Annotated in this window: 55 protein-coding genes and 1 tRNA gene (2 of these 56 running past the window's edge); 27 read left to right on the forward strand and 29 right to left on the reverse strand. The window is 30.7% G+C overall.

Features of this window, described 5'->3' with window-relative positions:
- The 3 genes from Q0828_RS08885 to Q0828_RS08895 all read left to right on the forward strand — a co-directional run.
- Positions 1-752, forward strand: the 3' portion of a protein-coding gene (locus Q0828_RS08885; protein ID WP_298419720.1) for a T9SS type A sorting domain-containing protein. It extends 709 nt beyond the left edge of the window; only the last 752 of its 1,461 coding nucleotides appear in the window; the start codon falls outside the window, past its left edge; it ends in the stop codon at positions 750-752.
- Positions 753-888: 136 nt separating this feature from the next.
- On the forward strand, positions 889-3,792 hold the full coding sequence (locus tag Q0828_RS08890; protein WP_298419722.1) for a histidine kinase: 2,904 nt from the start codon (positions 889-891) through the stop codon (positions 3,790-3,792).
- A 6-nt stretch (positions 3,793-3,798) separates the two neighbouring features.
- Complete coding sequence (locus Q0828_RS08895; protein WP_298419724.1) at positions 3,799-4,545, forward strand: LytTR family DNA-binding domain-containing protein; 747 nt, start codon at positions 3,799-3,801, stop codon at positions 4,543-4,545.
- Between the two features lie 67 nt (positions 4,546-4,612).
- Here Q0828_RS08895 and Q0828_RS08900 read toward each other — a convergent pair whose 3' ends face one another.
- Entirely contained in the window at positions 4,613-5,338 is a 726-nt protein-coding gene (locus Q0828_RS08900) for a LytTR family DNA-binding domain-containing protein (RefSeq protein WP_298419726.1), read from the reverse strand.
- The gene (locus tag Q0828_RS08905; protein WP_298419728.1) at positions 5,338-6,369 is read right to left on the reverse strand and encodes a sensor histidine kinase; all 1,032 of its coding nucleotides are present in this window, start codon (positions 6,367-6,369) and stop codon (positions 5,338-5,340) included. Before Q0828_RS08905 ends, Q0828_RS08900 begins: the two co-directional genes overlap by 1 nt.
- 219 nt (positions 6,370-6,588) lie before the next feature.
- Here Q0828_RS08905 and Q0828_RS08910 point away from each other — a divergent pair, with 219 nt between their 5' ends.
- Positions 6,589-7,470 (forward strand): ABC transporter ATP-binding protein, encoded by an 882-nt coding sequence (locus Q0828_RS08910; RefSeq protein WP_298419731.1) that lies wholly within the window; start codon positions 6,589-6,591, stop codon positions 7,468-7,470.
- Positions 7,471-7,487: 17 nt separating this feature from the next.
- Positions 7,488-11,114: a M1 family aminopeptidase gene (locus Q0828_RS08915; protein ID WP_298419732.1), complete on the forward strand. Its 3,627-nt coding sequence runs from the start codon at positions 7,488-7,490 to the stop codon at positions 11,112-11,114.
- 437 nt (positions 11,115-11,551) lie between these two features.
- On the opposite strand, the gene Q0828_RS08920 is transcribed toward Q0828_RS08915, so the two are convergent.
- The gene (locus tag Q0828_RS08920) at positions 11,552-12,370 is read right to left on the reverse strand and encodes a hypothetical protein (protein WP_298419734.1); all 819 of its coding nucleotides are present in this window, start codon (positions 12,368-12,370) and stop codon (positions 11,552-11,554) included.
- A gap of 69 nt (positions 12,371-12,439) precedes the next feature.
- Here Q0828_RS08920 and Q0828_RS08925 point away from each other — a divergent pair, with 69 nt between their 5' ends.
- The gene (locus Q0828_RS08925) at positions 12,440-13,111 is read left to right on the forward strand and encodes a porin family protein (RefSeq protein WP_298419736.1); all 672 of its coding nucleotides are present in this window, start codon (positions 12,440-12,442) and stop codon (positions 13,109-13,111) included.
- 94 nt (positions 13,112-13,205) lie between these two features.
- On the opposite strand, the gene argH is transcribed toward Q0828_RS08925, so the two are convergent.
- From argH to Q0828_RS08965, 8 genes are all read right to left on the reverse strand, one after another.
- Positions 13,206-14,480, reverse strand: a complete 1,275-nt coding sequence (gene argH, locus Q0828_RS08930; RefSeq protein ID WP_298419738.1) for an argininosuccinate lyase — start codon at positions 14,478-14,480, stop codon at positions 13,206-13,208.
- A 90-nt stretch (positions 14,481-14,570) separates the two neighbouring features.
- Positions 14,571-15,635 carry a M20 family metallo-hydrolase gene (locus Q0828_RS08935; RefSeq protein ID WP_298419740.1) on the reverse strand — a complete coding sequence of 355 codons (1,065 nt, stop codon included), beginning with the start codon at positions 15,633-15,635 and terminating at the stop codon, positions 14,571-14,573.
- Positions 15,632-16,408 (reverse strand): acetylglutamate kinase, encoded by a 777-nt coding sequence (argB, locus tag Q0828_RS08940; protein ID WP_298419742.1) that lies wholly within the window; start codon positions 16,406-16,408, stop codon positions 15,632-15,634. The genes Q0828_RS08935 and argB overlap by 4 nt, the downstream gene beginning before the upstream one ends.
- Before the next feature lie 2 nt (positions 16,409-16,410).
- The gene (locus tag Q0828_RS08945; RefSeq protein ID WP_298419744.1) at positions 16,411-17,346 is read right to left on the reverse strand and encodes an acetylornithine carbamoyltransferase; all 936 of its coding nucleotides are present in this window, start codon (positions 17,344-17,346) and stop codon (positions 16,411-16,413) included.
- Entirely contained in the window at positions 17,343-18,470 is a 1,128-nt protein-coding gene (locus tag Q0828_RS08950) for an aminotransferase class III-fold pyridoxal phosphate-dependent enzyme (RefSeq protein WP_298419746.1), read from the reverse strand. The genes Q0828_RS08945 and Q0828_RS08950 overlap by 4 nt, the downstream gene beginning before the upstream one ends.
- Positions 18,471-18,482: 12 nt before the next feature.
- Complete coding sequence (gene argC, locus Q0828_RS08955) at positions 18,483-19,460, reverse strand: N-acetyl-gamma-glutamyl-phosphate reductase (RefSeq protein WP_298419749.1); 978 nt, start codon at positions 19,458-19,460, stop codon at positions 18,483-18,485.
- Positions 19,457-20,653: an argininosuccinate synthase domain-containing protein gene (locus Q0828_RS08960; protein ID WP_298419750.1), complete on the reverse strand. Its 1,197-nt coding sequence runs from the start codon at positions 20,651-20,653 to the stop codon at positions 19,457-19,459. Before Q0828_RS08960 ends, argC begins: the two co-directional genes overlap by 4 nt.
- Positions 20,650-21,267, reverse strand: coding sequence for a GNAT family N-acetyltransferase (locus Q0828_RS08965; RefSeq protein WP_298419753.1), 618 nt, complete (start codon positions 21,265-21,267; stop codon positions 20,650-20,652). The genes Q0828_RS08960 and Q0828_RS08965 overlap by 4 nt, the downstream gene beginning before the upstream one ends.
- Before the next feature lie 527 nt (positions 21,268-21,794).
- On the opposite strand from Q0828_RS08965, the gene Q0828_RS08970 reads away from it, so the two are divergent.
- Complete coding sequence (locus Q0828_RS08970; RefSeq protein ID WP_298419755.1) at positions 21,795-22,058, forward strand: hypothetical protein; 264 nt, start codon at positions 21,795-21,797, stop codon at positions 22,056-22,058.
- A 132-nt stretch (positions 22,059-22,190) separates the two neighbouring features.
- Here the strand turns inward: Q0828_RS08970 and Q0828_RS08975 are convergent, their stop codons facing one another.
- The 5 genes from Q0828_RS08975 to Q0828_RS08995 all read right to left on the reverse strand — a co-directional run bounded on the left by Q0828_RS08975 (position 22,191) and on the right by Q0828_RS08995 (position 26,474).
- Positions 22,191-22,838, reverse strand: coding sequence for a class I SAM-dependent methyltransferase (locus Q0828_RS08975; RefSeq protein ID WP_298419758.1), 648 nt, complete (start codon positions 22,836-22,838; stop codon positions 22,191-22,193).
- 392 nt (positions 22,839-23,230) lie between these two features.
- The gene (locus Q0828_RS08980) at positions 23,231-24,079 is read right to left on the reverse strand and encodes an AraC family transcriptional regulator (RefSeq protein WP_298419760.1); all 849 of its coding nucleotides are present in this window, start codon (positions 24,077-24,079) and stop codon (positions 23,231-23,233) included.
- A 34-nt stretch (positions 24,080-24,113) separates the two neighbouring features.
- A complete protein-coding gene (locus Q0828_RS08985) occupies positions 24,114-24,944 on the reverse strand; it encodes a T9SS type A sorting domain-containing protein (RefSeq protein ID WP_298419762.1) in 831 nt (276 codons plus the stop codon).
- 213 nt (positions 24,945-25,157) lie between these two features.
- A complete protein-coding gene (locus tag Q0828_RS08990; protein WP_298419764.1) occupies positions 25,158-26,180 on the reverse strand; it encodes a hypothetical protein in 1,023 nt (340 codons plus the stop codon).
- Between the two features lie 102 nt (positions 26,181-26,282).
- Positions 26,283-26,474, reverse strand: a complete 192-nt coding sequence (locus Q0828_RS08995) for a tyrosine-type recombinase/integrase (RefSeq protein ID WP_366523573.1) — start codon at positions 26,472-26,474, stop codon at positions 26,283-26,285.
- Positions 26,475-26,841: 367 nt separating this feature from the next.
- Here Q0828_RS08995 and Q0828_RS09000 point away from each other — a divergent pair, with 367 nt between their 5' ends.
- From Q0828_RS09000 to Q0828_RS09030, 7 genes are all read left to right on the forward strand, one after another.
- Positions 26,842-27,006 carry a hypothetical protein gene (locus tag Q0828_RS09000; RefSeq protein ID WP_298419766.1) on the forward strand — a complete coding sequence of 55 codons (165 nt, stop codon included), beginning with the start codon at positions 26,842-26,844 and terminating at the stop codon, positions 27,004-27,006.
- A gap of 127 nt (positions 27,007-27,133) precedes the next feature.
- On the forward strand, positions 27,134-29,266 hold the full coding sequence (locus Q0828_RS09005; protein WP_298419767.1) for a sensor histidine kinase: 2,133 nt from the start codon (positions 27,134-27,136) through the stop codon (positions 29,264-29,266).
- A gap of 12 nt (positions 29,267-29,278) precedes the next feature.
- Positions 29,279-29,923 carry a response regulator transcription factor gene (locus tag Q0828_RS09010; RefSeq protein WP_298419769.1) on the forward strand — a complete coding sequence of 215 codons (645 nt, stop codon included), beginning with the start codon at positions 29,279-29,281 and terminating at the stop codon, positions 29,921-29,923.
- Between the two features lie 141 nt (positions 29,924-30,064).
- Positions 30,065-31,000 (forward strand): caspase family protein, encoded by a 936-nt coding sequence (locus Q0828_RS09015; RefSeq protein WP_298419771.1) that lies wholly within the window; start codon positions 30,065-30,067, stop codon positions 30,998-31,000.
- 1 nt (position 31,001) lies between these two features.
- Positions 31,002-31,358, forward strand: coding sequence for a hypothetical protein (locus Q0828_RS09020; protein ID WP_298419772.1), 357 nt, complete (start codon positions 31,002-31,004; stop codon positions 31,356-31,358).
- Positions 31,359-31,369: 11 nt separating this feature from the next.
- Positions 31,370-32,119 carry a TIR domain-containing protein gene (locus Q0828_RS09025; protein WP_298419774.1) on the forward strand — a complete coding sequence of 250 codons (750 nt, stop codon included), beginning with the start codon at positions 31,370-31,372 and terminating at the stop codon, positions 32,117-32,119.
- Positions 32,120-32,149: 30 nt separating this feature from the next.
- Positions 32,150-32,377, forward strand: coding sequence for a PH domain-containing protein (locus tag Q0828_RS09030; protein ID WP_298419776.1), 228 nt, complete (start codon positions 32,150-32,152; stop codon positions 32,375-32,377).
- Positions 32,378-32,920: 543 nt separating this feature from the next.
- On the opposite strand, the gene Q0828_RS09035 is transcribed toward Q0828_RS09030, so the two are convergent.
- Positions 32,921-33,367: a hypothetical protein gene (locus Q0828_RS09035; RefSeq protein WP_298419778.1), complete on the reverse strand. Its 447-nt coding sequence runs from the start codon at positions 33,365-33,367 to the stop codon at positions 32,921-32,923.
- Positions 33,368-34,196: 829 nt separating this feature from the next.
- On the opposite strand from Q0828_RS09035, the gene Q0828_RS09040 reads away from it, so the two are divergent.
- The 4 genes from Q0828_RS09040 to Q0828_RS09055 are packed head-to-tail and all read left to right on the forward strand — an operon-like array spanning position 34,197 to position 40,385.
- Positions 34,197-36,128, forward strand: coding sequence for an AAA family ATPase (locus Q0828_RS09040; protein WP_298419780.1), 1,932 nt, complete (start codon positions 34,197-34,199; stop codon positions 36,126-36,128).
- A complete protein-coding gene (locus Q0828_RS09045) occupies positions 36,125-37,957 on the forward strand; it encodes a UvrD-helicase domain-containing protein (RefSeq protein WP_298419782.1) in 1,833 nt (610 codons plus the stop codon). The genes Q0828_RS09040 and Q0828_RS09045 overlap by 4 nt, the downstream gene beginning before the upstream one ends.
- A 7-nt stretch (positions 37,958-37,964) precedes the next feature.
- The gene (locus Q0828_RS09050) at positions 37,965-39,059 is read left to right on the forward strand and encodes a hypothetical protein (protein ID WP_298419784.1); all 1,095 of its coding nucleotides are present in this window, start codon (positions 37,965-37,967) and stop codon (positions 39,057-39,059) included.
- A gap of 45 nt (positions 39,060-39,104) precedes the next feature.
- The gene (locus Q0828_RS09055; RefSeq protein ID WP_298419786.1) at positions 39,105-40,385 is read left to right on the forward strand and encodes a hypothetical protein; all 1,281 of its coding nucleotides are present in this window, start codon (positions 39,105-39,107) and stop codon (positions 40,383-40,385) included.
- A 68-nt stretch (positions 40,386-40,453) separates the two neighbouring features.
- Here Q0828_RS09055 and Q0828_RS09060 read toward each other — a convergent pair whose 3' ends face one another.
- Complete coding sequence (locus tag Q0828_RS09060) at positions 40,454-41,791, reverse strand: ATP-binding protein (RefSeq protein WP_298419788.1); 1,338 nt, start codon at positions 41,789-41,791, stop codon at positions 40,454-40,456.
- Positions 41,792-41,935: 144 nt separating this feature from the next.
- Complete coding sequence (locus Q0828_RS09065) at positions 41,936-42,784, reverse strand: hypothetical protein (protein ID WP_298419790.1); 849 nt, start codon at positions 42,782-42,784, stop codon at positions 41,936-41,938.
- A 570-nt stretch (positions 42,785-43,354) separates the two neighbouring features.
- Here Q0828_RS09065 and Q0828_RS09070 point away from each other — a divergent pair.
- A complete protein-coding gene (locus Q0828_RS09070; protein ID WP_298419792.1) occupies positions 43,355-44,614 on the forward strand; it encodes a hypothetical protein in 1,260 nt (419 codons plus the stop codon).
- A gap of 134 nt (positions 44,615-44,748) precedes the next feature.
- Here Q0828_RS09070 and Q0828_RS09075 read toward each other — a convergent pair.
- Positions 44,749-44,822 (reverse strand) — tRNA-Met (locus Q0828_RS09075).
- 132 nt (positions 44,823-44,954) lie between these two features.
- Between Q0828_RS09075 and Q0828_RS09080 the strand changes: the two genes are divergently transcribed.
- Together Q0828_RS09080 and Q0828_RS09085 are read left to right on the forward strand one after the other, a co-directional pair.
- Complete coding sequence (locus Q0828_RS09080; protein WP_298419794.1) at positions 44,955-45,344, forward strand: START-like domain-containing protein; 390 nt, start codon at positions 44,955-44,957, stop codon at positions 45,342-45,344.
- 52 nt (positions 45,345-45,396) lie between these two features.
- On the forward strand, positions 45,397-46,233 hold the full coding sequence (locus tag Q0828_RS09085; RefSeq protein WP_298419796.1) for an aminotransferase class IV: 837 nt from the start codon (positions 45,397-45,399) through the stop codon (positions 46,231-46,233).
- Positions 46,234-46,339: 106 nt separating this feature from the next.
- Here Q0828_RS09085 and Q0828_RS09090 read toward each other — a convergent pair whose 3' ends face one another.
- The 5 genes from Q0828_RS09090 to Q0828_RS09110 form a co-directional block, all read right to left on the reverse strand.
- The gene (locus Q0828_RS09090; protein ID WP_298419798.1) at positions 46,340-46,909 is read right to left on the reverse strand and encodes a YqgE/AlgH family protein; all 570 of its coding nucleotides are present in this window, start codon (positions 46,907-46,909) and stop codon (positions 46,340-46,342) included.
- 134 nt (positions 46,910-47,043) lie between these two features.
- Entirely contained in the window at positions 47,044-47,319 is a 276-nt protein-coding gene (locus tag Q0828_RS09095; RefSeq protein ID WP_298419800.1) for an HU family DNA-binding protein, read from the reverse strand.
- A gap of 184 nt (positions 47,320-47,503) precedes the next feature.
- Positions 47,504-48,451, reverse strand: coding sequence for a methionyl-tRNA formyltransferase (fmt, locus tag Q0828_RS09100; RefSeq protein WP_298419802.1), 948 nt, complete (start codon positions 48,449-48,451; stop codon positions 47,504-47,506).
- 3 nt (positions 48,452-48,454) lie between these two features.
- Positions 48,455-50,353: an ATP-dependent DNA helicase RecQ gene (locus tag Q0828_RS09105; RefSeq protein WP_298419804.1), complete on the reverse strand. Its 1,899-nt coding sequence runs from the start codon at positions 50,351-50,353 to the stop codon at positions 48,455-48,457.
- Positions 50,353-50,895, reverse strand: coding sequence for an ATP-binding protein (locus Q0828_RS09110; protein WP_298419806.1), 543 nt, complete (start codon positions 50,893-50,895; stop codon positions 50,353-50,355). The genes Q0828_RS09105 and Q0828_RS09110 overlap by 1 nt, the downstream gene beginning before the upstream one ends.
- 281 nt (positions 50,896-51,176) lie before the next feature.
- On the opposite strand from Q0828_RS09110, the gene Q0828_RS09115 reads away from it, so the two are divergent.
- Positions 51,177-51,485 (forward strand): hypothetical protein, encoded by a 309-nt coding sequence (locus Q0828_RS09115; protein ID WP_298419808.1) that lies wholly within the window; start codon positions 51,177-51,179, stop codon positions 51,483-51,485.
- A 141-nt stretch (positions 51,486-51,626) separates the two neighbouring features.
- On the opposite strand, the gene Q0828_RS24525 is transcribed toward Q0828_RS09115, so the two are convergent.
- Positions 51,627-51,842, reverse strand: a complete 216-nt coding sequence (locus Q0828_RS24525; protein ID WP_366523583.1) for a T9SS type A sorting domain-containing protein — start codon at positions 51,840-51,842, stop codon at positions 51,627-51,629.
- A 128-nt stretch (positions 51,843-51,970) separates the two neighbouring features.
- Here Q0828_RS24525 and Q0828_RS09120 point away from each other — a divergent pair, with 128 nt between their 5' ends.
- The 5 genes from Q0828_RS09120 (at position 51,971) to murA (ending at position 54,885) form a co-directional block, all read left to right on the forward strand.
- Positions 51,971-52,168: a hypothetical protein gene (locus Q0828_RS09120; protein WP_298419810.1), complete on the forward strand. Its 198-nt coding sequence runs from the start codon at positions 51,971-51,973 to the stop codon at positions 52,166-52,168.
- Between the two features lie 135 nt (positions 52,169-52,303).
- Positions 52,304-52,453, forward strand: a complete 150-nt coding sequence (locus Q0828_RS24530; protein ID WP_366523574.1) for a T9SS type A sorting domain-containing protein — start codon at positions 52,304-52,306, stop codon at positions 52,451-52,453.
- Positions 52,454-52,515: 62 nt separating this feature from the next.
- On the forward strand, positions 52,516-52,806 hold the full coding sequence (locus Q0828_RS09125) for a DUF493 family protein (protein ID WP_298419812.1): 291 nt from the start codon (positions 52,516-52,518) through the stop codon (positions 52,804-52,806).
- Between the two features lie 102 nt (positions 52,807-52,908).
- On the forward strand, positions 52,909-53,556 hold the full coding sequence (locus Q0828_RS09130) for a DUF4290 domain-containing protein (protein WP_298419814.1): 648 nt from the start codon (positions 52,909-52,911) through the stop codon (positions 53,554-53,556).
- 21 nt (positions 53,557-53,577) lie between these two features.
- Positions 53,578-54,885, forward strand: coding sequence for a UDP-N-acetylglucosamine 1-carboxyvinyltransferase (gene murA / locus Q0828_RS09135; RefSeq protein ID WP_298419816.1), 1,308 nt, complete (start codon positions 53,578-53,580; stop codon positions 54,883-54,885).
- A gap of 75 nt (positions 54,886-54,960) precedes the next feature.
- Here murA and Q0828_RS09140 read toward each other — a convergent pair whose 3' ends face one another.
- The 3 genes from Q0828_RS09140 to Q0828_RS09150 all read right to left on the reverse strand — a co-directional run.
- Entirely contained in the window at positions 54,961-55,794 is an 834-nt protein-coding gene (locus tag Q0828_RS09140; protein WP_298419818.1) for an OmpA family protein, read from the reverse strand.
- 102 nt (positions 55,795-55,896) lie between these two features.
- Positions 55,897-56,859 (reverse strand): fasciclin domain-containing protein, encoded by a 963-nt coding sequence (locus tag Q0828_RS09145; RefSeq protein ID WP_298419820.1) that lies wholly within the window; start codon positions 56,857-56,859, stop codon positions 55,897-55,899.
- A gap of 128 nt (positions 56,860-56,987) precedes the next feature.
- Positions 56,988-57,671, reverse strand: the 3' portion of a protein-coding gene (locus Q0828_RS09150; protein ID WP_298419822.1) for a deoxyribodipyrimidine photo-lyase. It continues 618 nt past the right edge of the window; only the last 684 of its 1,302 coding nucleotides appear in the window; its start codon lies beyond the right edge, outside the window — the gene reads right to left on this strand; the stop codon is at positions 56,988-56,990.

Here is a 57,671-nt window from a genome sequence, read left to right on the forward strand (position 1 = left end):
TGCAAAGTCCTTCTTATAACTTTGGGATTAGTTTAATTACCAATGTAACGCACAATGTAGCAGGTACACGAAAGACAGTGATTGATGATTTTAATGAAAATGGGGTATTAGATTTCATTGCCGTTAGCGCTTCTGGAACTACCACAAGTATCAAATCTTACAATCCAAGTCAAGGTGAGACTTCACATTTTATATCAACCGATGGAAGTCGAAATTTAGTGTCAATTGCAGCTGGTGATTTTGATGATGATAATGTGCCAGATATTACTGCCATTGATAATACCACGAATGAAATATTATTCTTTGAAAATACTGCGACAAGCGGTTCAGCAACTACAAATATTAGTTTTAATGCTGCAACTGTATTAAGTTCAAATGTAAATGCCCCAACTTGGATTGATGCAGTAGATTTAGATGGTGATGGCGACTTAGATATCCTTACGGGAAATAATGGCGGTGGCGCAAATCCTGGTGGATTCATTACTATTTTACGAAATGATGCTATTGTGTTGAGTACACCTGAATTCGAAATTAAAAATATAAAAGTAATCACTTCAAATTCAGAAGTAATCATTTCGAACATACCATCATTTATAAAACAAGGAGAGTTACTTGACATCAACGGAAGACTTATTCATTCAGTAGCACTCAACACACAAAACAATCGTATTTCTATTGAACAATTACCTGTAGGAATCTATATTTTAAAATTATCTGCCCTAAACACTAGTTTCAAAATTGTAAAACAATAGCTATTTTTAAAAGCCAAAACAAGGCAGTGATTTGCTGTCTTGTTTTGAATCAATTACATTTTATGTACTTTGTAGCTTTATAAATATGCACCTTTATTATTTTATGAATGTACTCTTTGTAAAACGTCTTTTTTTGATGCTTTTCTTTGTAATAACCACAACTTATGCGCAAGAAGTGATTACGAAAAATGTGGCAGATTTAGCAACGCTTCCTGATGATGAGTTTTACGATGCATTGCAAGATTCTAAAGGAAATTACTGGTTTTGTGCAGATTCTGGCTTATACCGTTTTGATGGAATCTCGTTTATACATTATTCAAATACACAACAACGCAGTCAATCACTATTCAACTTAAAAGAGGACGATTTTGGTCGAATTTGGTGTAATAGTCTTAGTGGACAGTTTTTTTATGTAGATTCTATCAAAAATAATTTAGAGTTATTTATTGATGCCAAAGATCAATTAATTGGCGCTTTACCAAACTATGAATTGTACAAAGATAATTTGATCATACAACTCGATAAAGGTAAGTTTTTACAATACAATATTAATACTAAAAAAAGAACCGTTCTTATCGATAAGGTAGGAACGTATTCAGATATCGTAAGAATAGATTCAAAACTCTTCCATACATCCAATCAATTATATACATCCAATCAATTACATATATCTAACCAATTACATATACCTACCCGTTTACATTATTTAGATATTGAAACTCAAGAAAGCAAGAGCTATCCTATTATATTTAAAAAGGAATTTATCAAATTATTCAATCTTAATAATGAACTTTATATAACATGTTCTGATGTCAATTATAATATTATTCGATTATACACATTAAGAAATGACAAAATGATAGAACTAAAACTTCCTAAAGATTTTGATGCAAGAATATATGAATTGTACAAAAATCAACAAGGTTTATTATTTTTTGCTACCGAACAAGGAGTAAAAGTCATGGAAGAAAAAAATGGGTCTTTACACCACAGGTTTTCTATTTTAGAAAATATCAAAATATCAAAAATTATAGAAGACGCTTTTGGTAATTTCATATTTACCTCGCTCAATCGTGGTATTCATTATTGGAACGGGCAAGAAAATTTTCAATATCACAGTAAAAATTTCGATATCGAAAATGATGATTTACATTATATACATCAACTGAATACCAATGAGTTTTTAGTGACTGATTTTACAAATACTGTGTATAAGTTAAAGTATCATAAAACCTTTCAAGTACGTCAAAAATGGAAGCTAAACACACGTATACGAAAACTGTATACATTTGATAATGATTCATATATTATTGGAGACGATAAGCCTTTATTTTATTTAAAAAACAATACAATACTTAGTAATGAAAAGAACGGTTTTGCTTCTATTAAAGATATAGATATCAAAGAAGACAAATTATACATAGCTGACACCTATAGATTGGCAAGCATTAAAGCTCCACCAACAGATACACTAAAAACAGTATTAAGAAGAAAGCGTTGTATATCTGTTAAATTTTTTCAAAACGAATTATATGGCGCTTTTGCTGATGGTATATTCAAAATAAAGAATGACACCATTATCTTCCCTATTACCTACAAAAATGAAGTGCTATATGCCGATCAATTGATTTCTGGAAACAACTATTTATGGGCGATTAAAAAGAATAAAGGATTGTTTTATGGGGCAAATGATACATTCAAGCAACTCATTACATTGAAAGACCAAAATGCGATTGTAAAAGAAACGAATGGTAATATCTACATACTAGAAGCAGGAATATTGTCATATATTGACGAAGAAACACTTTTGCAAAAAAATGTAAAAGATATTACATCGCAAACAAAAAATGTAAAAGTGGTTGACTTTGAGGTCATTAATAACTCTTGTTTTTTGACAACGAATCAAGGGTTATTACAAATTTCATTGCATAAAGATGGACTCAAAAATATAGCGGCTACTACATTTATTGATCAAATTTTAATCAATGAAACTCCTAGAAAACTAAAGGAAATACACGCACTTACATACAATGAAAATTCAGTGAAATTATTTTTGAAAAACACTGATTTTGAGGGAAGAACTGCGTATACATTTCGCTACAAACTCAATAATGAAAACGCAAATTGGCAGAGCATTTCTGATATTAAAAATCCTATTTATTTAAGCTATTTATCACCAGCTAGTTATACACTAACCTACCAAACCCTAAAAAACGCCAAGGTAATCCATGAAGATTCTATTCAGTTTATCATACAAAACCCATACTGGAAAACGTGGTGGTTTTTTACAATTATAGCGAGCACTATACTAGGTGTTCTATTTATCATTTTACGATTATATTTAGGCAAAATAAGAACCAAACAACACTTTGAACTGGAACAGTTAGACTTAGAGAAGAATCTGGCGGAAGCCAAACTCCAAAACTTAACCAGTCAGATGAATCCGCATTTCACATTTAATGCCTTAAATACGGTTCAAGGATTAATATTAGATGATAAAAAAGAAGATGCATATACGTATTTGGCACATTTTTCAAACTTATTTCGAAAGAGTATTGATTTTTCATCCAAAACCTTCAATACATTTGATGAAGAAATTATGTTCTTAGAAACGTATTTAAAAATTGAATCAAAACGTTTTAATAATCAACTCGATTATACAATAGACGATACTGAATTGGAAGATCGTTTTTATAAAATTCCAGCAATGATTATACAACCGTTTGTAGAAAATGCCATTAAACACGGTTTGCTCCACAAACAAGGAACTAAAAAAATGCGTATTATATTTAAAATAAATGCAAATCATGTTCAGTGTATAATTACGGATAACGGAATTGGTAGAAAAGCTTCAGGGTTGCTTTCTCAAAATCGTAAAAATACACATTTAAACATGGCGACTTCTTCCGTCCAAAAACGCTTTGATTTGTATAAAAAACATCATGGCATGGAAATGAATTACCAATATGAAGATTTGGTTGATTCGAATGAAGAAAGTTTAGGAACGAAAGTCATGATTACGATTCCATTAATGAAATAACTGCGTATGATGTATACTATTGGTATTATTGAAGATGAATATTTTGCACAACGTGTGTTGATTAATTTACTTGAAAAACATAAGCAACTTTTAAAAATTGCACATATATCGGGTACTATAGATGAAGCAAAAAAAGATATCAGTAAGTACAAGCCCGATTTTGTTTTTTTGGATATAGAATTGCCTGGCGGTAATGGTTTTGATGTAATAGACTGTTTGAAAACACACAAATCAAAAATCATTTTTACAACTGCTTATGAAAAATTTGCCATAAAGGCTTTTGAAGCTTCGGCTGTTGATTATTTGCTAAAACCTATTCTTCCTGAACGTTTACAAATAGCTATTGAACGAATTATTCATCAAATAAAAACAGAAAAAGAAGCATTAAATTACGAAGGATTAAAGTCTAATTTAGTAGCAAACACAGTAGAAACCATTACTGTAAAATACAAAGACAGTTATAAAATTTTAGATGTTTCTACTATTCTATATTTTAAAGCAGAAGGCGCTTATACACTTATTAAAACTGTGGATGCAGAATATTTACAATCGCATAAACTCAATTTTTATGAAGGTATCTTTCAGCAACATTCTTCAATGATTCGTGTACATAGAAGCTGGATGATTCACGTAAAACACATAGCAACATTTTCAAAATCATCTCGATCTGTGACTATTGATTCCCAAGAAATTCCAATTAGTAAAACCAATGTGAAAACTGTTTTTGATCTAATTAGAGGAAGTTTGATATAGCTTTTAACGAATGTTGAATGAAGCCCAAATAAAGCTTCTGATGAGGTTATAGAAACAAGTAATTCAATTACTTTATAATCTTAGTTAAATTTTGCTTGTACACATTTCCAATTGGAATGACAGCTTCAGAAATTTTCAATCGATTTCCTTCTATAGTTTGTATTTTTTCAATTGCAATGATGAACGATTTATGAACACGAAGAAACTGATTTTCGGGTAATGTTTTTTCAAAATTAGTCAAACGATCCAATGTAGTAATGGTTTCATTTTCTAAATGAATCTTTACATAACTCCCTAAACTTTCCAAATAGAGAATGTTTTTTAATTGTATTTGATGAATTTTTTTATCTCCTTTAATAAAGAGACGTTCAATAGTAGTGTCTTTAATTATTGTTTGAATCGGTTGTGGTTTAGAATTTCCTATTTCCGATAAATCCAATAACTTTTTATGATCTTGGGCTTTTTGTACAGCTTTTAAAAAACGTTCAAAACTGAAAGGTTTCAATAAATAATCAATTACATTTAATTCGTAACCTTCCATTGCATATTCTTGGTATGCAGTAGTGACAATAACTAACGGCGGATGTTGTAAAGTGCGCAAAAAGTCCAAACCTTTTAGCTTTGGCATGTTAATATCTAAAAAAATTAAATCCACTTCGTTATCATGTAAATAATTGATTGCTTCAAAAGCTGAATGACATTCGTTCTCAATGGTTAAAAACGAGAGATTGTCACAATAATTTTTTATGATTTTGTGCGCTAATGGTTCATCATCTACGGTAATACAATTCATTAAATATATAATTTTAAGTCCACACAAAAAACAGTAGTTGAATTTGTAATCTGCAGTTCATGCGTGTTTGGATAAATTAAAGATAACCTTCTTTGTACGTTTTCAAGTCCTATCCCGATAGAATTTTGTTGATCGGTAGCATTAAAATTATTCTCCATATGAAAATGAAGTAACTGTTCTTTTACTATTAGCCTAATCTTTAAAAAAGCATCTTTTTCAAGCAAATCAAAACCATGTTTAAATGCATTCTCTAAAAATACAATCAAAATCATTGGTGCTATCTGTAATCGATCAGTGCTAATTTCTTTTTCAAAACTAATCTCTCCACGTTTGTGATGTCGCATTTTTTGCAACGCGATAAAATTTTCTAAATAGGACACTTCACTTGTAATGGCAACTGTATCTTCTTTACAATCATAAATTGTATAGCGCATCATTTCTGAAAGTTTCAAAATAACTTCTGGAGTTTGATCTGATTTTTCTAGCGAAAGTGCATATAAATTATTTAAAGTATTAAAAAAGAAATGCGGATTGATTTGATTTCGTAATAACGATAATTCCAATTGAAGTCGATCATTCTCAATCTGTTTAATTTTAGAGAGTTGCATAAACCAACGATAGGAGAGATTTAATAATGTCGTAACCAACATAATAAACGTCATGGCAAAAATTCCATTATAAGGAGTTGTTTTTTTCTCATCAAATTCATTAAACCAATGCTCATCAATCCATGGTTCTACAGTTCCTATAAAAAATCCCCAAACTACAATCAATAGGATTAAAGAGATGGTATATTGAACATATTTTTTAGGAACCAAATAGGTGGGAATCAACCAATATACTTTTAGATATATAACTGGAGCTAATAATAGAATGATACTCGTAGAAGCTTGTAAAAAGTAAATTGAAAAAGTAGTAATGGATAACGTCTCCCAAGTGGAAATAGAGAATATCATTGCAACACAAATAGAAATACTAACTAATAGTAATGCGTGTAGGAGTATTGTTTTTTTGATTGCGCTTGTTTTCATAATTCGTATAAAGATAAAAGTATCAAAAGTAATAGCAATGTCCTATTTTATTTAATGAACTCTGAATATTTTCACATAAACGATTTATTTTCATCAATAAACGACGTTCACGTATTGTTGATGGTTTTTTAGGTGTAGAAAAATACTGTTGGATAAAAAAAGTTGATATATAGTTTCGATACAAGTTCTTTTGATGCATGATTTAAAAACATTCATCACATGAAACTCACAATACAGAATTTAAGCAAAACCTATACAAATGGAGTAAAAGCGTTAAATAATCTTTCTTTAGAAATAGAAACTGGAATGTTTGGACTATTAGGACCAAATGGCGCAGGAAAATCTTCTCTAATGCGAACTTTAGCAACACTCCAAGAAGCCGATAGTGGAACTGCGTATTTGGGAGAAATTGATATTCTGAAAAACCCAATAGAACTCCGAAAAGTATTGGGTTATTTACCACAAGAGTTTGGTGTGTATCCAAAAATTACAGCAAAGCAATTACTAGATCATTTGGCAATATTAAAAGGAATTTCACAACGAAAAGAACGTAAAGAATTGGTGAATTACCTATTGCAAAAAGTAAACTTATACGAAAAGCGAAACAAAGCTGTAAAAAGCTTTTCGGGAGGAATGAAACAACGCATTGGTATTGCACAAGCTTTAATAGGAAATCCGAAACTTATTATTGTAGACGAACCAACTGCTGGGTTAGATCCAGGAGAACGTAACCGATTCCACAATCTTTTAGCAGATGTTGCCGAAAATGTCATTGTAATTCTATCAACACATATTGTTGAAGACGTTAGAGAACTATGTCAACATATGGCAATTATGAATCATGGACAATTGATTTGTAAAGGAAAACCACAACATGTTATAGAAGAGTTGCATAATAAAGTATGGCAAAAAATGATACAACGAAATGAATTGGAAAGCTATGCGAATAACTATAAAGTCATTTCTAACAAAATGGTAGGAGGAAAGCCTTTAATTCATGTATTGAGTGACGAAAAACCAGGTGAAGATTTTAAGCAAGTACAACCTACGCTAGAAGATGTCTTTTTCTCAAAAATCAATACAATTCATCAATCTAACTAATCAAAAAACGAAACATCATGTTTATAACATTCTTTCTCAAAGAAATAAAAACAGGATTTAAAAGTCCGATGCTTTATATTTTTTTCTTCTTATTTACCATGATAACTACTATTGGAGTTGTCAACGAAAGTATTACGCTTGGCGGATCTGTTGGAAATACATTTAAAAATGCGCCACATATCATGTCGGTCTACATTGGGAGGTTGTCACTATTTGCCGTATTAATTGCAACTGCATTTTTCAACCATGCAGCTTTAAGAGATTATCAACACAACTTTAGCAGTATTCTTTTTAGTACAGCAATTGATAAAGCGAGTTACTTTTTTGGACGTTTCTTTGGCGCTTTAGTCATAGCTATCATTCCATTACTAGGCGTATTCTTAGGATTTGTAATAGGAACAGATATGAGTGTCAATGCTGAAGTGATTTCTCCGAATAGAATGGGGACTTTGTATATAGAAGCATTTGTAAACAACTTTTTATTATTTGTGCTACCAAATATGTTTATTGTAGGTGTACTAATTTTTACGATTGCTAACAAATGGAAAAGTACGATTGTATCTTTTATCGGATCAATCATTATTATTGTTGGATATTTAATTTCAGGAGCATTTTTAAATGATGTAAGTACAGAAAGCTGGGCTGCAATAACAGATATTTTAGGAATAAATGCCTATACAATTGATACAAAATATTTTACAAGCCTAGAAAAAAATACAGAAATAATAGCATTCAGCGGATTGTTACTATTGAATAGAATTGTATGGATAAGTATTGCAGTTGTATTACTTCTAATTTCATATCGATCGTTTTCTTTTACACAGAAAAATCAAAAAGTAAAAAAGGAAGAAAAAACAATTCATACAGAAACTACACAGCAATTTAGTTTGCCAGTTGTTAAAAATAAGTTTAATCTCCAAACACAAAAAACGCAATTTATCAGTCTCTTTAAGATAAATTTCTTCACACTATTAAAAAGTAATACGTTTAAAATTATGCTCATCATTGGAGCGTTGATCTTATTAAACAAACTTATCAATGGGCTTGAATATTATGGATTGCAATCGTATCCGGTAACTCATAAAATGTTAGACTTTAGTCGTCCAATAAGTATGATTGTTGGAATGATAATGCTTGTGTTTTTTAGTGGAGAGTTAATTTGGAGGGAACGCGCAAATTATATTAACGGTGTTATTGACGGAACACCACACAACTCACTTACGATGTTGATTGCTAAAATTATAGCATTGATAAGTATCAATGTAGTATTTGATATATTCTTAGTTGTAGTTGCTATACTGTATCAATTAGCTAACGGATACACAAATTTAGAACTAACCATTTATGTATTAGACTTTATATATTCAGGATTGCCGTTATATATCATATGGTCTTGTATTTTTATTGCGATTCAAATCATAGTAAATCATAAATACCTAGCATATTTCATTGCTGTCTTATTATTGTTTCTATTTGAATTTATTATTGTTGATACGTTTGGTATTCAGTCTTTTATGGTAAATCTTGGTTTTACACCAACGTATACATATTCAGATATGAATGGTTTTAGTATTGCAGTCATTGCTAAAAATTGGTTCAATCTCTATTGGATATTATTCGGAATAGTTCTCATAGTTCTAACAAGCGTTTTTTGGATTAGAGGAAACGTAAAAGGAATGAGAAATAGGTGGAAATCTGCTAAAAAACAGTGGACAAAAAGCTATATCACGTGTACAATAGTTGTTTCTATTTTATTTGTGCTCACGTCAAGTTTTGTGTATTACAACACACAACTCCTAAACTTGTATCATACCGCAGACGAAATTAAAAACATGCAAGAATCGTATGAGAAAAAATACAAACAATATGAAGGCATTTTACAACCAAAAATTACTGCAATTGATTATGATGTAGCTATATATCCAACAGAACGTAATGTGACTGCAAAAGCGAAATTGATTATCCAAAATAAAGGGAATCAGCCAATAGATTCATTACACTATTCTTTGCAACATTTTATAAGTTTTGGGAATGAAGGTGTTGTGTTAAAAAAATCAGAATGGAAAAAAACAGTAACAATACCTAATGCTACGTTAGTGCATAATGATGATGAATTAGGATATCAAATTTTCAAATTAGCGAAACCATTATTGCCAAATGAAAGCATGCAAATCCAATTGGAAACGACATATACAAGTCAAGGTTTTGAAAATTCAGTTTCTAATATTCGTGTAGTACAAAACGGAACTTTCTTTGATAGCTCAGATATTTTACCAATTTTCGGATATGAAGCTTATAATGAAATTTCAGATGCAAATGATCGTGAAAGTAGAGGTTTGGCAAAACACAAAGGAATGAAGTCATTAGAAGATGTACACGCAAAAGAAGAAAACTATATAACCAGAAGCATGTCAGATTGGGTAATTATAGCAACGACAGTGTCTACTGCGAAGGATCAAATTGCAGTTGCGCCAGGAACATTAGAAAAACAATGGATTGAAAATGAACGTTCGTATTTCAAATACAAAAATGATCATGTATCATTAAACTTTACCAATTTTATGTCTGCTACATATGAAGTTGCTCGTAAAAAATGGAACGGAATTGATATTGAAGTTTACTATGATAAAGCACATGCATATAACATTGATATTATGCTTGCTGCTGTAGAAAAATCTTTGACATATTATACAGAGAATTTTGGACCGTATTTTCACAAGCAAGCAAGAGTTGTAGAAATTCCTAGGTATTACAACTTTGCACAAGCGTTTCCGGGGACAATGCCTTATACAGAAGGTGGTGGGTTTATAACCAATCTTTCAAATGCAGAAGATTACAATATCATTTATTCAACCATAGCACATGAAATAGCGCATCAATATTGGGCGCACCAAGTCATTGGAGCCAATGTGCAAGGCGCAACAATGTTGTCGGAGAGTTTTGCAGAATATTCAGCGTTAATGGTCATGAAAAATGAATTGAAAGATCCTATCAAAATGAAAAAACTATTAGCCTATGATTTTGAGCGATATCTAAGAGGTAGAAGTTCTGAAAATGGACAAGAAAAGCCATTATACATCGTAGAAGATCAAGGATACATTCATTACGGAAAAGGAAGTTTAGTATTATACGCTTTACAAGAATATATTGGAGAAGATAACGTAAATGAAGCATTGCGAGCATTTTTAAAAACATATGCATACAAAGAGGTGCCGTATCCAACAACAGTAGATTTTATGAAATACTTAGAACCGCAAATTCCTGTTGATTTAAAGTATCTACTAACTGATTGGTTTAAGAAAGTTACTTTATATGATTACAGTGTAAGAGAAGCGACTTATGAAACAAAACCGAATGGAATATATGAAGTTGCAATGACAGTTGAAGCGATGAAGTTAGACATAAATGATTCTGGTGAACTACAAGAAGTAGCACAGCACAATTGGGTAGAAATTGGCGTGTATGCGGACAATGAAGAAAAGGAATTAGTATTTGTAAAACGTGTGTTGATTACTGAAAAACGAATGAGTTTCACGTTTCAAATAGATCAAATTCCTGCAAAAGTCGCTATTGATCCCAAACGTTTATTAATAGAGCGTGTTATTGATGATAATGTAAGGACTCTAACTGAAACGGTACGATAATACAAAGCTGTGAAAAAGTAGTGTATTCTCCCGAAAGTTTGCTGCCAGGTTTGCGAGACGCTTCCAAAGTCACCCAAAAGCGTGCTGCAGGTCTGCGAGACGCTTCCGAAGTTACCCGAAAGCTTGCCGCAGGTCTGCGAGACGCTTCCGAAGTTATCCGAAAGTTTGCTGCAGGTCTGCGAGATGCTTCCGAAGTTACTCGAAAGCTTGCTGCATTGCTGCGAGACGGTTTCGGGAGGTACTTTATTGAGAATTCTTCAATGGAATAATGAAAAATGATATCTTTTTTGCGATTTTCATATTATAGTACTTTTCCCGAATTGAATGTTTTTTGATAGCACTCCTCAGTTTTTGACTCATAAAAAAAGCCTTTCATTGCTGAAAGACTTTATGGTATACTTTATTAAGGATTAGGAATTCCTTTTACTATTTACTTTCTATTCAGAATAGGTATATTTTCCTGTTACAACATACTGACTGCCAACTTCAACATTACAAAAAGTAAACGTAATATCTGTTCCGTTATTCGTAATATATATATTTTCGCCTGAAGCTGCTATTCCACCGCCAAGACTACCAAAACCGAAATCAGTAATCGTAAGTATTACTTCTCCATTTGAACGTGTTGATAGTGTATCAAATGTAGTTACGGTAGTATATTCTCCTGTAAAAGGTAATACGCCATCAATTTCATTGAACTGTAATGTTATTCTAGCTGTTGAACTATACGAAGAGGCTTCAAATTCAACATTTCCATCATTAAACCCTGGAGGATTTTCATATGAAACATCAGTTATATTAATACTACTCTGACCAAGATTGATACGGTTTTGTTGTGTAGGGCTGCAAGGAGGATCATTATCTGTAATAAATTCATAAACGTCTCCATAATTTGTACCTACTTCATTTGTAGCATATGCAGCAAAATAATAAGTTGTATTTGGTTGAAATGCCTCATATCGGTTTGAAAAAACTCCTAAACGTGTTCCTTCAATTCTTTTAGAATCCTGAACAGTTGGAGGAAATTGTTGACTCCACACAACTCCGTATTCTAAAACATCTTTTCCTCCTTCACCTAAAACACGTCCTCCTAATATTGCTGAAGTTGTTAAAATACTCGTTGGCGCATCGGTAAATACGTATGGAGTTTTATATTCAATATTTTCTACTTCACAACCGAAAAAAAATATTGTACTTAATATAAATAGATATTTTTTCAGATTTAATTGTTGTAGTTGGAATAATTTGATTCTCATTTTTACTTGTACCAATTAGTTGTGGCAAATATAACAACATTTATATATATTTGCTTCAAACGATTACTTATGATGCGATTTTTCGTAGTACTACTATTATTCCTTTCTATGTCAATACCTACACAGGCACAAGATGGGCGCTATGGAATGACTTTAGGATTAACAAATTACATAACAGATTCTAACTCATTTTTTTCAAAATCAGGAACAGGGTATACTATAGGTCTTGTAGGATCTGTAGATTTTTCAGAACGTTTTGAATTATTTACGGAGATAAACTACAATAGACATCGAGTTAAGTTTGTTGGTAGAGAAACTGAAATTGCAGCGCCTGAAGATATTAAATTCAATTTAGAACAATTTAGTGTTCCTTTTATTCTTAATTATAATTTTTTAATACGCAACGATTTTAAATTTGGAGTAAATGTAGGCCCATCTTTTAATTTCTTATACACATATACATTAAAGGATGACGCAAAGGAAAGTTATGTGTTAGATCCATTATACGCTTCGCCAAATGATTTAGAATTTGACGATAGAAATGAAGAAATTTCTTTTAATATGTTCGTAGCTATGGGATTAAGTGTCCAGTATGATGAATCCTTTATGGTAAACCTCAGGTATTATTATGGGATTACTGATCCTTATCGAAATATCCCAATTGTATCACGAGTTTCAGAAATCACAGGAAAAGATTCGTATTTAACTTTTACAGTTACTTACTTTTTTAATCCTTACTAGTCTTTATACATTTATCTACTGTTTTTAAGTTGATTAGAAAACCGTTACATCATTAATAGTATTAATAATGTAACGTATTTTTTTGTTTAATTATTTAATGCGGAAACTTAACTCGTATCTCATTTAAACATAAATTATGAATACTTCCTTCATGTGTGTGTTTTTTTGAATTGGCAGATGTATAGGTTCCTTCTTGGACTTGTTTTCCTATTTCTTGATACGCTTCTCTAAACGAAATTCCTTTCACAACTAAATTGTTAATACTATCAACTGTAAAAAGGTATTGATATTTTTCATCGTTCAAATCAATTTCTTTTACTTGTATTTGCTGAATCGTATGATTAAATATTTCCAAAATACCTTTTACGTCTTCAAACGCAGTAATCATATGTTCTTTCAATAATTGATAATCTCTATGATATCCACTAGGTAAGTTATTCGTTATTAAAAGCATTTCTGTGTACAATGCTTGAATCTTATTGCACTTACCACGAATCAACTCAAAGACATCCGGATTTTTTTTATGTGGCATAATACTACTTCCTGTCGTTAATGCATCGGGAAACGAAATGAAATTAAAATTCTGACTCATATACAAACAAATATCCATCGCGAATCGTGATAATGTATTGCACAGACTTCCAAAAGCCATTGCAACGGTTCGTTCACTTTTCCCACGACTCATTTGGGCAGCAACTACGTTGTATTTTAAGGTTGTAAAACCTAATTCATGTGTGGTTAAAGTTCTATTGATAGGAAATGAACTTCCATATCCTGCCGCTGAACCTAACGGATTTTGATCTACTGTTTGTAATGCTGCATCTAACAGATATACATCATCAATTAACAATTCTGCATATGCGGAAAACCATAAGCCAAAAGAAGAAGGCATTGCTACTTGTAAATGTGTATAGCCCGGTAATAATGCTTCTTTGTGTGTATCCGCTAATTGTAAAAGTGTTTTAAAAAAAATATGTGTATGCTCTTTTATGATTTTTAAATGATCCTTGTAAAACAATTGTAGAGCCACTAAAACCTGATCGTTTCTAGAACGTGCCGTATGCATCTTTTTTCCAACATCACCATACATTTTTGTAAGTTCAAATTCAATTTTTGAATGTACGTCTTCAAACTGTGATTCTATTACAAATGTATTACTGTCTAGCTGTAATTGTAGCACTTCCAATCCTGCTGCAAGTTGTTGTAATTCTTCTGCAGAAATAATATTGATTTCTTTCAACATTTTAGCATGCGCTAAGGAAGCTTGTATATCATACGTTGCAATATGCATATCAATTTCTCTATCGTTTCCAACAGTGAATTCTTCTATTTTTTTATCAATTGTAATTCCTTTATCCCAAAGTTTCATGTTTTTAGATTTTAGCAGTTAGTATTGAGTATTGAGAAGTATTCCATGAAAAATCTCAATACTAAAATCTCACATCTCAATACTATTATTTTATAATATCTCTTTTAATATGTCAATGTATAATGCAACACCTTCTTCTATTTCATTCAAATAGATAAATTCATCAGCAGTATGTGAACGTGTACTATCGCCAGGACCTAATTTTAAAGACGGACACGACAATACTGCCTGATCTGATAGGGTAGGAGAACCATATGTTTCTCTTCCCAAAACGATTCCAGCTTGCACCAATGGATGATCCAAAGGAATTGAAGAAGAATTTAAGCGTAAACTCCTTGGAATAATTTGATCGCAAGGTGCTTCTTTTTGAAGAATTTCAACAATTTCAGTGTTTGTATAGGCATCATTTACACGAACATCTACTACCAAATTTACATTAGCAGGAACTGCGTTGTGTTGCTTTCCTGCATTTATTTGAGTTACCGTCATTTTTACAGCTCCCAAAACAGAAGAAGTCTTCTCAAATATATATTCTTGAAACCATTTTAAAGCAGTAATTGTGTTATAAATAGCATTGTCTGTATTTGGATGTGCTGCATGACTTGGCGTTCCTTTTACAACTGCATCAAATACTAGTAAGCCTTTTTCTGCAATAGCCAGTTGCATCAGAGTTGGTTCGCCAACAATAGCGATATCAATTTTTGGAATGATTGATAACATGCTGTTTAGTCCATTTTCACCACTACTCTCTTCTTCTGCGGAAGCGACAATAACAAGATTATAATTTAAGTCCGATTGCCTATAAAAATAAGTGAATGTTGCTATCAATGAAACTAAACAACCACCAGCATCATTACTTCCCAAGCCATATAATTTGCCACCTTCAACAATAGCTTTGAACGGATTTTTGGTATATCCATTATTCGGTTTTACCGTATCGTGATGTGAATTTAATAAGAGTGTCGGTTTGCTTTCATCAAAATGTAAATTTGTTGCCCAAATATTGTTTTTTGTTCTCTTATAAGGAATTTGATATTGTGTAAACCAATTTTCTATGTGTTTTGCAGTACGATCTTCCTCAGAAGAAAACGATGGTGTTTCTATGAGTTTTTTCAATAAAACAATGGCTTCGTTTGTTAATTCTTTAGTGTTCATTTTTGTATGGTTGTGTGTTTTTGAGTTTCATTGAAAAGCATGGCAGGTTTACCAATACATACTTTCTGTACTTGATGTGCTATTGCATAAAAACAATTGTTGAGTTTTGGCAACATACCATCTGAAATGACTCCGTTTTTTAATAAGGTTTGATATGATTCTGTATTGATATTTTCAATCACTGAATCTTCATTATTGATATCTTGCAAGACACCATTTTTTTCAAAACAATAGTACAATTCAACAGCATACGTATTGGCAAAAGCAATGGCCAATGCTGAAGCAATCGTATCTGCATTTGTATTTAATAATTGTCCATTTTCATCATGCGTAATTGCACAAAAAACAGGAGTAATATCATGATCTAATAAGACTTGAATACTTGTTGTATTTACTTTCTTAATATCGCCCACAAAACCATAATCAACAGTTTTTACAGGACGTTTTACAGCCTGAATTGTATTTCCGTCAGCACCTGAAAAACCGATAGTATTGCAATTTTTTGCTTGTAATTTTGCGACGATATTTTTATTAATTTTTCCTGCATACACCATCGTAATGATGTCTAATGTATTTGAGTTTGTAATACGTCTTCCATCTATCATTTTTACGCCTACGTTCATTTGCGAAGCAAGTTCTGTTGCCAATTTTCCACCACCATGCACCAAAATCTTAGGAGATGCCAATTGTGCAAAACCATCTAAAAATAAAGCTAATGACTTTTCATCATTAATTATATTTCCACCAATTTTTATGATTTTTAATGTTTGCATCACTATAAATTTTCTAAGATTTTCTTTAATACGATTTGCGCAGCATAGGTTCTGTTATTTGCTTGTTGAATTACTACTGAAGCTTCACTATCCAACACCGCATCTTCCACGACAACGTTTCTTCTCACAGGTAAACAATGCATGAATTTTGCGCCGTTTAGTTTATCTTTAGTCATCATCCAATCAATATCTTCGCTTATCACTTTTCCATAATCAGTATAACTACTCCAGTTTTTTGTATACACAAAGTCTGCATCTTTTAGGGCCTCTTTTTGATTGTAATGAATAGAAACATTCATGGTAATTTCAGGATTAAGTTCATATCCTTTCGGATGTGTAATAGAAAAATCAACATCAATATTTTTCATCATTGCTACAAATGAATTCGCAACCGCTTGTGGCAATGCTTTCGGATGTGGCGCCCATGACAAAACTACTTTTGGTTTCTTGGTCATTTTTAACTCCTCAATAGTTATTGCATCCGCTAAAGATTGTAAAGGATGCATGGTTGCACTTTCCATATTTACAATAGGAACTGTAGCATATTTTATAAAGCTATTGAGTATCAATTCTGATGCGTCTTTTTCTTTATCAATTAGACTAGGAAAAGCTCTCACAGCAATAATATTACTATATTGAGAAATCACTTGTGCAGCCTCTTTAACATGTTCGGATGTATTGAAATTCATTATAGTGCCATCTTCAAATTCCAAATCCCAAGCATCATTTACATTCAAAACCATCACTTCCATTCCTAAATTTTTCGCTGCTTTTTCTGTACTCAATCGAGTACGCAAACTGGCATTAAAAAACAGCATTACTAAGGTTTTATTTGTGCCCAAATTTTTATATGCGAATGGTTTTTCTTTTAATTGAATTGCTTCCTGAATCATCTCGGGAATATTATCTATATCATAGATGTTGGTATATTTTTTCATGCTAATGCCTGTTTTAACGCTTTGAAAAATTGATCGATGTGTTGCTTTGTAATTGTTAATGGTGGAAGTATTCGCAATAGATTTGGATTTTTTGCACTTCCTGTAAAAATGTGATGTGTATGAATTAGCTTTTTACGTAATTTTGCAATGGGAAAATCAAATTCCAATCCAAGCATCAAACCTCTTCCTTTAACGTTTTTTAGTTTGGGGATTTTGTTTGCTTTCGCTAGAAAATATTCAGAAACTTCAGTTGCATTCTGCATCAATTGTTCTGCTTCTAACACTTCCAATACCGCCAATGTAGCGCTGCATGCTAAATGATTTCCGCCAAAGGTTGTTCCTAACAAGCCGAAAGAAGCCTTAATTTTTGGATGAATTAAAATTCCTCCAACCGGAAATCCATTTCCCATTCCTTTTGCCATCGAAATAATATCTGGTGTGATATGATGCTTTTGAAATGAAAAGAAATCTCCTGTTCTTCCAAAACCAGCCTGTACTTCGTCGGCAATTAATAACGTATTGTAAGTTTTGCACAATACGGCTAATCCTTGATAAAATGCAGTTGTACTTTCGTCCAACCCGCCAACGCCTTGAATACATTCAATGATAACCGCGCAGGTTTTATCCTTTTTCAAAACTGTTTCCACTGCTTCTAAATCTCCCAAATCGACAAAATCTACTTTTTGTTGTGCATTTATCGGTGCTACAATACGCGCATTATCTGTAGCTACAACTGCTGCAGAAGTTCGTCCGTGAAACGAATTTTTAAATGCTAGTATGTTTGTTTTATGCGTGTGAAACGAAGCGAGTTTCAATGCATTTTCGTTTGCTTCAGCACCTGAATTACATAAAAACAATTGATAGCCTTTGCAACGAGATAAACTTGTTAACTTATCTGCTAATTGGTTTTGCAAAGGATTTTGAATCGAATTGCTATAGAAACCTAATTTCTTTACTTGATTGGAAATTGCAGCAACATATTTTGGATGCGAATGTCCAATAGAAATTACGGCATGACCGCCATATAAATCAAGGTGTTTTTTATTATTTTTATCATATACATATACGTCTTTTGCCGCAATTGGCGTGATGTCAAATAATGGATATACATTAAATAAACTCATAGTTTGTTCGATTTAAAAAAAGTTAGCTTTTAGTTGTAATCCTTCGGTTTCTTCAAAACCAAATAGCAGATTCATATTCTGAATTGCCTGACCAGAGGCTCCTTTTAAAAGATTATCAATACAACTTGTGATTAGTAATTTGTTTTCATGTTTATGAAGATGTAGCAAACATTTATTAGTGTTTACAACTTGTTTCAAATGTATTTGAGCATCACTTATAAAAGTAAAAGCGGCTTCTTTGTAAAAACTTTCATATAATTCGATTGCGGCTTCTAAACTACCTTCAAACTTTGTATATACTGTTGCAAAAATTCCTCTGCTAAAGTTTCCTCTGTTTGGCATAAAGTTGATGTCCGCAGTAAAATCATGTTGTAATTGTTGTACTGTTTGATGCATTTCGCCTAAGTGTTGATGTGTAAAAGGTTTGTAGTATGAAAAGTTATTATCACGCCAAGTAAAATGCGTTGTTTTAGACAAAGAAGTTCCTGCGCCTGTAGCACCTGTAACAGCATTTACATGAACATCATTCTGTATTAATCCATGATGTGCCAAAGGCAATATTGCAAGTTGAATCGCGGTAGCAAAACAACCTGGATTCGCTATGTATTGTGCTTTTTTTATGGCTTCTTTTTGTAATTCTGGCAATCCGTACACAAAAGATAGCTCTCCAAAATCTTGATTGTCTTTCAATCTAAAATCAGTACTTAAATCAATAATTTTAGTCTTTTTTGAAAAGGTGTTTTTAGTCAAAAATGCTTTCGAATTTCCATGTCCTAAACACAGAAAAACTATGTCTACATCCGTATTGATTGTATTGGTAAACAACAAATTTGTTGTTCCTGCCAAATCTTGATGCACATGACTTATTTTGTTTCCAGCATTCGAAGTGCTGTATACAAAGTTGATATTCACTTTGGAATGATGCAACAATATTCTAATTAATTCGCCAGCAGTATAACCAGCACCACCGATGATTCCTATTTGTATCATGATTCTGAGTTTACTTGTTGATATATTTTGTTTTGATTTCCTATAATTTTGATAAATCCTTTGGCTTCATCAGCTGTCCAATCGGAGTTTACTTCTCCATAGCTTCCAAATTTGGCATTCATTAAATCATGTGTAGATTCAATTCCATCCAATGTAAAATGATACGGTTTGAGCGTGATGAAAACATCTCCAGAAACCTTCGCTTGACTATTTTCTAAAAAAGCCTCCATATCACGCATTACAGGATCTAAATATTGTCCTTCATGCAAATGCATTCCATAAAAATTAGAGAGATATTCTTTGTGTTGTAATTGCCATTTGGTCAACGTATGCTTTTCTAATAAATGATGTGCTTTTATACATATAATTGCTGCCGCTGCTTCAAAACCAACTCTGCCTTTGATACCAACAATGGTATCTCCTACATGAATATCTCTTCCTATCGCAAAAGCTGAAACCATGGTGTTTAAAGTTTCAATGTTGATTTCAGAAGCATTTTTTTGATCGTTTACAGCGATTAATTCTCCTTTTAGAAAAGTAAGTTTTACTTTTTCAGGTTTTTGCTTCTGCAATTGTGATGGATAGGCTTTTTCAGGTAGTGGATTTTTAGATGTTAAGGTTTCTTCGCCTCCAACACTTGTTCCCCAAAGACCTTTGTTGATAGAATATTTTGCTTTTTCCCAAGACAGATTGACGCCATTTGCTTTTAAATAATTTATTTCTTCTTGACGTGTTAATTTTTGATCTCTTATTGGTGTAATGATTTCTATTTCAGGAGCCAATGTTTGAAAAATCATATCAAATCGTACTTGATCGTTTCCTGCTCCAGTGCTTCCGTGTGCAATATAGTTGGCATTGATACTTTTTGCGTATTGAATAATTTCAATGGCTTGTACAATACGTTCTGCGCTAACTGATAATGGATATGAATTATTCTTTAGTACATTCCCAAAAATCAAATATTTGACTACTTTTTGGTAGAACGTAGTTACAGCATCAATATTTTTATAGGTTGAAGCGCCCATTTTATAAGCATTCGTTTCAATAGTTTGTATTTCTTTTTTGGTAAATCCGCCTGTATTGATACTAACGGCGTGTACTTCAAAGTTTTTCTCTTTGGATAAGTGTACAGCACAATAGGAAGTGTCTAAACCTCCACTGTAGGCAAGGACTAATTTTTTTGAAGTATTCATTTGTTATCTTTTTTTAAAAACAAGGCTTGTTTAATTTTTTTTAATCTGTTGAAGACTTTTGCTTTTACTTTGGTTTCTTGTTTTGAGTTATCTGTATTTGGATCATAAAGCATTCCTGTACACAAACACATTTTTTGGTCTGTCCGTTTTAACACATCAAAATTTTTGCAGGTTTGGCAACCATTCCAAAACGATTGATCTTCTGTTAATTCAGAAAATGTAACAGGTTTATAGCCTAGTTCACTATTCAGTTTCATAACGGCTAATCCAGTAGTTATGCTAAATACTTTTGCAGTAGGAAACTTATTTCTTGAGTGTTCAAAAACTTTCTTTTTAATGAGTTTAGCAATGCCTTTTCCTCTATAATCAGGATGTACAATAAGTCCAGAATTTGCTACAAACTTTCCATGACTCCAGGCTTCGATGTAGCAAAAGCCCACGAATTTTTTACCATCTAAAGCAATTACAGCATTTCCTTGTTCCATTTTGGAGATGATGTATGCTGGCTCTCGCTTGGCAATTCCGGTTCCTCTAACTTGAGCAGCTTGTAAAATGGTTTCACAAATTGTTTCAGCATAAACAATATGCGAATTGTTAGCAATGACAATTTCCATTGTATTGAATTAAAAATGATTAAAATTTTATTTGATGTATGTTGAAAAGAAAGAACCGGACTCACCTAAGTTCCCAAAATAGAAATGTACCCTTACGGGCGACGGATAAAAAAGCGGCGTACGGGAATGCTGTTATTTGAAGAAATAACTACAGGTTGATAAAATGTTATGGATATTAAATGATACAAGAAATGAAGAATAAAATTATATAATACTGATGCTAGATAGGTTATAGAATTAGCAGCGGCGACTGCGTAAGCGCAGAGTGGGTATCGTATTGTATATTTTATATTGTGTATTCATTGGTACAAACCTACAAATTATAGTTATACATTGTATGTTTTAAAAAAAAATCTCTAAAATTTTAGGAATATTAAAAAAAAGCCCTCTTTTATTATGTTTTTCCTAAAATAATCGATGCTTCTATAAACAATCATCCTTACAATTTATAAATACCGAGAAGCTTTAATTTTATTAAAAAGGTGAAATATCTAAATTTGAGATTATAACTTTTAAAATTATATACCATGAAAAAAAAGAATCTTAAATCATTGAATTTGAACAAGAAAATGGTTTCAAACTTTAACAGCTCTACTGTAAAAGGAGGAACTTTTTTAAGCATTTCATGTCAGCCTTTAGGGATTTGTGCTGAGACACAAGGATGCGAAACAGATGGATGTACTAATGGATGCCCTACAAACATTGGATGTACTCCAACGAATAATGGATGCAACCCAACAAATACATGTCCAACAATATCTTGCCAACCAATTGGTATTTGTAAAGGATAAGAATTTTTTGAAAAGCGAATTTCGGTTCGCTTTTTTAGTTCGTTTGTTTGAATATTTAACGATTCTATGTATGGTGTACGTTTGGTATAAATTATACATTTCTTAAGTTAGCACCTTTCGGTTTTGCTGCTATTATATATTGCTTTTTTTCTTCGCTACGACAAAATAACTAGATGCTCCTTTATAAATCTTCTCGGAATCAACAGTCTGAAAATTTCCATTCGTGATTAAATCATCTAAATCAGAACTTTTGAGTCTTCTTATAGGAATTGGAATTATTCCAATTTTACACAATAGTTGAACAAGTCGAATTTGTAAACCAACTAAAAATGACAATTTACCTGCTAAGCAAGGCGTTACAGAAATAAATAAACCATCAGGCTTTAATAATTCATATATTCTTTTTACGACATTTTGGGGATCTGATATTGTGTGCAACATGTTGAAAGCAATAATTGTATCAAAAGACTCTTTTTTATATTCATTGTCAAAAATATCTGCTTGTACGAAATTTACATTTTTAACTTTGTTAGCAACTGCTTTTTCTTTTGCTATCTCAATCATTTTAGATGATATATCAATAGCATGAATCTCTTTCACTAGACTGGCAAGTTCTATGGATGCTGTGCCAGTTCCACATCCATAATCTAGAACAATATTACTATCCTTAAGATACTTTTTAGTGTTTTCTCTAGATTTATTATGAATATACTCAAAACGCTCTTCTGTTTTATCATAATTTTTTGAAGCCTTATCCCAAAACTCTTTCGATTTATTCATTTTATGTGCTATTTTTCGTTATTTACTGATTATAGTTTTTCAAATTATATTTCAATACTATGGGTTTTGACTTTTTTTTGCTTTCTTTTGAGTGATACTTTCCCTTATAACTTATAGTGTTCAAAATATTTAAATTTTTCACAATAAGCTTAAATTGTGTGTATTGCACTCTATTTGTATTCTTGCCGTTGCCTAGAATAGGATAGGTTGCATAAGCATTTTGAGAAAAATTTGTAGGTTACGATTCATCACTAATTGTTTAAATTGTTGTTACTTATTAAAAAATAAACAGACTGAAAAATCAAAAGAAAAAAATTAGATTGTTTGATTCAATTGAATAGGTTTGCAAAACTCGGAAGTATTCTGAATTTCCATTGTTTATTAAGGGTCAATTATTGTGCATTTTGGCCCAATCTATATTCTGAGGGTGAAATATTATATGCAGCTTTGAACATTCTAGCAAAACTTGAGGGATTAGAAAAACCACATTCGTAGCAAATTTCGCTTATTGAATATTGAGAATGAGTGAGTAATTTTTTTCCTCTTTCTAATTTTTTCTGTCGTATGTAGTTTGCAGGAGAATTATCGTATATTTTATTAAATTTTCTTTTAAAGGAAGAAAGACTATTGTTAGACATAGCTGCTAAACGAGGTAGGTTTAATGGCTCATATAAATTTGCATCAATAATTTCTTCAAACGAAAAAATCTTATCCGAAAATAATCTTCTTGTAATAGCGTTCAAATGTGAAGACTCCTGAGTTTGTAGAAGTAATAAAACAATCTCCTTTAACTTTACCGACAAAATATCTTCGTTAAGTGCATTTTTGTGATCGAAGAATTTAGTAACGCTTACAAAATAGGAACTCACCAAAGCCGAAGCATCTTGTTGAAAAATGTCTTTTTTTAATGGATGTGCTAGTTCTTTCCAAAATTTAGGTTTTTGATTATTGAATACTTTTTTTAATACATTTCTATCGAAATGGACCATAATTGTACTTAAAAAACCTGTTTCTCTTTTTGAAAGGGAATGTCCAACTGTTTTTCCGCATAAAGAAAGTATGACCGTTCCTTTTTTAGCTAAAAAACCTGAACCCGTTATATCTTGATTATTGCCTTCTAAAATATATGCAAAGCAAGATTCTGAAGGTAAATCTAGTTCTTCTTTTATAGGTAAGGATAATTGGTACCATGAGAATAATGGTTTTTCGAAGAGTAGGATTTGTTTAAACTTATTAGTCATACATTATTTTTATACGCCTTAAGGTAGCAAATCGTTATCTCAATATAAGTTTTGTAATAATTCTTTTTTTGTCAAATATTGCCTCTATAAAATAAATTCCTTTTTTTTCATTAAGGGTCAAATCAATATTTTGCTGAAATTGGTAATTGTTATTATAAACTTGGCGACCCATTATGTCGAAAATATGAATTTTAACTTCATATGGTTTATCTAGTTTAATGGTAATATTTCCACTTGATGGATTTGGATAAACACTCAAATTTTTATTTGTAAAATTATTTTCATGTATTCCAAGTGTCACACATGGACTCATATTATGAGACGATAATGAATCTGTCATGTTAATTGGAAAAACGTCCCATTCTGTTGTTCCTAGTGGCCAATCTTTTTGACCTTTTTGAATTTCAGGCATTCTTATTAATGTAAAATTGTTCGTGGCACCTGAGCCAACAGACCATCCACTACCTGGGTCAACACCTATTTCACCTATAATATCAAGTGTGTCCATTGTTGATATTTTCTTTAGCCATATAGCATCATCACCATTATAAGAAGTGATTGAATGAAGTGTATCTGCAACAGCCGTAATTTGAACTGTAGCTGAAGGGTTAGCAATTACATAAACATCTTTTGAAAGTAGAGAGCCTTGTAGAAATAGATTATCTGTGGGCGTCAATGAGCCATTAATATTTAGATAAACAACATAGTCCGATAAATCAATTGTATTTTCTGTAGGATTATAAATTTCAAGAGCTTTATTAAAACTACTTCCTTCAATATATTCAGAAAAAAATAAGTCAGTACATTGAGCTTGTGTATTATAAATTATTTGAAGAGTAATGAATATTGTTAAAAATACTTTCATTTAGTTTCTTTTTAATGTTTGCTAACGGTTTTGTATATGGCTTGTAGCGTGTAAATTAAAAAAATAATTTCGGATTAATCACAAGCCAGATTTTTAAATTTCACTATTTATTTTTACTTGGAAAGTCGTCAAATTTAAAAATTTGGCGACTTTCCAAATGAGTCTTAACTTTGTTGAAGCGACTAATTAGCTATGAGCTATATACGTCTTAAGTTAGCCACCGTATTTTTTCAGGACTTCAAATATTATTCGAGCTTTATGCTTTAATGTGTATTTAACTCCACTTGGTTGTTCATCATCGTTTATTATTCTTTTAGCAATTTCTTCTTTAATTGACATTGATAACAGTCCTCGTCCTCCAAGTCGTTGATGAATAATATCAATTTCTTTGCTTAAGTTCAGAAGATAACGTTTTGATAATTCAGAATAAAAATACTCTTGAATTCCGTCAATTATTTTTGGTTCTACACTTCTAATAAATTCGCCACTAAAAGCAGAATTAATTTCGCAATTGCTGAATTCATCATCAATAGATTCAAATCCTGTTTGACTAATAGATTTTTCAATTGAAAAAGTTAAAATAAATTCATCAATAACAAAGAAATAAGGGTTTTGAATATCAGGATGACAAAAGAGAACAGTTGATTTACCGTCAGAATAATCTATTGACCTTAAAGCCTTGTATGTTATGTTTTCTAAAATTCCTCCTTTCTTTAAATCATCTAAATCGTAATTCTTGATTGATAGAAATTGGGACAAAATCATTTGTAATCTTTCCTCATCAGATATATTGAGTTTAAATCCACTTTTTTGTGCAATCGAAAGTCTCCAAACAATTGAAGTCCAAAATATAAATGCTAAAAATGAATCTTCTAAATTTTGATAATTATTATTCGGTTTACATTTGTGCTTGATTGTTTCAGAGTATTGACTTTCAATTTCGCCAAGTCTTTTTTCACAATCACTACAAAATATGTTATCCTCAACTAAAGGAATTTTATTATTCGCAATTCTTTCTTCAGTAACTTCTTCTCCGTAAACTTTTTCTAAGGTTTCTGGTTTTGTTGCTCTACCAAAATATGATGAAGGATGAAATTCAGATAATAGGAATCCCATTTCTTTGTCTCTTTTTGTTGAACCATCTTCATTGTCAATTCGCTTTAATAAAAAATGAGGAATTATGTGAGAACCTGTTTTATCAGCTGGATTTTTGTTGCAAATGAGGCAGTTTTTCATATGTTACCTAACGTATGTATAACAGGAATTCCTGTTATTTCTCTTATTACCAAACTATCTTTTTTTACTTCATTGATTCGGTTTTTTAAAGCTAACAGAATTCTAACTAAAATAAAAATCATCTAGTGGATTTTTAATGTTTTCAATACTATTATACTTAATATGAGTGTAAATTTCAGTGGTTTTCGAATTTTGGTGTCCCAATATATATTGAATGTATCGTAAACTTATACTTTTCTCTAATAAATGCGCTGTAAAACTGTGTCGTAGTATATGTGATATATTACTGTGCATGTTTATAAATTGCTAACAAATAATGTTTTATGGGAAAAGGAATGTAGTACCGTTTTTTAGTTTGCGTCACTAAGTATAGTATAAATACTTCCTTCGATTATATACAGTCGTTCTTATAATTCAGTAATAGAAGGTTGTTCTTCAAAATTATTTAGTATTATATTTTCTATAAAATTGTATAAATACGGAAAGCCGTAATAATTCTTGAATATATAATTTTAGTTTTATTCAGTTTTTAAGTGATTCAAAATATCATAAAATAATTGTTTATCCACAATTTTAAGGAGTATACATACACCAAATATTTACGATTGATTGTTCTTCGTAATAGATAGACATTTGTAACTCAACATAAAATATTGAAATTATGAAAGTAAAAACTACAAATGAATTTGATTTTGAAAACGAACTTGTAAGCATGTACTGTTTAACTGACGACCCAGGCGAAACATCAAAGCCAGATGAAGGAGACGGATCAGTTGAAACGGGTGAAGAAGAAGAAGAAGAAGGAGAAATTAAACCGTATGATTAATTTGTAAGAAAATTTCACAAAAAGAAAGGCTTTGCATATCTTTATTAAGAAAAGTAAAAGCCTTTTTTAGATTGCATTGAATCCCCAATTTATTACAGAATGAAATTAATAGCATGAAAACAAATAGATGAAAAATTACACTTTATATCTTTTTAGTGTGTTATGGCTCCTTGGAATATCATATTCTTTTGCTCAAAAAAATAAGAAACTTGACAGTTTACTAAATATTATAACGAAGCAAAATGGAATTGAAAAAATTGATGCACTCAATGAGTTAGCATGGGAATTAAAAGATTCTACAGGGATAAATTATGCTTTAGAAGCAATCAAACTAAGTGAACAACAAAATTATTACAAAGGAACTTCAGATGCATACAATCGTTTAGGACGTATAGTAAAAAAACAAGGAGATTTAGAAGCTTCCAAAGTTTATTATTCAAAGGCATTAACGCTAGATGTTCATAATAATAATATGTATAATATAGCTAGAGCAAAAAATGAATTAGCAATAATTTATAAACGGGAAAGAAAATATGTAAAAGCGTTAGATTATTTCTTATTTAGTTTAGATGTTTTTGTGAATAATAAAGAATATGAACAAGCGGCTATAGTTTCTGGAAATATAGGAAGAGTATATAAAAAGCAAGAGATTTACGAAAAATCACGTGTCTATTATGAAAAGCAATTAAAGTATAGTGTCATAGCTGATAAATCGAATTTGATAGCTAAATCATATCGGAATTTAGGAGATATTTATAAAGATCTTAGAAACTATGAAAGTGCACAGGAAAACTATCGAAAAGCAGAAAAAATATATACTGAAAAGAAAAAAAATAAAGAGATAGCTAATATTTTAGTAGACATTGCAAACACTTATGATTATTTAAATGAAGATATCAAATCAAAAGAAACTTTTCATAAAGCTTTAAGTTTTTTTCAAAAATACCCAAAACTAGGAGATAAAGGTGCTTTTCATTTTAACTTTGGAACGTTATATAGTAAACTAGGACAAAAAGATTCTGCTAGCTATCATTATAAAAAAGCGGAAGCATTTTTTTTAGAAAAAAATGATAAGGAAAAGTTATTAGTATATTATAATAATATTGGGAATGTATATACTGATTATAAAGAATATGAAAAAGCATTATCATATTTTAATCAGAGTTTGATATTGCAGAATCGTGTGAAAGATTCTTCGATGTTAGCAAAAACTTACGAATCAATGTCCAATGTTTTTGAGGAGTTGAAAAATCATCATAAAGCATTAAAATACAAGGATTCAGCTTACACAGTACGAAGTGATGAATTTAAAAAAATAAAACAATCAGATCAGTCACAAATCGCTTCTATAAATAATGAGAAAAAGTTAATCACTATAAAAAGTGAAAAGGCAATAATAAAGAATCGAGAAGAAAAGTTAAAGCTGTATACAATAGGCTTATTAGTAGCATTATTTCTTTTAACAGCATTATTTTTTTTCATCACGAAAGCGAGAAAACAAAGACAAAAACGTGTATTGGCAGAAGCAGATTTGGAACAACAGAAACTTATTGTAACTCATGAAAAAGAGAGACAAGAACAACAAATACAGGAGTTAATAAAAATACAAGAAATGAACGCTATCAACGCTATGATTAGCGGACAAGAAGAAGAACGAAAACGAATTGCACAAGATTTGCATGATAATTTGGGAAGTAAATTATCATTAGTGAAAATTCATTATCAATCAGTAGAAGACAATTTAGAAAGCATAGATGATGAAGCAAAAACACAGTATGAAAAAGCCAATCAATTATTAGATGAAGCTTGTAAATCAGTTAGAGAGATTTCTCATAATATGATATCTGGAACATTGTCAAAATTTGGATTAATTCCAGCATTAAAAGAACTCAAGCAAACTTTAGAGAATGTATATTCTAAACAAAATCAAAATAAAATATACATAGAACTTTCCTATCATAAGTTAGATAATAGACTTGTAAATACTATGGAAATACAAATTTACCGTATCATACAAGAACTTTTAAATAATATCATAAAACATGCACAAGCTTCGCGGGTAGATATTCAAATATTAAAATTAGAGCAAGGTGTCAACATTATTGTAGAGGATGATGGAATCGGTTTTGAGGTAGACAAATTGCATGAAGGCATAGGACTTAAAACCATACAATCAAGAGTGATAAATATGAAAGGAAGTTGCCTTATAGATTCAGGAAAAGGAAATGGCACAACAGTTACAATTGATATACCTACTTAAACAATACATAAGATGAAAGAAAAAACACAAATACGTATCATAATAGCCGATGATCATAAAATGTTCATCGAAGGTTTACAATCTTTATTAAAAAAACATACACATATAAAAATCATTGGAGAAGCATCTAATGGAGAGGAAGCATTACAATTACTTAAAGCGCATGAAAATGAGGTAGACATTGCTGTATTAGATATTGATATGCCTCTGAAAAATGGTTTTGAAGTATTAAAAGAAATGCAAAATCTAGCAACTAGAGCTAAAACCTTAATCTTAACAATGCACGATGAAGGAACTATTATTAAGGAATTAATGGACGCTGGAGCAAATGGTTATATTTTGAAAAATAGAGGTAAAGAAGAATTTGTAGAAGCGTTAGAAACTATAATGTCTGGTAATGAATATCTTAAAGGTGATGTACTGGGGAATTATATTACAGCAAACAAAATGCCTGAACCGAAAACGGTACATCTTACCAGGCGAGAATTACAAGTACTAAAATTATTATCGGAAGACCATACTTCGGGAGAAATCGCTCAAAAACTAAATATCGCTGTCAGCACAGTAGATACTTATCGTAGAAATCTTATAGAGAAAACGGGTGTCAGAAGTTCATTAGGCTTGATAAAATATGCTTTTGACAATAATATTTTATAGTATTATTAAAAATAAATAACAAAAAACTAAATTATAAAAACTCCTCAGATTTGAGGAGTTTTTTGTATCCACAATATTAGGCTGTTTTGGTGTAGCTCTTTCTTGCAACTTTGTCATCATAACTAATCAAACCAGCTAAAAATGAGAAGAGCATTACTCATAGGAATTAATGACTATCCTAAAAATCCTTTAACAGGTTGCGAAAATGATGCATTACGTATGCAATCAGTATTGAAAACTCATGAAAATGGAGATGCTAACTTTGATTGTAAGATATTATTATCTAGCAAAAGGAGTGTCACACGTTCAGAAATACGAAAAAATATAAAAAAGCTATTCAATCATGAAAAAGGAACTGCGCTATTATATTTTTCAGGACATGGAGCAACAACAGTTGCAGGAACATATTTAGTTTCACAAGACGCAAAACCAGAAGATGTAGGCGTTAGTTTATTAGAAATTGTAGCTATAGCAAATAACTCCAAAGCAGATGAAGTTATTATAATTTTAGATTGCTGTTATGCTGGTGATGCAGGAAATAGTATTGACTTAAACGAGCGTAAAGTAATCCTTAGAGAAGGAGTTTCTATTTTGGCAGCTGCTTCCGCAGATCAATATTCGTATGAAAAAAATGGAGGAGGAATTTTCACCAATATTATTTATGATGCACTAAAAGGCAGTGCTGCAGATGTTAGAGGAAAAATAACATTATCAGGTATTTACTATACTGCGGATGTGTTTTTAAATGCTTGGAATCAGCGTCCAGTATTTAAATCGCATGTATCACATATGATTTCTCTGCGAAACTGTACACCTAAGATTTCTTTAAAAATACTTCGAAAACTTCCTACTTATTTTGATGGAGAAACAACAGGAATTACACTATCTCCAAATTATGTCAATACAAAAACTCCGCTTGCAGTTATGATGAAACATTTACAAAAATATCAAGCGAATGGCTTATTAGAACCCATAGAAGCGAGTACACTACATGAAGCTGCATTAAATAATAAGAGTTGTTGTTTAACGGCTTTAGGTAACTATTACAAATCATTAGCAATACAAAACAGGTTGTAAGATGAAGGACATAGTTATAAAATATACAGTTGGTTTAGGAATGCCAAAGCTATTATTCTTAATAGCTAAAGCAACTAGCGAATACTCTGGAGCAGCAGCAATAACATCGAGGTTGAAAGATTTCTCTTTGCGAATAGGTATGGAAGAAGGTATTGGAGTTTTCGTATTGATTGGCATCTTAAGTTATGAACTGTCATCATATTCAATATTAACATACTATCAGGATAAAATAGAGCGTGATCGGTCTAAATTACAATTAAAAAATCCAGATGTCGTCTTGAGACGAATTGATACATATTCAATATCTAGTGCTTTACGTAGAAAACTAAAAACGAAGTATTTATTGTACGAATTTTAAATCCACTACTAATGATACCATCAGAAAAATATAGAATCGTTCAGGATATTTATTTTACAATGCAGTCAACTTACAACACTGAAGAAATTTTAAATATTCTCAGAGATTATAAAATAGAAAGTAATTTAGAAAGAAGATATTCACAAGAATCTGTAAAAGGACTTATAACACAAGCGAGCGATGAAACTATACTTGAAATTGCTAATGATTTAAAGCTTGTGTCTTTTTCTTCGAAGTCAGGAGGAAAGAAACCACAACCTTCCAATAAACAAAAAGTTAAAAAGATTTTCATTAGTCATGATGATAAAGATAAACAAGTAGTAGAAAGTTTTATACAGCTATTACAGGGTATCGGAATCAATCCAGAAAATATCTTTTGCTCTTCTCTTGAAGGTTATGGAACGCCCTTAGGAAACAATACAGACGAAGACATAAAAACACGCCTTACTGATGATGTGTTAGTGCTATTTATGATTTCAAATCATTTTTATAATTCAAATGAATGTATGATTCAAATGGGCGCTGCTTGGGCATTGACAAAGGATCAAATTTCTGTAGCTATTCCACCTTTTAAATTGGAAGAAATGAAAGGTGTTTTTCAAAAATTTCAAGCAATACGTATTGATCAAGAAAAACAACTGGATTTACTCAAAGAGACTTTAGAACACAAATTTGGATTAAAAACACAAAAACATTTGCATTGGGAGCCTAAGCGAAATATGATTTTACGAGACATAAAAGGGCAGCTCTCGATATACTAAAAAGAAGTATTAACTAATAAAAAAGCAAATATGAAAATAGATTTACTAGTAAAGTTTAGTGTAATTAATGAATTACACGGAGATACCAAAATAGAAAAAATAGCAGATATACTTCTTGATGAAGAGAAAGTTGAACTTGCTTATACTCATGCAAGAGATAGAGTTTGGTTTACCAATAAAAGATTAATCACATCGGACTTTACTTTATCTTCCTCAACAACCACATTCATTAAAGACAAACTTTGTCCTATAAATTGATTAACTGCTTTTTTTGCCATTTTTTAAAAGTAAAAAGTAGTTTTATTTCGAAAATGTTGTAATTACTAAAATTGATTCTTTCTTGAACAAACAAATATTCAGAAACCCCCATTTTTTTATAGAAAAGGTACATTTTTTTGTGAGAACAGAAGTTGTACAAAATTGGGGTCAGGCTATTTTCAATTAAGACTTCAAAAAAATGTTCTCCAGTTATTCCATAAACTAAGTCCCAAGTTTCGAAATCCCAAGATAATCAAATAGATGGATGTGTAAGAGTTCGTGAGTGAAAGAATGGAATTCTAATTCTTCCGTAGGTATTATAATCGTGGCTATTCCATTTTCAGCTTTTCCCATTCAAGAATATCCTGTTGGGTCAAAAATCAATTGAAAAGAGTATTCATTTTTTAGTTCATTCCAAATATCTTGGTTTTGTTTTCAAACCGTTTAAAAAGGAAGTAATATGATTTCTTTTTAGTTCACTAATATCTATATACAATAAATCATTATTAGTTAGCCATTCCATAAATCTATTGTAGTGTCCTTTCATTGAACCTGCTGATTTTTTGTCCAGTCTGATTCTCTTTGGCTTAAAGCAAAAGCAAGTGCTTTTTTTATGGTGTAACCAGTATTGGTACTTACCACTTCCGCAACTTTTTCGGTTGTATCGTTTGAACTTCGAAGATTATCTAGACGTTTTTGAGTTTGTTCATTGGTTTCATAAGGAGAAAAACCATCTTTTAATAATTTAAGTAAGGCTCTACGATATGTATTTAAAACTTCCATGCGTTCAGCGCGTGTTTTAAACCTATTTGCACCTTTGAAGATTGGTTTTTGCTTTTTCATCTTACCATCTTCGGGGTTTCTATAGTAGAAATATACGTACCAACGTTTGGAAATATCGCCTTTAGCATCATATATTTTAGGCTCTGAATACATCTTTTTTGCCATAGAAATATACTCGTTTGTTAAAATCTGCTCGAATGTAGTCATAAAAAAACGGTTTTCCAAAAGTGGAAAACCGTGTAAACATTGACATAAAGCCTATTTTATCTTTGTAGCGAGATCGGGAATTGAACCCGAGACCTCCGGGTTATGAAGCGGATAGGTCCATTCTTAAGTTGTTGATTTTTAATGAATTGAAAAATAAGGAGTCCGAAAAACTATCAAAAACGCCCAATTTCGGCACTCCAGAACTGTACTCCTTGTTTAGTTAAGACCCGTCTTAAGTTAGGTATATTTTCTTTTTTTTGAAATAAGGTTACATGTTTTTAAATGGATAATAACAAGTTGAATAAAACTAGTATCTATAGTTGTAACCCCTTTCTCATTATTGTATTTAAATTTTTAAGATTGAGCATAGTTTTTAAATCGAACCCTTTTGACATGTTGGGTTTCGAGTAATATTTCATCTGCCTATATGGAGGGAAAAGTCAAAACAACTGCGGTTATTTTTTTAGAAAAATGTTTTAGTTCCCGCAGAGCTTGGTCTTGAAATTATGCAAAGGCAAGAGACGAGATATGTAATTGATCGATAACACGACATATCATAAAAAGTGCGTAAAACGAAAAATGTTGATCCATAGAAGAAATTGAAATAGTTTTAAAATAGCAATTGAAATTGAATTGCAGAAAAAATCTACTCAAATACGGAAAACCGTAAGGCTTAAATAAAACAAAAGAATATTATGATACTTTTAAAGAAGCAAGTTTCTTTAATTTCTAAAAACTACTTTTTTGAGAATAAATTCTTAAATTAGAAAAAGAAAATTACTATAAAATCGCATTTTTACTAATCAGCAATTATATAAAACATTAAAGAATGTACCTATCGTATATCAAAGTAGAAAATTATAAAGGAATTGATACTATAGAAACTGAATTTGATCCTAACATTAATATTATTATAGGAGAGAATGGGAGTTGTAAGTCTGCCTTAATTGATGCCATACGAATACTATACAATATCGGAGAGCCGATCAGAGAAATATCCGTATCTTCTGATGATTTTCATCAAAAAATCATGAAATCTGATACCGAAAATCATCTAGAAAAAGCTACACTGATTACAATTACATATATTTTCAAAGGTTTATCTACTGCTCAAAAAGGTGCTTTTTATGAGTACATGGTAATTGATCCTAATGATACCGAAGATGATTATGCTAAAATAATTATTAGTTATGAAGAAAAGAATGGAAAATACCCGCAATTTTCATATAATACGGGTGATATTGATGGTCAAAAAGCTGACTTTAAAACATTTGAACTATTTCAACATTATTATCTTAGTGCATTAAGAGACAGTACACGCGATTTATTGAATACTCGCGGTAATGTATTAGGAAGAGTAATAAAAAGATTCGTAAAAAGAAATGAAACAGAATCGGAAATTGAACAAATAGTAAAAGATGCTAATTCTGAATTATTAGATAGAGAAGAAGTGAAAAAAACAAGAAGTGGTATCAACAATAATCTTGAAGCTATTTTTAAAAAGTTTCTTGATAATAAAATTGGACTTCGAATCGCTGAATCAAAAACAGAATATATTGTCAATGCAATAAAACCCTTTCTACCTCATGATAGAGAAAATTTAAGCGAAGAAGGGTTTAATCTATGGCAGAATAGTTTAGGCTTAAACAATCTTATTTATATTGCAATTGTACTTGGTGATGTTAAAGAGCAAATTGAAGATAATAATATTCCACATTATGCTCTTTTAATTGAAGAACCGGAAGCGCATTTACATCCACAACTTCAATTAAGCCTTTATAATTTTCTTACTGGTGCAAATACTTCCGATAATAGTCAACTTTTTATAACTACTCATTCACCAACTTTGACATCAAAAGTACCTTTAAAGAACCTTATATTACTAGATCATAATAAAGCCTATAAATTAGAAGACCAGTTTGAACAAAGAGTTAGTGAAAATATAATAGAAAGTACTACTAAAAATGTTGCTTTAATCGATTCTGATTTTAAATTAAGACAAAGAAAACTCGAGCGCTATATTGATGTAACAAAATCCCAACTTTTTTATGCCAAATCAATACTATTTGTAGAAGGAATTTCAGAAGAACTTTTACTCTCAGCGTTTACTCGACTAGAGGATTACCTACTAGAGGATTATAGAGTTGAACTTGTTAATGTTAAAGGGACATCTTTTTATCCATTTTTATACTTATTCAATCATCAAGATGAAAATAAAAGAATAAATAAACCAATTACTGTACTAACAGATGACGATCGTTTTACATCTTCTAAGGAAGCTAAATATAGCTTTAATAAGCTTTTGGAAACTGATTATTCTGCACTTGATGAATTAGATAGTAATATACAGAATGGAACTGAAGCAACTAGAATTGCAAACCTAAACTCTGTCGCAAATAATGTTGATAATATAAAAATATTGCACTCTTTTAAAACTCTAGAGTATGAATTAGCTATTCATAATATTGAAGTTAATCGCACAGAACTACATAATAATTTTCTTTTTGATTATATTAATCAACATTTTTCAGATAAAATTGATAAAATTATAGAATACACTCAAACATTTGAAAACGATATAATGAGTGAATCTGAAAAAAGAAAAGTAGGTATTCTTCTTTGGAAATCATTACCCAAAAAAGCAGAATTCGCACAGGATTTTTCAATATATATAATTGAAAATATAGATAAGGCAAAAACATCATTTGTAGTCCCTAAGTATATTCAAGAAGGATTAACTCATTTAAGACAAGGAATATGATTTACGACTTAAATGAGGAAAGAAATGCTTACTTACAGGCAAGAGGGAAAATAATATTAAATGCTTGTCCTGGAAGCGGAAAGACAACAACAATCGCACAAAAAATAATAGAACTTGATAATTCTAATGAAATTAATTCATATTCAGGTATAGCCTGCCTTTCATTTACAAACTCTGCTAAAGATGAAATAAATGAAGCATATACAAAACTTAGTGGGAAGATTTTAAAATTTCCTAATCACGTTTCTACTATCGATAGTTTTATAAATAGATTTATTACACTTCCATTTTATAATATATTAAATCGAGATTTTAGTAGACCTAAAATTCTTGACCACACTAATATATTAAATGATATGTGGAAGAATGAATATATAGGGAGAGATGGTAAATTGAGGGAAGGCTTAAAAAGACCTTTGAATAATACTGAGTATAAAGCAAAAAATAATAGAAGTATATTCTATGCGTATCCACCAAGTTCAATTAGAATAGAACCAAATGGAGCATTTACAGTTGAAGGTAAAACACCGTCTAATGGAACTGTAGATATAGATAAGTTCAACAAATATTGCCAATTAATTAAACAAACGCAATTTAAAAAAGGGTTAATTTCGACAGGTGATTCAGCATTTATTGCTCTACATATTTTAAGAACGAACCCAAAAATCTGTCAATGGTTAGCCTTAAGATTTCCTTTTATAATAATAGATGAAGCTCAGGATAATTCGTTAATACAACACGCTATTTTTGAAGAATTGTCTAAACAAGGTCTAAAAAATATAGAACTAATAGGTGACCCTTATCAAAGTCTTTATGAATGGAGAGATGCAAATCCAAAAGAGTTTTTAAAAAAATATAATGAAGATAATAGTTGGAATTCATTTGCCTTAACAGATAATAGGAGATCGCCTCAAAAAATTATTGATATATTTTCTATACTAAGAAAGGTAGATGATGCAAAAATAAATTGTTTAGATAACCTCTTTATAGAGAATTCAATTATTGTTTATAAATATTCAGGGAATAACTTTCAATCTATTATTAAACATTATGAGAACCTATGCTTATCAAAAACTCTAGAAAAGAATAATATCGTTGTTAGAGGAAATTCTTTAAAGAATAAATTATTGGGGAAAACAACAGAAGAAAGACCCTGGGGAATTGAGTTACCAAAAGAAATCATTACAGCTAAAAACCGTTTTTTAGGTAATGACATAAAAAATTCGATAAATGAAATGCGTACTATTTCTGTAAAGTTATTAAATCCAAAAAGTGACTATCATCAATTAAAAGAAATAGAAAGAAATAGAAAAGAAGATCATCTTTTTAATTCACTTTTATTTAAAATTCTGAACGATCTACCAAGTTTTGAATTAACAGTAGCGGATTGGACAATACAAGCTCAAAATTTCATTAAAGAAAAGTTAGGCTTAGATTATGAAGTTGATTTTAAACTTAGAAATAGGAAATCTAAATATTTTAATAAGGATAAAACATTGAATGAATCTGTCGGTATTCATTTTCAAAAATCATATTCTGAATCAAATATACCCATAACTACTATTCATCAAGTAAAAGGGAAAACTTTAGATTCAGTATTAATATTTTTTAACGATAAAAAGCACATTAATAATATTCTTTTTGAAGATATTTCTAACTTAGAGAATAGTTTCCCAGATGAAAAGAAAAGATTAATATATGTAGCAATGTCTAGACCTAAAAAGATTCTTGCAATGGCATTTCCTGATTCTATAACAGATGAAAGTATTTTTGAAAAATTTGGAACAGATATAAAAATTATATCTGAGGATGAAATAAAGGAATATTAAGATTTTAATGAAAAAACAATTACCAAAACCAGAAAACTGGCAAGATTTTGAGTCCTTGTGTAAAAAGCTCTGGGGCGAAATTTGGAAAATACCAAATAAGATAAAAAAGAATGGTAGATCTGGACAACCACAAAATGGTGTTGATATTTATGGAATTCCAAAAAATGAAAAGCATTATTGGGGGATTCAGTGTAAAGGGAAAGATTCGTATACGCATGCAAAATTAACTGAATTAGAAGTAGATGAGGAAGTCGAAAAAGCTAAATCATTTAAGCCAAATTTATCCGTTTTAATTTTTGCTACGACATCAAATAAGGATTCAAAAATTGAAGAATATGTAAGATTAAAAGATTTTGATAATAGAGAAAATCAAAGTTTTGAAATTTTACTTTTTTGTTGGGAAGATATAGTCGATCTTATTGAAGAACATAAAGATGTATATGACTACTACATGAATTCACAAAAGTTTAAAACTCAATTTGATTTTGAACTTTTGTTTAATGAAAGTCAAAACACTAATATTGAGATAAATCCAGAGTTTTATAATTCTAAAATTGTATCTGTTATAAAACCACCTCCCATTCATAATCCAAGAAGAAGTAACATACATATTTTAGACTTAACAGGCGGTTGGAGTGATCATAGAAATGGTGAAAATTTATCTTATTGTGCTGTGAATTTATTGTTAGTCAATACTGGACAGGAAGTTCTTGAAGATTGGAAACTTATGTTTAAAGTTGAGGGCGAATATAAGTTTTTAGGTAGTTATAATGGCAGTGAGGATCAATTATCTAGAAGTGTCGCAAAAATTAGTAATCCTAGAGCATTTATTGAATATAGTGATGAATTTACCTTAGAATCTTCTAAAGTCATTATTCAAAGTGACTTTAGAAAATATCCGTTATGGATAAGACCTCTACCAGAGAAATATCAAATTAAACTTTCATGGATATTCTTAGCTAGAGGCTGCAAAAGCAAAGGAGAATTAGTCATTAATGTTAATCCAGTTATCGAAGATCGAACTTTAAATAATGAAGTTGATTTTCAATATGAATTACAAAAAGATCAATTTAGAATTGATGAAAAAATTATATACCAATAGAAAAGGTAATTATCTTAATTATTTTGAAAATTCAAAAAGTATAACATGAGTTTAATCATACAATCATTTTACAATATTTTTTGGCAAGACCCAGCTTGTCAAAATCTATTTTTGTTATCAAAAGAAGAATTATTAGAAAGTATCTCTTTCGGAGATGAAAATAACCCCTATACATATTCTTCAAATAGAATAATTATATCAAATGCTCAAAATGATTCAGAGGCGATTGATACAATAAAATTTAGAAGTGAGAGATATGATCTTTTTTTAGGTAATTCTTTAGAGGAAAAGATAGAATATTTTAAACCAATAATTGAAGATATCTATGATAAAAAATTAAAGAAATCATTTGAAAAATTAATAAACGATTATAATGAAAAAGGTTGGAGATTATTTGTTAGGTTCATAAAAATTATTTCTAATGAAAAGAAGAGAGAAGATAATATAATACAGTTTTTGCATGATTATGGATTCATTGGAAAACATATAAAAACTTTTGAAGGAGTTGAAAAACATTTTGAGAAATTATTTATTCCTAAAAAAAGAAATGAATTAATTAATGAACAGACTATTAATACTTTTTTCGAGGGAATAAAATTTATTAAAGAACTATACGTAAACCACTCATACAAGAAGTTATATACAACAAATCAGGTTTTAGTAAATACATTATATAGTGAAGATAATTTTAATTCTAGATTAAAGCTTTTTCATTTATTATATGAGAGTAAAATAATTTATCCCAGTAATGAAGATGCATTTGTAGAATGTTCAAATTGTGAGCCTGAAACATATAAGGGTACTCTTCAGTTAAGAATTAATCCTAAAAAATTAAATAATCTAAAGTGCCCATTATGTTCAAGTGAACTTACTTATTTTATTCCTTACGAATTAGATAAAGAGATACATGAAATAGTTAAAAGCAAGGATGGGCTATTGCTTAATGCTTTGTGTAACAGATTAGATAAATATAATATTGACTACAAAACAAATGTAAATTTTTTGGACGATATTGAGCTTGATTGTTTCTTTAATAAAAATGACGAAATATACTTTATTGAGGTAAAAATGTATAAACTTAATACCTCTAAAAGCAAATTGAAAAGTAAGGTAAAGGAACACTATGGGAAATTAGTTAAAGATGTAAAACGATTAATTAAACTAGATCAATTTAATGGAAAAAGAATAAATCCTATACTATTATTAAACATAAATAATGATTCACTACTACGTGAAATTATTGGGGAGTTAAAGGGACTACATTCTGGAACTTTAGAATCGAATTGTAAAATAATTAATTTAGGTTTATTGAGGTTTGAAGAATAATGTAGTATCTATTTCGAGACTAAAAGTTTAACTATATTTTCGATTTCATTTGATAGATTAATTTTTACTTACCAGATATCTCCATCTTGAGCAAGATCCTTAAAATATGCTTCTCTTGCAATTTCGAGTTCTTTTCTTAAAACACCTTTGAATTCTTGAAGTAACCTAGAGGAATTAACATCTTTTTTATTGTCTTTACGTAATGCGCATTGACAATAAGCTTTTATAAATGGATTGTTAAAATAATAAGAATTAGAGTTTTTATTAAATCTTAATATTTCTGCTCTTGCAGGTGTAGTTAGTTCATCTAAATATTTTTTTAGATTATTTCCTTTGTAATTTTTATTTTCTAATCTTAAATTGGCTTTTACACTATGGATAGTTATTTCTTCTTGATTTGATAATAAAATAGCATTTAAAATGTTAATTGGATTTTCACTTTTTCTTTTGTGAACTATTTTAGTAGCTTTCTCAAAAATTGATTTATAAGTATCTGAGTTTTCTTCTAAGTATTCATCTAATGCAGCTTCAAATGTATTTACAATAATTTCTTTTGTTCTACTACGTCGTATAGTTTGAAAAATATTATTTTTTTCACAAATTAGTAATGCAAGCTGATGAGTAATTGCAGGAAGACCATTAGAATAATTTATAGTTTTATTCTTAATGTAATCAGGAAATTTAATATTTAACAAAGCCTCTCCCTTTTCAAGTATTTCTAATAACTTATCATCGGTCATCAGAGGAACTTCAATCTCAGAAATCCTACTTTTCATTTCAGGATCATATTGTAAAACTTCTCTAGCAGAATTAACAGCCCCCAATGCTATAATTTTTAGCTTTGGGTAATCCAATGAACTATCCATAAAAACCTTCATAATTTGAGAAAGAAGAATTTTATCCTCAGTTTTAATTTTATGATAATCTTCTAAAACCCAACAATAGGAAGCTTTTCCTATAAATTTAGCAAGTGTCTGTGGTGTTATAGGTAAATCAACTGCTCTTTTTACTACTTGTTTATTACTATCATTTAATTCAGTAGATAGAGTAGCTTTCAAACCGAAGTAGGATGCGCTTAATGCGCCACCAGTTTTACCTCCTTTAGTTATTTCTTTTAATGGTAAATAGTACATTTCAAGTTGATTAAATGCATCAGTAACGATATCTTTCAGAGTCATACCAGTAATACATCTAGTAGTAATATACTTTATCTTTTGCTCTTTCAGCTTTTTTATTAATATTGAGGTCTTTCCAACTCCAGAATGTCCATAGATAATAATCTGTTTACCAGGTGTTCTGATAGCTCTAGTCAAACGATCATTTACTGATTCTCTTTCTACAAAAGTATAATTAGCAGGTTGACTAGGAGTAAAAACTTCTATGTGTTTAAAATATTTTTTTGTCATTGAGTTGTATAAAGTTTACAGAAATGAATTTTTATTAACTAAATACACATAAATATCTTACTATAATATAAATGTAATTGTACTTTATTTATGGGTTTATGCTGATTAAAGAACCTTAATTGAATATGAATTTTAGATGATATTTTAAAATTTATATGATTTGTGATATATTGAATCTAGCTCTTCGCCAGTAGATCTAGTTAAATGTCCTAAAAGTTTTCTAGAAATTAATCTTCGTTCTTTTTCAAATGCCTCTAAAACCTTTCTTTTTTCTTCTATCTCCATTTCATCTCTAATATAAAATACATCTGTAAAAAAAGGTTTTATTGATAGAATTTGAGGGAATATTCGAGTATTGTCATCTGAATCTATATTATGAATTAAAGATTTCATTGTTGCTAAGGCTGTTATGGTATTTGTAATAGTAGTTCTATTAATCTCTCCAGAGAAAGGAATAATATTGGTAGCATCTTTTGATGATATACCAATTACATCAACTGAAAGAGTACCAGAAAGTTTCTTTCCCTCCGCTGCAAAACCTATAGCAAATAAATCTCCTAGATTTATTCCTGCTTCAAATGTTGTTAAATTCGCTACCATACGTAAACCAATACCAATTCTAGCTTCACCTACAATTGTACTATGAGTTCTGTATTTTGCATAATCTAAAACAACTTGATAAGTTGAACCCTTCGAAGATATTGTCGCAGATCCGAAATTTGCATCAATGCCAGCAGATATATCTTTTACTGAAACAAAAAAACCTTGATTGTCTAAAAATTGTAATCTATCCTTATTTGTTGCGTCTCTCATATTTATAGTTTGACTTGTATCAGCTACAAACACCTGCCATTTATTATACTCTAAGGGATCTATAGGAGTAAAACCTGTATGATTTAATACGGTTTGGTTAAATACGTTCTTTAATGATTTTGAGCTATTACAAGAAGTCACTAGTAATAGAATAATTAAAATTAATTGCGTTTTTTTCATTTTGTAGCTTGATTTAGTTTTTAATTAAAATATCATTTATAAAAACTGAATAAATAATGATTAATCCTTAAAAGTATATTCACTAATGGATTCATTTTAATTACTTAAAAATTGTATAATAGATTTCACAGTTTAAATTTATTTTTTATTGTTCTTTTTTCATTACGGTTTTCCTCATTTCAATTATAAAGTGTTTGGAATTGTAATACAATGCAAGCAGATAAATGATGCTAATTAATTAAAGTTTTCAATTACAGAGATTAAAAATTAAATCTATAAACTTAATTTGTAGTTTAACTCATTTTGAAATATTCAAAATTTTTGAGTTAATCTCATACTAAATAGAAATAAAAAATAAGTTTGTCCACAGAAACCTCAAGTTTAACTTAAGATACAAGTGCTTGACCAGTAAAAGTCAATTCAAAAAATTTTCCCTTTATAACTTCTAGGAAATAATCTTAATTCCCCTAGAAGATGAAACGAATAAAATTACCCAAACGACCACACAAAGGATTATGTATTTATTGCAATCATTGTAAAAAGTATTTTTTTAATACAAGCGATGTATATGTGAAAATAAAAGATGAGTTGATTAAAAGAACAGCTATTTGTGGTATAAAGAAAACTAAATTTTTGAACTGTAAATTTCCTGAAAAACACCGTTATAGAACTCGTATTCACTATCCAAATCAAAACGCTAGCTATAAAACTAAAACCTTAAAAGCAGAAACATATAACGATGCTGTTGTGGAAGCTATCAATTATGAAGAAAATTTTTATGAAAGATTAAAAAAGGATAGTGTTGATTCAGATGGTAAATTGATTAAAAGATACTATCTGTTTAATACTCAAGTTAAATATATCAATTTTTTAAATGATAGAGGAGTTCCAGAACACAAAAAGGCGAATCGTTCTGAAAAACATATTAAAGAGATTTATAAGTGTTTATTGTTATTTAATGAGAGCTTGATCTTAAAAAAAATCAACATTAAAACTTTACTTGTTATAAAAGTGAGTGATTCGCATGTTGGCTATTTTCATACGTATTTATTGAAATACAAAGGTTATCAAAATAAAACATACAATAACAAGATGAGTGCTTTAAAAGCTTTCTTTAAGTGGGCAAATAAAGAATATAAATTGAAAATGGATAACCCTTTTGAAGATGTTAAACTTAGATCGACTTCAAAAAGCATTGATACTATTAGTGAAATTGAGTACAATAAGCTTTTGGAAATTATTTCGCCAGAAAAAGGTTATGTAATGATTGGAGTAAAAAATCCTAAAAGGAAGAATCGATACAAGTCTTATTTAAAAGATGGAATTGAGTTAGCATTGCATACAGGCGGAAGGAGAGAAGAAATAGTAGAATTAAAATGGGATATGATAAAAGAAGTAGAAAATAGACCTACTTATATTTTAGTTCCGAATTTAAAAGTAGAAAGACAAAAGGGAAAAGGTTTCAATGACAATGTTCCTCCAAAGATTATTCCTGTAACTACAAGTTTAAATCTTCTTTTACATCGACTGGGTTATGAAGAAAAAAAAGGAAGTCACGAATACATATTATGTCCCGACAGAAGTAAAATAACAACTTTAGGCATCATGGAAAATCTTTCAAAAGGTTTTTCACATTTTTTTGATTTACTAGATACAGGCAGAAAATTACAATTAAAGCATTTGAGAAAAACTTATTTGACGCATTTGCAATCTGTAATGGGAACAGAAGCAAAATTACTTTCGTCACATTCTACTGATGATGTCCTTAAAAAGCATTATATAGATCAAACGGTAATTAATAAAGCGGTAAAAGACCTCAAAATATTCTGAAAATCGATAAAAAAAGCTAAAAAGACTGATTAATCAGGTACTTTTTGTAGGTACTTTTTGAGAGGAGTACAGTTATTTGTAAGAATTAAATAGAAGTAAAAAAAATAACCCATTGAAAATCAACGGGTTATTAGTAGCGAGATCGGGAATTGAACCCGAGACCTCCGGGTTATGAATCCGACGCTCTAACCAACTGAGCTACCTCGCCTTGTTTGCGGGTGCAAATATATAAACAATTTTTTTTTGAGCAAATAATACTCAATTTTTATTTTTTTTATTGTTTTCTTTTAAACTAAACAATTAATGTATATATTGTCAACAACATAATTATAAATAAAGCATGTCAGATAGAGTTAAATACGAAATTGAGTTCCCTATACAATCTTCGCCGCAGCTTTTATTCCAATATTTATCTACACCTTCAGGATTATCTGAGTGGTATGCAGATAATGTAAATTCCAGAGGAGAGGTTTTTACCTTTATTTGGGACGATAGTGAAGAAACGGCAAAATTACTAGGGAAGAAAAATAATGAACGTATCCGCTTTCAGTGGGAAGAAGATGAAGATACATCAGATTATTTTGAAATGAAGATTGTTGTCGATGAAATTACAAAAGATGTTTCTTTAATAGTCACAGATTTTGCAGATGATGATGATGAAGTGGAAGAAGGTAAAATGTTGTGGGAAAACCAAATTGGAAGTCTAAAACAAGTTTTAGGTTCACGCTAAAAAAATCATTTTTTAAAACTATATTTGCCTTGAGAAAATCAAGGCTTTTTTTATGGTAAATTTTAATGGAAATTTAAGCGAAGACACAACACTTATTAATGTTGAGAATAGAGGCTTAAAGTATGGAGATTCACTTTTTGAAACTCTAAGAGTTATTGCAAATAAAATTCTTTTTTGGGAAGATCATTATTTCAGACTCATGGAATCTATGAGAATTCTACGAATGGAGATTCCTATGAACTTTACCATGGAATTCTTAGAAGATGAAATTCTAAAAACAATCAAAGCCAATGAACATACCAATGCAAGGGTTCGTTGTACTATTTTTAGAGGAAATGGCGGATTGTATATGCCTGTTTCAAATGACGTAGAATATATTATTCAGGCAAACGAGCTAGATTCTCCTTTCTATTTACTTTCAGAAACAACATACCAAGTTGATTTATACAAAGATTTTTATATCAACAAAGGTTTGCTCTCTACACTTAAAACGAATAACAAAATTATAAACGTTTTAGGAAGCGTTTACGCGAAGGAAAATGATTTAGATAACTGTTTGTTGATCAATGAGGATAAAAGCGTTGTAGAGGCCTTAAATGGAAATATATTTTTGGTGAAAGGAAATATTATCAAAACACCTCCAATTACAGATGGTTGCTTGAAAGGAATTTTAAGAATGCAACTTATTGAAATGTTGGAGAAATTACCAAATTATGAATTGATAGAAGAAAGTATTTCACCTTTTGAAATTCAAAAAGCAGACGAATTCTTCGTGACAAATGTGATTAAAGGAATTGTTCCTATCACAAAATATAGGAAAAAACAGTTTACAACGGATGTTGCTAGAGATCTACTAGCAAAATTAAATATGAGAATTCGATTGGGATAATGAGAAGAGTAAAAGATATATTTTTATAGAATGAGAAAAGTTTAAAGCTCAGCTTCTTATTTTACTCATAAACTTTCACATTAAGCGCAGTCGAAATATATGAATTTTAATTATGACTCGGATCTTCGGGAGCATTTGACCAAATTAAATATTCGCCACCAAATTCCATCATCTTTTTACGCCAAATTGATTTACACGATTTAGAAATGATTTCTTTTTTAAGCTCATTTCGAACAATAATCCATGAATTAGAGTTCAATTCATCACTCAATTGATTGGCGTGCCAACCAGAATATCCTAAAAAGAATTTAATATCATCTTCATTCAGTTTATCTTCTTCCAGTAGTTTTGCAATAGAAGAAAAATCACCGCCCCAATAAATACCTAATGATATTTCAATACTATTCGGGACTAAATGTGGGATTTTATGAATGAAATATAAATTATCTTGTTCTACAGGACCGCCATTATAGACTTTAAACGTAGTTTTTAGGTTGGCAAACTGTGGAATCAAGTCAGATAGACTTACGTTGAGTGGCTTATTTAAAATAAAACCAATCGATCCTTCTTCAGTATGATCAGCAAGTAAAACAACTGATCTATTGAAAGATACATCTCCAATAATAGATGGTTCAGCAACTAAAAGATGTCCTTTATTGGGTTTTAAGGCTATCATTTATGAAATTTTAGGTTACTTAAATCTATTAAAAAAAAATGGAATAATCAAATTTACTAGTGTTTACGGCAATTTTAAGCATTAAAAAAGCGCTCAATTGAGCGCTTTTTACTGATATGTTTAATAAAGTAATACTAGTTGTTTACTGCATTTCCTAAATCAGAACCAGCTTTAAACTTTACTACTTTTTTAGCTGCAATTTTAATAGTAGCTCCAGTTTGAGGATTTCTTCCGTCTCTAGCAGCTCTTTCTGAAACTGACCAAGATCCAAATCCTACTAAAGAAACTCTTCCACCTTTTTTCAAAGCTCCTTCTACATTTCCTAAAAATGATTCCAATGCCTTCTTTCCTGCAGCTTTAGAAATTCCTGCGTCAGCAGCCATTGCGTCAATTAATTCTGTTTTGTTCATAATTGTTGAATTATTAATTGTTGGTTAAACATTATTTTTTAAAAGCAGTACAAATTTATACGGATTTCCTTCCCATGCAAGTAATAGCGCGGGAAAAGCATCATTTTGTTAATAACTTAAGGCGATTGTTAATAAAGCTAGTGCTTTTTTGTTGTTATTCTCTAATATCACTAGACACAAGGGATTACAAGACTTTTGCTTCTTTTTCAAATTTGAAACCATTCAACAATGCCGAAATTTCCATTTTACGTTTCCCAGGAAGTTGAATTACCTTTAAAAATATGTAGCCATCTTTCACAGCTACTTTGATTTCTTTTTTTGAAGAAATGATACTTCCGATGCTATGTGAATGCGATTCTAACACTTTGGCTACTTCATATATTTTTATCATATGAACATCTTCACCATTATATAAGGTTGTCCAAGATCCAGGATATGGGCTTAAACCACGAATCTTATTATATATATTGTCTATAGATGCTGTCCAATCAACTTCACAGGTTTCTTTATGAATTTTATACGCTGTCTTTATATCTGAATTTAGCGGTTGAATTGTAGTGGTAATATCATCCTTTTCTATATGTTGAACAGTTTTCACAACCAATTTACTTCCAATGTTCATTAACTTGTCATGTAATGAACCTGCATTTTCATCAGGATCAATAGCTAATTCTTCTTGGAAAATCATTGCGCCTGTATCAATTTTCTCATCAATAAAGAAGGTTGTCAATCCAGTTTTTGTTTCACCATTAATAATAGCCCAATTTATAGGAGCTGCACCTCGGTAGTTTGGAAGTAGAGAAGCATGTAAATTAAATGTTCCATATTCGGGCATTTGCCATACAACTCTTGGTAACATACGAAAAGCAACTACAATTTGTAAATTCGCGTTAAGCGAGCGTAACTCTTCAATAAAAGATTCTCTCTTTAAATTCGTTGGTTGTAAAACATTTAAATCATTAGCTAAAGCAAATTTTTTCACCGCAGATTGATTTAACTTTCGTCCACGACCTGCAGGTTTGTCTGGCGCGGTAATTACACCAACAATAGTATACCTAGCATCTAACAATGCTTTTAATGTTGCAACAGCAAAATCGGGCGTCCCCATAAAAACGATTCTAAGATCTCTCATATATTATATGGTATAAGTATTTGTTTCTGTTAATTTAATTTTTTCAGCTTCCAAAAGTAATTGAATAATTGCTAATATTAAGTTTTCACGATATGGTAATGCTTCACAAATTTCGGTTGAAGTCATCGCATTCGTTTTCAATACTTTTAAAACATCATCATGGATTAGCATTTGTAATTCACGATCAGGTGTAGTTGTTTTTTTAGTTTTACATACAGAACAAATGCCGCAAGGCTTTTTTGCAGTTTCTCCAAAATAGGAGAGTAGCTGACTGTTTTTACAGATTTCATCATTCTGAACATATTCAATAACTGCTTGTACGCGTTTCTTTTTGAGTTCATTTTGATGGATAACATCTCTAGCGATTGGACTAATAGTTTTGTCATCTTCACGTGCTACTAAAAATGTAATTTCTGCGTCTGTTTGTAATTCTTCTAATAGTAAGACTTCATCTTTTGCTAATTGTTGAATAGTCTCGTTGATTTTTTCTTTTGGTAAACCTATTTTTTGAGCTAAAAACGTTGTGTTGATTTTTATCTTTTGCTCAAAAATGCCACCATACGTTCGTAAAATAGCTTGCGTTATTAAACTTAAATGTTGATGACTTTCCAAATAATTCATCAAGTTGTATTGATCTAAGGTAAATTTGATCGTAGTTTTTCGATGAAAATTTTGTGATAGTTGTAAAATACTATGTCTATCTAATAATTGTAATGCAGCAAATGTTTTTTGTGTTGGAAATTTATATGCTTTGCAAAATTCATAAAATGGAAGCGCATGTTTGGTATGATATCCTTCTCCATAGGCAACCTGAAAGAAGCTGCATAGTTTTCTATACACAAGTTTTAAAAAATCAACTTCGGGAACACTATGTATAAATTGTTGTTTTAATTGTTTAATATCGTTTCGATCTGTTAGAATAATGGCGTTTGCATACTCTCCATTTCTTCCAGCACGACCAGCTTCTTGGTAATAATTCTCTAAACTATCGGGAAGTTGAATGTGAATTACATTTTTTACATCAGGCTTGTCAATACCCATTCCAAAAGCATTGGTTGCTACGATTGTTTGGACTTTTCCTTGTAACCACTTTTGTAAAGCAAGTTTTTTTTCTTCTGAAGAAAGTCCTCCATGAAAATATAAACTTGTAAATCCTTTGCGTTGTAATGCTTCATGAATCATGATTGTACTTTTCCGATTGCGAACATACACAATGCAGGATTGTGGGTATTTACGTAAGGTTTTTTCAATAGTAAGTACTTTATTTTCTGTTTCTAAAACAGTGTATGCTAAATTTTCACGTACGAATGATTGCTGAAAACGTTGTACATCTTTTAGTTGTAAATTTTCTTCAATATCCTGTACAACTTTTGGAGTTGCTGTAGCTGTCAGTGCAATACAATGTACATTTGGTAACAATTCACGTAACGTATTGATGTTTCTATAAGCTGGACGAAAGTCGTTTCCCCATTGTGAAATACAATGCGCTTCATCAACCGCAATTAAGTTTACAGGCATCTGTTTGATGCGCTCTTGAATTATTTCTTGCTGAATCCGTTCAGGAGAAATGTATAGAAACTTATAATCGCCATAAATACAATTATCGAGCAAGGCATTTATTTCTTCATGCTTTAATCCGCCTGTGAGCGCAATTGCTTTAATTCCATTGGCTTTTAAACCAGCAACTTGATCTTGAATTAATGCCACTAAGGGTGAAATTACAATACAGATTCCGTCCATAGCTAATGCTGGAATTTGAAAGCAAACTGATTTTCCACCACCAGTTGGTAATAAGGCTAGCGTATCTTTTTTTTCAATAACCGAATGTATGATTTCCTCTTGCAAAGGACGAAACGAAGTATGTCCCCAATATTTTTGTAATAGTGCAAGTGGTTTTGTCATCAGTGATTTTTAAGTGTATTTAGGATGAACGAAACACGTTCAGAAACAGTTCCGAACGGAACATCAATTAAATTATATTGATAACTTTCGTAAGCCGAAATTAAATAGTGTTGAATTTTCTCAGCTTGTTCAAAACTTTCATAACGTTCATTATCTTGTTCGTAAATTTCTTTCCAAGGAGCTAACATAAAAGCAACATCATAGGTGTGGTTTTTGCAAGCTTCACGAAACATATCTGGATATTCATCACCTGTATAATTCATATATGCAGCTACATCAGGAATTCCTCTGTCATAAAACGCATAGTTTACATCAAGTGCTTCCGCATCTTTAAATTGTTGAATTCTACCTTCTAATAGCAGTTCACTAAACAATAAAGGTTGTGTTAAAAATAGTTGTTCAATTCCTTTTTTTTGCGCTGCAGCTGTCACTTGTCTTGAAATTTCATGAAAACATGTATGACCTTGTGCTTCTAATGCTGTAATTAAGGTAGATTTTCCAGTACCTGGTCCACCAATGATGAGTATTCTTTTTGTGTTCAATCTGAATAATTTATCTCACAAAATTACACAAATTGAAAAGAATATGAAATAGAAGCTCGTTGTTATGCTAATTCTACTATAAAATACATGATTTTATCATCTTGGTAATTTTATCTGTTTTATAAAGATAGGTAGTTCCTGCATGTAAAAAAATAAAGAACTATTGCACATTTGTAGAGTTGAAAAAGTTAAATATATAATAGTATATTTTTTCGATTTTTCACAGGCGAAATCTGAAAAGCCAATTTTAAACAGAGTAGGAAATTATAAAATTAAAAATTATGAACAATTTTGAGATTGCAACGAATTCAGATGGACGTGTGGAAGCTTTTTATATTGATGAAGCAAATATGGTGGCGCATACTTGGCAAGTAGAAGCTGGAAATAAGTTAGTTTGGTCAGAAGCAAGTGCGCTTTATGGAACAGTAGAAGGCTCCACTGGACCTTTGAAAGAAGCAGTTAGAGTAACCGCGACAACCAATAACGAAGGACAAATTCAAGTAGTTGCGCTTACTAAGACAGAAGAGTATTTTATATGCTATCAAGTTGATGGTGTATGGAATGGTTGGTTTAAAATTGAACAACAATAATAAGAATACAATAGGATTTAGTTTATTTTTAAACAGATGATGGAGAACATTTAGTTGTTCCCTATCATCTGTTTTGTATTAGTATTCTTGTGTTAATTGATTTTACATCTATTAAATTATCGATTACTCAAAAATGCAAAATTAGTTTTTAATGATTTTAAAGATTGTATTTGCATTGATCTTTAAAAAATATAGTCCTTTCTTTATATTAGAAAAGTCAATTGCTTTACCATTTTGAATTCTTCCTTGACGAATCAATTTTCCTTCAACACTGTATAATAAATAGTCTGTGTCAGTTTCAAGTCTACTTATTTTTGAATAGTTTGTAACAGGATTTAGATATGCTACAATTTGTATGTTTTTTCAATTTTCTGGAACTCTTGCATTGCTATTTCTACCAACATAGCTCGGATTATTTTCAAGAACTACCATTTTGTTAGTGTACTGTCCGTCATTATAATCTCCAGTTGTTACTTTTATAGTTTGTGGAGCAGTGTTTTCAATTGTTTGTACAGAAACTGACGGATATTCTTTATAGCGATGCTAATTCTGTAAATTATATTCATCAAAAAAATCAACAAGCAGAAGCAATTTGGTTTGCTGGTGACGATCAGTGGAACTATGTTTCTTACTGGAGAAATACTGAAATTCAATTAATGGCGCTGTTGCCAATAGAAATATAGTAATTGATAGTACAAGTATAGGAATGATCATTTTAGGAAGCATTATTTTTCAGTAGAAAACGCATTGAATATCTACCCGAACTCTATTAAAGATAAACTCCATGTATCTTCTAAAAACCAATACAATCAATAATATTGATAGATGTTTATGGTAAATTAATTTTAGAGCAAGAAACCGTAAACTCACAAACACTATCTTTAAATGTATCGAAACTGAGTTCGAAAACCTATTTCTTGAAAATTCAAATAAACAATGCAATACGCATCAAAAAAGTTACCAAATAGTTAAACTGTAGAAAGTTTTCAAAGAAGCTGTATCTTTGCCATTCATTAGAAAACAAAGACAAATGAGTTTAAAAAACGATCCTGAAGCGTTTTATGCAAAACTGAAAATACAATTAGAAGAAACAACACAATTTCCAACATTATATATGTATAAATTTATTGTTCCTTCAAGTGAAGAAAAAATAAAACAAGTCCACCAAATATTTGATAACATAGGAGCTGTTATTGATACTAAGAAATCTTCAAAAGGGACATATACAAGTGTTAGTATTACTGTAAATATGAAAAGCGCGGACGCTGTAATTGAAAAATATAAGGAAGCAAGTGTCGTTGAAGGTATAATTTCTTTATAATGAGCGGTGTTTTATAGATTTTTTTACTATTTTGCAATCACAAAATAATCTTCACAAGAACTTTATTTTACTTCAATATTTACCTTACAAACAAATTTTATTTTGATTGACCAGTTAGAGTATAACACAGAGCGTAAACGATTGATTATTCCTGAGTATGGACGCCATATTCAAAAAATGATCAACCATGCGATAGAAACAGAAGATGTAGAAGAGCGCAATAAAATTGCAAAAGCAATTATTGGCGTTATGGGGAATTTGCAACCACATTTGCGTGATGTTCCTGATTTTCAGCATAAATTATGGGATCAATTATTCATCATGTCAGATTTTAAACTTGATGTAGAATCTCCCTACCCAAAACCTTCTCGCGAAGTATTACAAGAGCGTCCTGAACCATTAGGATATCCTCAAAATTTTCCTAAATATCGTTTCTATGGAAATAATATCAAGCGAATGATTGATATTGCTAATAGTTGGGAAGAAGGAGAAATGAAGGAAGCTTTAGAGTTTGCAATTGCAAACCACATGAAGAAATGTTATCTCAATTGGAACAAAGATACTGTTGAAGATTATGTGATTTTTAAACATTTACTTGAATTAAGTAATGGAAAAATTGATTTAGCTCCAAAAGAAGAAAGTTTATCAGATGCTTCAAATCTTATGAAGCAAAAGAAAAAGTTTTCTAACAACAATAGCAAAAATCAACAACGAAATAATAAAAATCGTAACAACAGAAAACGTTACTAACAAAATTCATTACTATATTTTATGGGGACTTTTAAGATTGAAGGTGGTCATCAGCTAAAAGGAAGTATTCAACCGCAAGGAGCAAAAAACGAAGCACTTCAAATATTATGTGCTGTATTGTTAACTCCTGAAAGAGTTACAATTAGTAACATTCCTGATATTGTTGATGTGAATAAATTAATCATGCTTTTAGGAAACTTAGGTGTGAAAATTCAAAAAAATGGACCAGGTTCGTATACATTTCAATCAGATGATATCAATCTAAAATATTTAGAATCTGAGCAATTTAAAGAAGAAGGACGCGGATTACGTGGGTCAATTATGATTGTTGGACCACTATTGGCACGTTTTGGAAAAGGATACATTCCGAAGCCAGGTGGAGATAAAATTGGAAGACGACGATTAGATACGCATTTTGAAGGTTTTATTAAACTAGGCGCTAAGTTCAGATATAACAGAGAAGATTATTTCTACGGTGTAGAAGCAAAAAAACTGCAAGGAACATACATGCTTTTAGATGAAGCATCTGTGACAGGAACTGCAAATATAGTGATGGCTGCTGTGTTGGCAGAAGGAACAACAACTATTTACAATGCTGCTTGTGAACCTTATTTACAACAATTATGTAAAATGCTAAATAGAATGGGAGCAAACATTAAAGGTGTTGGTTCTAATTTATTAGTAATTGAAGGTGTTGAACAATTAGGTGGAACTGAACATAGAATGCTTCCAGATATGATTGAAATTGGAAGTTGGATTGGTTTGGCAGCTATGACACGAAGTGAATTAACAATTAAAAATGTTAGTTGGGACGATTTAGGTCAGATTCCAGATGTATTCAGAAAATTAGGGATCACTGTTGAACGTAAAGGTGATGATATTTATGTGCCAGCTCACAAAGATGGATATGAAATTCAAAACTATATTGACGGATCAATTTTAACAATATCTGATGCTCCTTGGCCAGGATTTACACCAGATTTATTAAGTATTATTCTTGTTGTAGCAACACAAGCACGCGGAAGTGTATTAGTACACCAAAAAATGTTTGAAAGTCGTTTATTCTTTGTAGATAAATTGATTGACATGGGCGCAAAAATTATTCTTTGCGATCCGCATAGAGCAAGCGTCATAGGACATGATTTTAAATCGCAATTAAAATCTACAACAATGGTTTCTCCTGACATTAGAGCTGGAATTTCATTATTAATTGCAGCATTATCGGCAAAAGGAACATCTACTATTCATAATATTGAACAAATAGATAGAGGTTACGAAAACATTGACGAACGTTTACGTGCTATAGGGGCAAAAATTGTTCGATTATAATTTAGAGAATCTCACAAAAATATAAAATGAATTATCATGTATGTGGTAATTCATTTTTTTATGTTACAAAACGATTTAATTTTTTGTAATCATAATTTCAACGCGCCTATTAGAACTACGATCACGGCGACCTCTTTCGGGAAAGTATAAAGGTGCAGTAAATGCATATCCCTTATATGTTAAACGTTCCTTTGAAACACCTCTACTGATGAGGTATTTATACACAAAACGTGCTCTGTCAACAGAAAGCGTTATAGTTCCTGTATCGCTATTCAATGCATCTGAATCATCATCGCCACCACAACAAACATGTCCTTGTATTTCGATATGAACATTTCGATTGCGTCTTAAAAACTGAACTAACCTTTCCAATTGTTTTTTAGAAGATTTAATAAGCGTTACTCTTCCTGTTTTAAAATTAATTTTTCCTAATTCATATGATTTTCCTATTTCAAGTTTATTGACGGGAATTGCGTAAATATTTTGTTTTCGTTTTGTGATTTTTGGTTTATGATCATTCTTAGAAATAATCACCGAAACTTTACGATGTTTTTTAACACCTATACGTTCATTTTTTTTAGCATCAGCAGGAAGTTCTCCTTTAGCTTCCTTTTTTATACTATTTATTAAAGATGTATATGATGTTTCTAAATAGTCAGATACTGCAATTGCTCTATTTTTTGATAATTCTAAATTGAAGTTTTCTGTATCTACAAAATCTGTGTATCCTTTAATGAGAAAATTATAAGTGTCTGTTGTATCTAAAGTAGCTATTTGATCATTAATTGCTTTTTCATGTGCTTTAGACAACGTAAACTTGCCTAGATCAAAATAAATATCGAACTCAACATTTTGTGCTTGACAAAATGAGAGGGTGAAAAAAAATATAAGAAGAGGCAATAGTTTCATTTATGATATATTTGGGACTAATAAGGTACAAAATTAAACCAAAAAAAGGATAACTAAATAAATAGTTATCCTTTTGTGTTTTAAAATAAGTTGGACTCACTCTTAATTTAAGTCCGGTAAAATAACCTTGTTAACAACATGAATTACACCATTCACTGCCTGAACATCAGTAACAATAATGTCACCGGTTCTATCGTTTAAGTCGGTGAAGCTTGCTCCATCAACCGTATTTATTGTAAAATTATCTCCTAATGTATTTACTGTCATACCATCAGTTAATGTTCCAGCTAAAACATTTGCACCACTTACTACGTGTGTATTTAAAGTAGCTTCTAATGTAGCTGTTGCAATATCGCCAAGTGACATTACACCTAATTCTGTCAATAGGTCACCAAAGGCTGCATCTGTTGGTGCAAAAACCGTAAACGGAGCTGGTGTTCCTGTAGTAGAAAGTGTGGATACATATGTAAAAGTATTTTCTCTTGTTAAAGCTTGAACCAAAATTCCAAATGTAGAATCGGCAGTTGCAAATGTTACAACTGTTGGTAAGCCAATAACACTACTTACTGCATGAATAATACCATTATCTACTGAAATATCTGGAGTTGTAACAGAAGATTGTCCGTTAAGCGATACGCCAGAAGCTGTATTCACATACATGTTCAAATTGTTACCTGTAGTAGCTTCTTCAGCAAGTGTTTCAATGTATCCAGTACTTAAAGATGCTGCATTATTAGTACCGCTAACTACATGGTTCAATAGTACTTGCGTTAGTAAAGATGTTGGTACTTCATCAAGATTTGCAAAGTTGTTAGCAGCCAAAAAAGCATCAAAAGCAGCATTATTTGGAGCAAATACTGTGTATTCAGTTGTTCCTGCTAATACTGAGGTTAAATTAGCTCTTTGTAAAGCAGCTAATAAGGAGCTGTAGTCAGAGTTTGCACTTACAAAATCTGCGATGGTGTTACTAGCGGCTGCTACGCTATTATCATCATCACTACACGAAGTTATAGTGAACAATGAAATGACGATAGCCATTAGGATGGATGTTGTTTTCTTTTTCATAACAATTTTTTTATTTAACGATCGAAACAAAGATAATTATTTTGTTTAAATATTTTAGATAATGATTAAACAAAATAAGTTAATTGTTTGTTAAAATGATTTAAATGTTAAACAAAAAGGAATTGCCATTAATTGTTAATCCCATGTTTATAGGCTGTCAAGCAGCGTTCTCTAGCAAATTTATGATCTACAATAGGAGTAGGATAGGTGAGCTCTTGATAATCAGGAACCCACGTTTTAATGTATTCGTGTGCTTTATCAAACTTTTGGACTTGTGATGTTGGATTAAATATTCTAAAGTATGGAGCAGAATCACAACCTGTTCCTGCAACCCATTGCCAGTTTCCAACATTTTGAGCTAAATCGAAATCAAGCAGTTTTTTTGCAAAATATGCTTCTCCCCATTTCCAATCAATTAATAAATGTTTACACAAAAAGCTAGCAGTTACCATGCGAACTCTATTATGCATATAACCAGATTCATTCAATTCGCGCATGCCAGCATCTACTATTGGATATCCAGTTTTTCCTTCGCACCAAGCTTTGAAATCATTTTCATTATTTCTCCATGTGATCCCATCATATTTAGATTTAAAATTGTGTGTGACTGATTTTGGGAAATGCCAAAGAATCTGCATGAAAAATTCGCGCCAAATCAATTCTTTCAAAAATGTATTGTTTTCAGATTTCAATCCTTCCTGAGCACATTTTCGAACGCTAATTGTACCAAAACGCAAATGTGGGCTTAACTTTGAAGTTCCTGCTATTGCAGGAAAATTTCGTGTTTCTTCATATGCATCAATAATTGTTTT

Origin of the sequence: uncultured Kordia sp., from assembly GCF_947496985.1 — a bacterium.
Taxonomy (GTDB): Bacteria; Bacteroidota; Bacteroidia; order Flavobacteriales; family Flavobacteriaceae; genus Kordia.

Bases quoted from the DNA above. Each gene is read 5' to 3' on its own strand.
- Q0828_RS08895 (WP_298419724.1), top strand. From the start codon at position 3,799: ATGATGTATACTATTGGTATTATTGAAGATGAATATTTTGCACAACGT.
- Q0828_RS09010 (WP_298419769.1), top strand. From the start codon at position 29,279: ATGAAAGAAAAAACACAAATACGTATCATAATAGCCGATGATCATAAA.
- Q0828_RS09000 (WP_298419766.1), top strand. From the start codon at position 26,842: ATGAAAGTAAAAACTACAAATGAATTTGATTTTGAAAACGAACTTGTA.
- argC (WP_298419749.1), bottom strand. From the start codon at position 19,460: ATGATACAAATAGGAATCATCGGTGGTGCTGGTTATACTGCTGGCGAA.
- Q0828_RS08985 (WP_298419762.1), bottom strand. From the start codon at position 24,944: ATGAAAGTATTTTTAACAATATTCATTACTCTTCAAATAATTTATAAT.
- Q0828_RS08990 (WP_298419764.1), bottom strand. From the start codon at position 26,180: ATGAAAAACTGCCTCATTTGCAACAAAAATCCAGCTGATAAAACAGGT.
- Q0828_RS08915 (WP_298419732.1), top strand. From the start codon at position 7,488: ATGTTTATAACATTCTTTCTCAAAGAAATAAAAACAGGATTTAAAAGT.
- Q0828_RS09055 (WP_298419786.1), top strand. From the start codon at position 39,105: ATGAGTTTAATCATACAATCATTTTACAATATTTTTTGGCAAGACCCA.
- Q0828_RS08920 (WP_298419734.1), bottom strand. From the start codon at position 12,370: ATGAGAATCAAATTATTCCAACTACAACAATTAAATCTGAAAAAATAT.
- Q0828_RS09105 (WP_298419804.1), bottom strand. From the start codon at position 50,353: ATGACAAAACCACTTGCACTATTACAAAAATATTGGGGACATACTTCG.
- Q0828_RS09115 (WP_298419808.1), top strand. From the start codon at position 51,177: ATGAACAATTTTGAGATTGCAACGAATTCAGATGGACGTGTGGAAGCT.
- Q0828_RS08965 (WP_298419753.1), bottom strand. From the start codon at position 21,267: ATGGAAATTGTCATTGCTAACAATTCGCATATTGTTTATGCTGAAACA.
- Q0828_RS09060 (WP_298419788.1), bottom strand. From the start codon at position 41,791: ATGACAAAAAAATATTTTAAACACATAGAAGTTTTTACTCCTAGTCAA.
- Q0828_RS08950 (WP_298419746.1), bottom strand. From the start codon at position 18,470: ATGAGTTTATTTAATGTATATCCATTATTTGACATCACGCCAATTGCG.
- Q0828_RS09020 (WP_298419772.1), top strand. From the start codon at position 31,002: ATGAAGGACATAGTTATAAAATATACAGTTGGTTTAGGAATGCCAAAG.
- Q0828_RS09035 (WP_298419778.1), bottom strand. From the start codon at position 33,367: ATGACTACATTCGAGCAGATTTTAACAAACGAGTATATTTCTATGGCA.
- Q0828_RS09040 (WP_298419780.1), top strand. From the start codon at position 34,197: ATGTACCTATCGTATATCAAAGTAGAAAATTATAAAGGAATTGATACT.
- Q0828_RS09005 (WP_298419767.1), top strand. From the start codon at position 27,134: ATGAAAAATTACACTTTATATCTTTTTAGTGTGTTATGGCTCCTTGGA.
- Q0828_RS09045 (WP_298419782.1), top strand. From the start codon at position 36,125: ATGATTTACGACTTAAATGAGGAAAGAAATGCTTACTTACAGGCAAGA.
- Q0828_RS08995 (WP_366523573.1), bottom strand. From the start codon at position 26,474: ATGCACAGTAATATATCACATATACTACGACACAGTTTTACAGCGCAT.
- Q0828_RS09095 (WP_298419800.1), bottom strand. From the start codon at position 47,319: ATGAACAAAACAGAATTAATTGACGCAATGGCTGCTGACGCAGGAATT.
- Q0828_RS08960 (WP_298419750.1), bottom strand. From the start codon at position 20,653: ATGAATACTTCAAAAAAATTAGTCCTTGCCTACAGTGGAGGTTTAGAC.
- Q0828_RS08905 (WP_298419728.1), bottom strand. From the start codon at position 6,369: ATGAAAACAAGCGCAATCAAAAAAACAATACTCCTACACGCATTACTA.
- Q0828_RS08980 (WP_298419760.1), bottom strand. From the start codon at position 24,079: ATGACTAATAAGTTTAAACAAATCCTACTCTTCGAAAAACCATTATTC.
- Q0828_RS09025 (WP_298419774.1), top strand. From the start codon at position 31,370: ATGATACCATCAGAAAAATATAGAATCGTTCAGGATATTTATTTTACA.
- Q0828_RS08900 (WP_298419726.1), bottom strand. From the start codon at position 5,338: ATGAATTGTATTACCGTAGATGATGAACCATTAGCGCACAAAATCATA.
- Q0828_RS09085 (WP_298419796.1), top strand. From the start codon at position 45,397: ATGGTAAATTTTAATGGAAATTTAAGCGAAGACACAACACTTATTAAT.
- Q0828_RS09080 (WP_298419794.1), top strand. From the start codon at position 44,955: ATGTCAGATAGAGTTAAATACGAAATTGAGTTCCCTATACAATCTTCG.
- Q0828_RS09050 (WP_298419784.1), top strand. From the start codon at position 37,965: ATGAAAAAACAATTACCAAAACCAGAAAACTGGCAAGATTTTGAGTCC.
- fmt (WP_298419802.1), bottom strand. From the start codon at position 48,451: ATGAGAGATCTTAGAATCGTTTTTATGGGGACGCCCGATTTTGCTGTT.
- murA (WP_298419816.1), top strand. From the start codon at position 53,578: ATGGGGACTTTTAAGATTGAAGGTGGTCATCAGCTAAAAGGAAGTATT.
- Q0828_RS09145 (WP_298419820.1), bottom strand. From the start codon at position 56,859: ATGAAAAAGAAAACAACATCCATCCTAATGGCTATCGTCATTTCATTG.
- Q0828_RS08890 (WP_298419722.1), top strand. From the start codon at position 889: ATGCTTTTCTTTGTAATAACCACAACTTATGCGCAAGAAGTGATTACG.
- Q0828_RS09065 (WP_298419790.1), bottom strand. From the start codon at position 42,784: ATGAAAAAAACGCAATTAATTTTAATTATTCTATTACTAGTGACTTCT.
- Q0828_RS08970 (WP_298419755.1), top strand. From the start codon at position 21,795: ATGAAAAAAAAGAATCTTAAATCATTGAATTTGAACAAGAAAATGGTT.
- Q0828_RS08975 (WP_298419758.1), bottom strand. From the start codon at position 22,838: ATGAATAAATCGAAAGAGTTTTGGGATAAGGCTTCAAAAAATTATGAT.
- Q0828_RS08945 (WP_298419744.1), bottom strand. From the start codon at position 17,346: ATGAAAAAATATACCAACATCTATGATATAGATAATATTCCCGAGATG.
- Q0828_RS09090 (WP_298419798.1), bottom strand. From the start codon at position 46,909: ATGATAGCCTTAAAACCCAATAAAGGACATCTTTTAGTTGCTGAACCA.
- Q0828_RS08925 (WP_298419736.1), top strand. From the start codon at position 12,440: ATGATGCGATTTTTCGTAGTACTACTATTATTCCTTTCTATGTCAATA.
- Q0828_RS08910 (WP_298419731.1), top strand. From the start codon at position 6,589: ATGAAACTCACAATACAGAATTTAAGCAAAACCTATACAAATGGAGTA.
- Q0828_RS09015 (WP_298419771.1), top strand. From the start codon at position 30,065: ATGAGAAGAGCATTACTCATAGGAATTAATGACTATCCTAAAAATCCT.
- argB (WP_298419742.1), bottom strand. From the start codon at position 16,408: ATGCAAACATTAAAAATCATAAAAATTGGTGGAAATATAATTAATGAT.
- Q0828_RS09140 (WP_298419818.1), bottom strand. From the start codon at position 55,794: ATGAAACTATTGCCTCTTCTTATATTTTTTTTCACCCTCTCATTTTGT.
- Q0828_RS09125 (WP_298419812.1), top strand. From the start codon at position 52,516: ATGAGTTTAAAAAACGATCCTGAAGCGTTTTATGCAAAACTGAAAATA.
- argH (WP_298419738.1), bottom strand. From the start codon at position 14,480: ATGAAACTTTGGGATAAAGGAATTACAATTGATAAAAAAATAGAAGAA.
- Q0828_RS08935 (WP_298419740.1), bottom strand. From the start codon at position 15,635: ATGAACACTAAAGAATTAACAAACGAAGCCATTGTTTTATTGAAAAAA.
- Q0828_RS09030 (WP_298419776.1), top strand. From the start codon at position 32,150: ATGAAAATAGATTTACTAGTAAAGTTTAGTGTAATTAATGAATTACAC.